52 protein-coding genes (2 of these 52 running past the window's edge) are annotated in these 57,671 nt (G+C 45.2%); 26 read left to right on the top strand and 26 right to left on the bottom strand.

The window, feature by feature from the left end:
- From Q1A18_RS09940 to Q1A18_RS09930, 3 genes are all read right to left on the bottom strand, one after another.
- A protein-coding gene (locus Q1A18_RS09940; RefSeq protein ID WP_299579040.1) for a PAS domain S-box protein crosses the window boundary here: on the bottom strand, nt 1–51 show its 5' portion. The gene continues 1,809 nt to the left of window position 1, outside the view; the window shows 51 of its 1,860 coding nt (coding positions 1–51); it begins with the start codon at nt 49–51; the stop codon falls past the left edge of the window.
- Nucleotides 52–345: 294 nt separating this feature from the next.
- A complete protein-coding gene (gene rlmN, locus Q1A18_RS09935; protein WP_299579037.1) occupies nt 346–1,374 on the bottom strand; it encodes a 23S rRNA (adenine(2503)-C(2))-methyltransferase RlmN in 1,029 nt (342 codons plus the stop codon).
- A gap of 123 nt (nt 1,375–1,497) precedes the next feature.
- On the bottom strand, nt 1,498–2,178 hold the full coding sequence (locus Q1A18_RS09930) for an FAD-binding oxidoreductase (RefSeq protein WP_299579035.1): 681 nt from the start codon (nt 2,176–2,178) through the stop codon (nt 1,498–1,500).
- Between the two features lie 183 nt (nt 2,179–2,361).
- Between Q1A18_RS09930 and yidD the strand changes: the two genes are divergently transcribed.
- The 5 genes from yidD (at nt 2,362) to Q1A18_RS09905 (ending at nt 6,262) form a co-directional block, all read left to right on the top strand.
- Nucleotides 2,362–2,685 (top strand): membrane protein insertion efficiency factor YidD, encoded by a 324-nt coding sequence (gene yidD, locus Q1A18_RS09925; protein WP_363322887.1) that lies wholly within the window; start codon nt 2,362–2,364, stop codon nt 2,683–2,685.
- A 201-nt stretch (nt 2,686–2,886) separates the two neighbouring features.
- Nucleotides 2,887–3,621 carry a sulfite exporter TauE/SafE family protein gene (locus Q1A18_RS09920; protein ID WP_299579033.1) on the top strand — a complete coding sequence of 245 codons (735 nt, stop codon included), beginning with the start codon at nt 2,887–2,889 and terminating at the stop codon, nt 3,619–3,621.
- Nucleotides 3,622–3,820: 199 nt separating this feature from the next.
- A complete protein-coding gene (locus Q1A18_RS09915; RefSeq protein WP_299579031.1) occupies nt 3,821–4,681 on the top strand; it encodes a zinc ABC transporter substrate-binding protein in 861 nt (286 codons plus the stop codon).
- The gene (locus Q1A18_RS09910; RefSeq protein ID WP_299579028.1) at nt 4,678–5,448 is read left to right on the top strand and encodes an ABC transporter ATP-binding protein; all 771 of its coding nucleotides are present in this window, start codon (nt 4,678–4,680) and stop codon (nt 5,446–5,448) included. The genes Q1A18_RS09915 and Q1A18_RS09910 overlap by 4 nt, the downstream gene beginning before the upstream one ends.
- Nucleotides 5,432–6,262, top strand: a complete 831-nt coding sequence (locus Q1A18_RS09905) for a metal ABC transporter permease (protein WP_299579027.1) — start codon at nt 5,432–5,434, stop codon at nt 6,260–6,262. The genes Q1A18_RS09910 and Q1A18_RS09905 overlap by 17 nt, the downstream gene beginning before the upstream one ends.
- A 174-nt stretch (nt 6,263–6,436) precedes the next feature.
- Here Q1A18_RS09905 and Q1A18_RS09900 read toward each other — a convergent pair whose 3' ends face one another.
- Both Q1A18_RS09900 and Q1A18_RS09895 read right to left on the bottom strand, forming a co-directional pair.
- On the bottom strand, nt 6,437–6,634 hold the full coding sequence (locus Q1A18_RS09900) for a hypothetical protein (RefSeq protein ID WP_299579024.1): 198 nt from the start codon (nt 6,632–6,634) through the stop codon (nt 6,437–6,439).
- A 106-nt stretch (nt 6,635–6,740) separates the two neighbouring features.
- A complete protein-coding gene (locus Q1A18_RS09895; protein ID WP_299579022.1) occupies nt 6,741–7,601 on the bottom strand; it encodes an ROK family protein in 861 nt (286 codons plus the stop codon).
- 149 nt (nt 7,602–7,750) lie between these two features.
- Here Q1A18_RS09895 and Q1A18_RS09890 point away from each other — a divergent pair, with 149 nt between their 5' ends.
- The 10 genes from Q1A18_RS09890 (at nt 7,751) to Q1A18_RS09845 (ending at nt 17,540) form a co-directional block, all read left to right on the top strand.
- A complete protein-coding gene (locus tag Q1A18_RS09890) occupies nt 7,751–8,854 on the top strand; it encodes an Sb-PDE family phosphodiesterase (RefSeq protein WP_299579020.1) in 1,104 nt (367 codons plus the stop codon).
- A 491-nt stretch (nt 8,855–9,345) separates the two neighbouring features.
- Entirely contained in the window at nt 9,346–10,161 is an 816-nt protein-coding gene (locus Q1A18_RS09885) for a mechanosensitive ion channel domain-containing protein (protein WP_299579018.1), read from the top strand.
- Nucleotides 10,162–10,502: 341 nt separating this feature from the next.
- Nucleotides 10,503–11,909 (top strand): anthranilate synthase component I family protein, encoded by a 1,407-nt coding sequence (locus Q1A18_RS09880; protein WP_299579016.1) that lies wholly within the window; start codon nt 10,503–10,505, stop codon nt 11,907–11,909.
- A gap of 1 nt (nt 11,910) precedes the next feature.
- The gene (locus Q1A18_RS09875) at nt 11,911–12,480 is read left to right on the top strand and encodes an aminodeoxychorismate/anthranilate synthase component II (RefSeq protein WP_299579014.1); all 570 of its coding nucleotides are present in this window, start codon (nt 11,911–11,913) and stop codon (nt 12,478–12,480) included.
- A 122-nt stretch (nt 12,481–12,602) separates the two neighbouring features.
- Entirely contained in the window at nt 12,603–13,592 is a 990-nt protein-coding gene (trpD, locus tag Q1A18_RS09870) for an anthranilate phosphoribosyltransferase (protein ID WP_299579012.1), read from the top strand.
- A 35-nt stretch (nt 13,593–13,627) separates the two neighbouring features.
- On the top strand, nt 13,628–14,410 hold the full coding sequence (trpC, locus tag Q1A18_RS09865; RefSeq protein ID WP_299579010.1) for an indole-3-glycerol phosphate synthase TrpC: 783 nt from the start codon (nt 13,628–13,630) through the stop codon (nt 14,408–14,410).
- Between the two features lie 47 nt (nt 14,411–14,457).
- The gene (locus Q1A18_RS09860; RefSeq protein ID WP_299579008.1) at nt 14,458–15,099 is read left to right on the top strand and encodes a phosphoribosylanthranilate isomerase; all 642 of its coding nucleotides are present in this window, start codon (nt 14,458–14,460) and stop codon (nt 15,097–15,099) included.
- Between the two features lies 1 nt (nt 15,100).
- Entirely contained in the window at nt 15,101–16,282 is a 1,182-nt protein-coding gene (trpB, locus tag Q1A18_RS09855; RefSeq protein ID WP_299579006.1) for a tryptophan synthase subunit beta, read from the top strand.
- A 62-nt stretch (nt 16,283–16,344) separates the two neighbouring features.
- Nucleotides 16,345–17,133: a tryptophan synthase subunit alpha gene (gene trpA, locus Q1A18_RS09850; protein ID WP_299579004.1), complete on the top strand. Its 789-nt coding sequence runs from the start codon at nt 16,345–16,347 to the stop codon at nt 17,131–17,133.
- A gap of 212 nt (nt 17,134–17,345) precedes the next feature.
- Nucleotides 17,346–17,540, top strand: a complete 195-nt coding sequence (locus tag Q1A18_RS09845; protein WP_299579002.1) for a hypothetical protein — start codon at nt 17,346–17,348, stop codon at nt 17,538–17,540.
- A gap of 142 nt (nt 17,541–17,682) precedes the next feature.
- Here Q1A18_RS09845 and Q1A18_RS09840 read toward each other — a convergent pair whose 3' ends face one another.
- The 4 genes from Q1A18_RS09840 to Q1A18_RS09825 all read right to left on the bottom strand — a co-directional run bounded on the left by Q1A18_RS09840 (nt 17,683) and on the right by Q1A18_RS09825 (nt 24,639).
- Nucleotides 17,683–20,244, bottom strand: a complete 2,562-nt coding sequence (locus tag Q1A18_RS09840; RefSeq protein WP_299579000.1) for an adenosylcobalamin-dependent ribonucleoside-diphosphate reductase — start codon at nt 20,242–20,244, stop codon at nt 17,683–17,685.
- 320 nt (nt 20,245–20,564) lie between these two features.
- Nucleotides 20,565–21,803 (bottom strand): glycosyltransferase N-terminal domain-containing protein, encoded by a 1,239-nt coding sequence (locus Q1A18_RS09835; protein WP_299578998.1) that lies wholly within the window; start codon nt 21,801–21,803, stop codon nt 20,565–20,567.
- Between the two features lie 117 nt (nt 21,804–21,920).
- Nucleotides 21,921–22,400 carry a ribonuclease HI gene (gene rnhA / locus Q1A18_RS09830; RefSeq protein ID WP_299578996.1) on the bottom strand — a complete coding sequence of 160 codons (480 nt, stop codon included), beginning with the start codon at nt 22,398–22,400 and terminating at the stop codon, nt 21,921–21,923.
- Between the two features lie 88 nt (nt 22,401–22,488).
- Complete coding sequence (locus Q1A18_RS09825) at nt 22,489–24,639, bottom strand: S46 family peptidase (protein WP_299578994.1); 2,151 nt, start codon at nt 24,637–24,639, stop codon at nt 22,489–22,491.
- Between the two features lie 385 nt (nt 24,640–25,024).
- On the opposite strand from Q1A18_RS09825, the gene gltX reads away from it, so the two are divergent.
- From gltX to Q1A18_RS09800, 5 genes are all read left to right on the top strand, one after another.
- Complete coding sequence (gene gltX / locus Q1A18_RS09820; protein ID WP_299578992.1) at nt 25,025–26,551, top strand: glutamate--tRNA ligase; 1,527 nt, start codon at nt 25,025–25,027, stop codon at nt 26,549–26,551.
- Nucleotides 26,552–26,767: 216 nt separating this feature from the next.
- On the top strand, nt 26,768–28,294 hold the full coding sequence (locus Q1A18_RS09815) for a TolC family protein (protein ID WP_299578990.1): 1,527 nt from the start codon (nt 26,768–26,770) through the stop codon (nt 28,292–28,294).
- 31 nt (nt 28,295–28,325) lie between these two features.
- On the top strand, nt 28,326–29,321 hold the full coding sequence (locus tag Q1A18_RS09810; protein ID WP_299578989.1) for an efflux RND transporter periplasmic adaptor subunit: 996 nt from the start codon (nt 28,326–28,328) through the stop codon (nt 29,319–29,321).
- A gap of 3 nt (nt 29,322–29,324) precedes the next feature.
- Nucleotides 29,325–30,524: an ABC transporter permease gene (locus Q1A18_RS09805; RefSeq protein ID WP_299578988.1), complete on the top strand. Its 1,200-nt coding sequence runs from the start codon at nt 29,325–29,327 to the stop codon at nt 30,522–30,524.
- A 54-nt stretch (nt 30,525–30,578) separates the two neighbouring features.
- Nucleotides 30,579–31,814: an ABC transporter permease gene (locus Q1A18_RS09800; protein WP_299578987.1), complete on the top strand. Its 1,236-nt coding sequence runs from the start codon at nt 30,579–30,581 to the stop codon at nt 31,812–31,814.
- 386 nt (nt 31,815–32,200) lie between these two features.
- On the opposite strand, the gene Q1A18_RS09795 is transcribed toward Q1A18_RS09800, so the two are convergent.
- From Q1A18_RS09795 to Q1A18_RS09785, 3 genes are all read right to left on the bottom strand, one after another.
- The gene (locus Q1A18_RS09795) at nt 32,201–34,420 is read right to left on the bottom strand and encodes an amino acid permease (protein ID WP_299578986.1); all 2,220 of its coding nucleotides are present in this window, start codon (nt 34,418–34,420) and stop codon (nt 32,201–32,203) included.
- 160 nt (nt 34,421–34,580) lie between these two features.
- On the bottom strand, nt 34,581–35,246 hold the full coding sequence (locus Q1A18_RS09790) for a DUF3267 domain-containing protein (RefSeq protein ID WP_299578985.1): 666 nt from the start codon (nt 35,244–35,246) through the stop codon (nt 34,581–34,583).
- A complete protein-coding gene (locus Q1A18_RS09785; protein ID WP_299578984.1) occupies nt 35,243–36,691 on the bottom strand; it encodes an oligosaccharide flippase family protein in 1,449 nt (482 codons plus the stop codon). The genes Q1A18_RS09790 and Q1A18_RS09785 overlap by 4 nt, the downstream gene beginning before the upstream one ends.
- Nucleotides 36,692–36,890: 199 nt before the next feature.
- On the opposite strand from Q1A18_RS09785, the gene Q1A18_RS09780 reads away from it, so the two are divergent.
- From Q1A18_RS09780 to kbl, 3 genes are all read left to right on the top strand, one after another.
- Nucleotides 36,891–38,018, top strand: coding sequence for a glycosyltransferase family 1 protein (locus Q1A18_RS09780; protein ID WP_299578983.1), 1,128 nt, complete (start codon nt 36,891–36,893; stop codon nt 38,016–38,018).
- Nucleotides 38,019–38,090: 72 nt separating this feature from the next.
- The gene (locus tag Q1A18_RS09775) at nt 38,091–38,708 is read left to right on the top strand and encodes a ribonuclease HII (protein ID WP_299578982.1); all 618 of its coding nucleotides are present in this window, start codon (nt 38,091–38,093) and stop codon (nt 38,706–38,708) included.
- A 173-nt stretch (nt 38,709–38,881) separates the two neighbouring features.
- Nucleotides 38,882–40,069, top strand: coding sequence for a glycine C-acetyltransferase (kbl, locus tag Q1A18_RS09770; RefSeq protein ID WP_299578981.1), 1,188 nt, complete (start codon nt 38,882–38,884; stop codon nt 40,067–40,069).
- Between the two features lie 61 nt (nt 40,070–40,130).
- On the opposite strand, the gene Q1A18_RS09765 is transcribed toward kbl, so the two are convergent.
- From Q1A18_RS09765 to Q1A18_RS09750, 4 genes are all read right to left on the bottom strand, one after another.
- Nucleotides 40,131–40,433: a monooxygenase gene (locus Q1A18_RS09765; RefSeq protein ID WP_299578980.1), complete on the bottom strand. Its 303-nt coding sequence runs from the start codon at nt 40,431–40,433 to the stop codon at nt 40,131–40,133.
- 355 nt (nt 40,434–40,788) lie between these two features.
- Complete coding sequence (locus Q1A18_RS09760) at nt 40,789–41,229, bottom strand: GreA/GreB family elongation factor (protein WP_299578979.1); 441 nt, start codon at nt 41,227–41,229, stop codon at nt 40,789–40,791.
- Between the two features lie 170 nt (nt 41,230–41,399).
- On the bottom strand, nt 41,400–41,813 hold the full coding sequence (locus Q1A18_RS09755) for a GreA/GreB family elongation factor (RefSeq protein ID WP_299578978.1): 414 nt from the start codon (nt 41,811–41,813) through the stop codon (nt 41,400–41,402).
- A gap of 62 nt (nt 41,814–41,875) precedes the next feature.
- Entirely contained in the window at nt 41,876–42,100 is a 225-nt protein-coding gene (locus Q1A18_RS09750; protein WP_299578977.1) for a hypothetical protein, read from the bottom strand.
- A gap of 139 nt (nt 42,101–42,239) precedes the next feature.
- On the opposite strand from Q1A18_RS09750, the gene Q1A18_RS09745 reads away from it, so the two are divergent.
- Complete coding sequence (locus tag Q1A18_RS09745) at nt 42,240–42,938, top strand: MarR family winged helix-turn-helix transcriptional regulator (protein ID WP_299578976.1); 699 nt, start codon at nt 42,240–42,242, stop codon at nt 42,936–42,938.
- A 96-nt stretch (nt 42,939–43,034) separates the two neighbouring features.
- On the opposite strand, the gene Q1A18_RS09740 is transcribed toward Q1A18_RS09745, so the two are convergent.
- From Q1A18_RS09740 to Q1A18_RS09720, 5 genes are all read right to left on the bottom strand, one after another.
- On the bottom strand, nt 43,035–44,369 hold the full coding sequence (locus tag Q1A18_RS09740) for a TolC family protein (protein ID WP_299578975.1): 1,335 nt from the start codon (nt 44,367–44,369) through the stop codon (nt 43,035–43,037).
- Between the two features lie 61 nt (nt 44,370–44,430).
- Entirely contained in the window at nt 44,431–45,558 is a 1,128-nt protein-coding gene (locus Q1A18_RS09735) for an efflux RND transporter periplasmic adaptor subunit (RefSeq protein ID WP_299578974.1), read from the bottom strand.
- A 68-nt stretch (nt 45,559–45,626) separates the two neighbouring features.
- Nucleotides 45,627–46,889 carry an ABC transporter permease gene (locus Q1A18_RS09730; RefSeq protein WP_299578973.1) on the bottom strand — a complete coding sequence of 421 codons (1,263 nt, stop codon included), beginning with the start codon at nt 46,887–46,889 and terminating at the stop codon, nt 45,627–45,629.
- Between the two features lie 18 nt (nt 46,890–46,907).
- Nucleotides 46,908–48,158: an ABC transporter permease gene (locus Q1A18_RS09725; RefSeq protein ID WP_299578972.1), complete on the bottom strand. Its 1,251-nt coding sequence runs from the start codon at nt 48,156–48,158 to the stop codon at nt 46,908–46,910.
- 9 nt (nt 48,159–48,167) lie between these two features.
- The gene (locus Q1A18_RS09720; RefSeq protein ID WP_299578971.1) at nt 48,168–48,893 is read right to left on the bottom strand and encodes an ABC transporter ATP-binding protein; all 726 of its coding nucleotides are present in this window, start codon (nt 48,891–48,893) and stop codon (nt 48,168–48,170) included.
- Between the two features lie 307 nt (nt 48,894–49,200).
- Between Q1A18_RS09720 and Q1A18_RS09715 the strand changes: the two genes are divergently transcribed.
- Together Q1A18_RS09715 and Q1A18_RS09710 are read left to right on the top strand one after the other, a co-directional pair.
- On the top strand, nt 49,201–49,623 hold the full coding sequence (locus tag Q1A18_RS09715) for a hypothetical protein (protein WP_299578970.1): 423 nt from the start codon (nt 49,201–49,203) through the stop codon (nt 49,621–49,623).
- A 28-nt stretch (nt 49,624–49,651) separates the two neighbouring features.
- Complete coding sequence (locus Q1A18_RS09710; RefSeq protein ID WP_299578969.1) at nt 49,652–51,007, top strand: ATP-binding protein; 1,356 nt, start codon at nt 49,652–49,654, stop codon at nt 51,005–51,007.
- Here the strand turns inward: Q1A18_RS09710 and Q1A18_RS09705 are convergent.
- The 5 genes in view from Q1A18_RS09705 to Q1A18_RS09685 are tightly spaced (at most 58 nt apart) and all read right to left on the bottom strand, a layout consistent with a single transcriptional unit that may run on beyond the window.
- Nucleotides 51,004–52,674 carry a carbamoyltransferase C-terminal domain-containing protein gene (locus tag Q1A18_RS09705; protein WP_299578968.1) on the bottom strand — a complete coding sequence of 557 codons (1,671 nt, stop codon included), beginning with the start codon at nt 52,672–52,674 and terminating at the stop codon, nt 51,004–51,006. The two genes, Q1A18_RS09710 and Q1A18_RS09705, sit on opposite strands and share 4 nt — an antisense overlap.
- Nucleotides 52,671–53,657 carry a hypothetical protein gene (locus tag Q1A18_RS09700; RefSeq protein ID WP_299578967.1) on the bottom strand — a complete coding sequence of 329 codons (987 nt, stop codon included), beginning with the start codon at nt 53,655–53,657 and terminating at the stop codon, nt 52,671–52,673. The genes Q1A18_RS09705 and Q1A18_RS09700 overlap by 4 nt, the downstream gene beginning before the upstream one ends.
- 58 nt (nt 53,658–53,715) lie before the next feature.
- Nucleotides 53,716–54,987, bottom strand: a complete 1,272-nt coding sequence (gene purD / locus Q1A18_RS09695) for a phosphoribosylamine--glycine ligase (protein ID WP_299578966.1) — start codon at nt 54,985–54,987, stop codon at nt 53,716–53,718.
- A 20-nt stretch (nt 54,988–55,007) separates the two neighbouring features.
- A complete protein-coding gene (locus Q1A18_RS09690; RefSeq protein ID WP_299578965.1) occupies nt 55,008–55,646 on the bottom strand; it encodes a polysaccharide deacetylase family protein in 639 nt (212 codons plus the stop codon).
- Nucleotides 55,646–57,671, bottom strand: the 3' portion of a protein-coding gene (locus Q1A18_RS09685) for a DUF2723 domain-containing protein (protein WP_299578963.1). Its footprint extends 1,034 nt past the window's final position; 2,026 of the gene's 3,060 nt are visible here — the last part of the coding sequence; the start codon falls outside the window, past its right edge; its stop codon occupies nt 55,646–55,648. Before Q1A18_RS09685 ends, Q1A18_RS09690 begins: the two co-directional genes overlap by 1 nt.

Raw genomic sequence — 57,671 nt, 5'->3', positions numbered from 1 at the left:
TTTAATTAAGATGCTTTCTCTAAGTTGTTGGTTTTCCTCTTCTGCTTTCATGTTATCAGGTTGTGATTGTTCCTGAGTTGGGCACAGATGTTGAAAAAACATGTCGTAGAGCGATCGAGCAGTTTGTATTTAGCGAGCTCGTTTCGTTTTCGGTGCATTGCGGATTGACTTAATCTCTTGGAAGAGATTCTTGCCGGAATATCAAAGGTATCACTTTTTTAATTCTATTGCAGAAGTCCCAATGAATTATTTGATAGTCATTGGGAATCAGATTAATTGTCAGCATGTCAACCTATGCCGGTTGGACTAGGCTGCATCGCATCACGAAAAAATCGGGTGAAGGTGTTAGTCCTTTTTGACCATTGTTTTGGTCGATAGAAGTCCGCAGGCTGCATAAATATCCTGTCCACGCGAAGCTCGAATGGTGGTAGTAATCCCTTTGGCTTCCAGCCCTTCTTTAAATTGCACCAAGGTCGTTTCATCTGTCCCTTTCAGCGGCGTGTTGGGGATGGGGTGGAAGCGAATGAGGTTGATCCGGCATTTGATGCCATCCAGCAAACGGGCCATTTCTTTTACATGAGCCGGCGTGTCGTTTAATTCATGAAAAACAATGTATTCGAATGAAACGCGTCGTTGGCGTCCAAAGTCCCAGTCGCGTATTTCTTGCAGCACATCTTCCAGTGGATAAGCAATTTCTACGGGCATCAACTGTTGACGTTCTTCGTGAAATGGCGTGTGGAGGCTAATGGCTAAATGGGCTTCACTTTCATTTAAAAACCTAACCAAGCCGGGAACAATGCCGATGGAAGAAACTGTAATTCGCCGTGGGCTCATCGCAAATCCCCAATCGGCAGTCATGATCTCAGTGCTTTTCAGTACTTCATCCAGGTTGTCAAAAGGCTCGCCCATACCCATGTACACAATGTTAGTTACTTCTTGCCATTCCGGTATGTTGCGAATCTGATTCACAATTTCGCCCGCAGTCAGTTGTCCCTGAAATCCTTGTTTGCCGGTCATGCAGAACAGGCAGCCCATTTTACAGCCCACTTGCGATGATACGCAGACAGTTTTGCGGTCGCGATCAGGAATCATGGCTGTTTCGATGAACTTGGCATTGCTGGTCGGGAAAAGGTATTTTTTGGTGCCATCTGTACTTTCCTGCACTTTGGTTGGATCAACCAAGCCAAACACGTATTTCTCAGCAAGTAGTTCGCGGGCTTTTTTCGACAGATTGGTCATTTCTTCAATCGAAGACACTTCTTTTTTATACAGCCAGTCTGTGAGTTGTTTGGCTGTAAATTTGGGCAGTCCCATTTCGAGAACAAGTTCTTGCAACTCGCTCAACGTTTTTCCAAAAAGTGCTTCTTTAACCATCGTGTAAATTTTTTGCAAAGTTATAAAAGAGATTCAGATGCAAAAACTGTTGAAAGCGAAATGCTTTCCAGTGATTTCTAATAAACTGAGTGCATTGATTTTTCTTATTTACAGGAATTCAGGCTAAAAGTAGATTTCAGCAATGATGTTTTCGTACGGGATTCCCCGCTCGATCAGTAAGTCCCGCACTTCCACCACCATCAGCGCTTTTCCGCAGAGGTAATAACGCTGTTTGGGAGGCAGGTGATCCACTGTTTTCAGATAGTCAGTTACCCGGCCAGGAAATACATCGCACGATTGTTCCTGCGAGCAGCACCGCACATAGTTTTTGCCGAGAGACCAGTCCAGCTCATCTTCAAAATAGAACTGGTTCAGATGGCGGACTCCGTGAACGAGTGTCTTGTTCTCAAATTGTCCGGAGCGGAACATGCAGTAAAAAGGGGCAATGCCGGTTCCGGTGGCAATCCACCAGGCCGATGCTTCAGTCCCCAAAAAACTGCCGTAGGGTTTCGACACCAGTAGTTGGTCGCCAGGAATGAGGCTTGCCAGTTTAGGTGTGAGATAGCCATCTTCTTTTACGTTGAAGAGGACCCGGATTTCTTCTTCGTGGTTGCCACTGCAAATGCTGTAAATGCGCGGAGCCTGGGTGTTGTCGATGCCAATTTTGACAACCTGTCCGGGAATGAAATCGTGCTTTCGTTTGTAGGAAATCAGGTAAACTCCGGGTGAGATTTCTTCATTTCCGGTCACTGTTTCCTGATAAAGTTCAATGGCTTTTTTTTGATATTCTTCTGCTTTGGGCATCACTTTAATGATTTACTCATCCAATTAACGCAGTTGGTGGCATTTGGTTTTCGTCTGGATGTAAAAACAGCGGATAATGTCTGATGGGCTATTGTTGTGAGGGCTTTTGTTGATGGTGTACGGCAAGACGGAATAGCTGTCTGTCAATAACTCTTTGTTGTTGATTCTCAATCCTTCGTAAAAATGATTAATTTTGCACATTCTAAAAAGGAGAGGACTAGTTTTATGCAATGTGTGGCAAAAATGATTTTGAAAGTGTTGGGCTGGTTGTTATTACTGCCGGTGTACTTCTATAAATATGCCATTTCTCCGCTTACTCCGGCTTCGTGCCGCCATGTTCCTACCTGTTCGCAATATGCGGTTGATGCCGTGAAAATTCACGGCCCCTTTAAAGGGTTTTGGCTGGCTGTGCGGCGCATATCCAAATGCCACCCGTGGGGGACGCATGGTTATGATCCGGTTCCGGACCGGGATCAAATTAAAGTGAAGAAACTTAAGCTGAAATAGGGTGCTGCTGAGTCTGACTAAAATTTGATCGATCATCTTCCTGTTTTTTGTAAATGAATTTTGAAAGTTGCCGGATATTCAGATTGGGCAAGTTGCCTGGGGACGCTCTGTTCCGTTTTAAATGTTTGTTGGCTTTATAAAAAACGCCTGCTCCCAGACTAAGTATTTATACTTATTCGTTACCTTTGAAAAAAAATTACAATGGAGTGGGTGATTAGTGTAGTTGTGGTATTGATGGCCGCCCTGTTAAAGGGTATGACGGGTTTTGGTTTTGCCTTGCTGGCAGTTCCTTTGCTTTCGCTGCTGTTTCCTATACAGTCTTTAATTCCGGCGATGACGCTGTTTAATTTGATCACTTCAGTGTATCTGTTGGCATCGATCAAGCTCAAGGTAAAAGCCAGGCATTTTGTTCCCATGTTGTTGGCTAGTTTTGCTGGTATTCCGCTGGGAGTTTATGTGCTGACTTACTTCCCGGAGCAAACGCTGGAGTTGGCTGCCGGTATTTCTATTTTCTCCATTTCGATGGTTTTTTTGCTGGGGGGAAATCAACCGGTTCCGGAAGAACGACGGAAGAAACCTATTGTATTTGCTGGCTTTTTAAGTGGGTTGCTTACTTCAAGTATGTCGATTGGCGGACCTCCGCTTGCATTGGCCATGAACCGGAAAGGATATTCCAAAGAATCGTTTCGAAAGATATTTGCACTGGTCAGTGTTGTTAATGCCGCAATCAGTTCTGTTCTGTATGTTGTTCATGGCATTTTTGTCGCCTTTTCCTTAAAATTCACCATTTTTCTTCTGCCGGTCATTGTATTGGGCACAAAGCTGGGCGATGGCTTATCGCAAAAAGTTAATCAGCTTTTTTTCCGGAAAGTCATTCTCTACATCAACCTTTTGCTGGGGCTGTTTATAATTGTGCGGACACTGGTATCGGCTTGACTTATTTCAGCCTGTTGTGTCAACAAAAAAACGTCTGAAGGGTTACTTCTCCAGTTGTGTTTAAGTTTAACTATCTTTGAGTTTGAAAACCGCAATTGACGCAAATTTGGTCAAAAGGAACAGCTGTGTTTAGGCTGTTTGTGCACCTCTTTGCTGATCAGGCTGTTGTTTAGATGATTCCGGAGATAAAACAAGAAAGATGAAAAGATTATTACTATTGGCCTTGGTTTTAGGAGCGGCATGTAGTTCTCCAAAAACAAACGATAAAGAACTGTTGACGGTAAGTATACTTCCGCAGAAATATTTTGTAGAAAAAATTGCAGGAAATCTGCTAGAAGTTCAGGTATTGGTACCTCCTGGTGCCGGGCCGGAGACCTATTCGCTGGTGCCTTCGCAAATGAAGGAGTTGTCGAAATCAACGGCATGGTTGCGCATTGGGAAAGTGGGTTTCGAGGATGCCTGGCATGAAAAAATTGAGCAAGGCAATCCGAATTTGAAGGTTTTTGATACATCGGCTGATGCCGATTGGATAGCTGAAGAAATCAGACAACATGGTGATCATGTGCACGTGCATGGCGTTGACCCGCATATCTGGACATCGCCGACTGAAGTTCTGAAAATAGCCTCTTTGACCTATAAGGCGCTGGTGGAGTTGTTTCCGGATAAGGCCGGGGTGTTTCAAGAGAATTATGAAATTTTCCGCGCTGAGATTGAAGCGCTCGACCAGGAGTTGCTCAGTCAGTTTGACGAACTGAAGCATCGTGGGTTCCTGATTTTTCATCCGGCGTTAAGCTACCTGGCCCGTGACTATGATTTGGAGCAAATTTCGTTGGAAGTGGACGGAAAAGAACCCTCGCCCAAATACATGAGTGAGCTGATTAAGCATGCCCGCGAAGAAGGCATTCGGGTTGTGTTTATTCAGAAGGAATTTGATCAGGAAAACGCCCGGCAGCTGGCTGAAGAGATTAAGGGAGAAATTGTTCCGTTGGATCCTTTAGCTGAAAACTGGGCCGAAGGATTACGGGAAATTGCCCGGAAAATTGTTGAAGCATCGAAATGAAAGATAAACTGGTTGAAATAAAGAACCTTTCGGTTAGCTACGATAAGCAACGGGTGTTGGAGGACGCCAATCTGGTGATTCAGCCACATGACTTTTTAGGGGTAATTGGGCCGAATGGCGGTGGAAAAACAACGCTGATCAAAGCGATTCTTGGTCTTGTAAAACCGGATAGCGGAAGCATTCAGTTTCATATTCCTCTGAAGAAAGTGGGCTACTTGCCGCAAATCAATCAAGTGGATAAACGCTTTCCAATAACTGTGCTGGATGTAGTGCAGTCAGGCAAGGTCAGGACAAATTTCCTGTCACTTTTGAAGAAAGATCCGGCCGACCGGGCTTATGCTGAGCAGTTGCTGGAGGAAATGGGCATTTCAGCCATTAAGCATAAAGCGATTGGGGAACTTTCCGGAGGACAGATGCAGCGCGTTTTCTTATGTCGCTCACTGATGAATCAACCGGAACTCTTAATTCTGGACGAACCCGATACTTTTGTGGATAATCAATTCGAGAGTGAATTGTACGAGAAGCTGAAGGAACTGAATCAGCGCATGGCGATTGTCTTGATTTCGCATGATGTGGGAACCATCTCTTATTATGTGAAAACTATTGCCTGTGTTAACGGCCAGGTACATTATCATCCGAGCAATGTGATTAGCACCGAGCAGTTGGCTTCTTATAATTGCCCGTTGCAGATTATTACCCACGGACATATTCCGCATACGGTGTTGAGTTTGCACGAAAACCACCATGACCATGGACACAATCATTGAATTATTTTCATACGACTTCTTTTTGCATGCCTTTTGGGCATCGTTTTTTGCAGCCATCAGCTGCGGAATTATTGGAACCTATATTGTTTCCCGTCGCATCGTTTTTGTGAGTGGCGGAATTACGCATTCCTCGTTTGGGGGAATCGGGATTGGCTACTTCCTGGGCTGGAATCCCTTGTTGGGCGCCGCTATTTTTGCGATTCTTTCCGGCTGGGGCATTCAGTTATTTACAAAAAAAGCCAAGGTGCGCGAAGACTCGTCGATTGCCATCTGGTGGTCTTTAGGAATGGCTATCGGAATTATTTTTATTTACCTCAGCCCGGGCTATGCGCCTAATCTCATGAGTTATTTGTTTGGAAGCGTGCTAACGGTATCGGTTTCTGAATTGTGGTTTATGGGAGTGCTTTCGGTCGTTTTGGTTTTATTCTTCACCTTGTTTTACCGGTTGATTTTGTATGTGGCCTTTGACGAAGAATTTGCGAAAACAACCGGCTTGCCGGTAACGCTGATTAATTTTTTACTGATCAGCCTGATTGCCATTACCATTGTGCTGAATATCCGGGTGGTTGGAATTATTTTGATTCTTTCGTTGATGACCTTGCCGCAAGCAACAGCCAACCTGTTCACGAAAGACTTTAAACGAATGATGCCAATCTCGATATTGTTTGCCTTTATTGGGTCTTTTGTAGGTTTGCTCTTTTCCTTTTATGTGGATATTCCATCGGGAGCTTCCATTATTTTTACACTGGTTGTCCAGTTTGGACTGGTTAAGTTGGGGCTTTTTCTACACCAAAATTTGTCGGTTCGTGGCTGATTCCTCTGTTTACTTAAGCTGTAAAAGCTGCGGCAATTCGTACCCGAAAGATGAGCTTAGGCGCGATTGCGGTAACTGTTTTGCCTGTACTGGTTGCGAGGTATACTTATGTCCAAACTGTCAGAATGAAATTGTCGTGAAACCGGTTAAAAAAACACAAATCAGGAAGTAAAGCTATCTTTTCTTGTTTTTGCGCTTTTGCTCCGCTCGGTCTGTAATCACCATGGCAGCTGCTGTAAACAGCATCGCTAAAATGACCGTGTAGTTGTTTTGGTTTTCAGCCCAACTCAGGTCCTTGTAGTTCAGTAGGAACAGTTCAAGCAAAATAATGAGACTCGCGGCAGCTAGCAGGAGTTTTCGAAGTTTACGCATAAGCGGATGGTTTGGGGGATAAACGACTTTTTTGTGTTCCACAAAGGATATGATCATGTCGAATATCCTTTGTGGAATTTTTAGTTGAAAAGATGAAAACCAGTGCTTAGTGGTTCTCGTATTTTTGCGAAACAGCATCCATAACCAAGGATGATGCTCCAAAAACAGCCCCATTGGCAAGATCCGAAACTTCAATTTGCAATGATTGGTAGAGTCGCTGGTAAGGGAACTCGTTTTCCAGCACAGCTCGCATGCCTGCTTCAAACAGATGAAACGACTGGCTGACCGATCCGCCTAAAATAATGGCTTGCGGGGCCAAAGCAAACAGCACGTTGCCAATGGCTCGTCCAATATGTTCACCCAGTTCGTGAAATTGTTGAAGGGCCTGCTCATTGCCTTGTTCAGCTTGTTCGGCCAGTGTTTTTCCCGACAGATTCCGATCTTTAAAAAATTGTCCGCTGGCATAGGCTTCCAGGGTTTTGTCTTGGTAATAGAGAGCGCCAAATTCGCCTGCTCCACAAAAGCGTCCGGAATATAAGTGCGAATTGATGATGATTCCGGCTCCTAATCCGGTTCCCAGGGTAATGCCTACAAAATTGTCGTACGCTTGGCCTTTGCCGAAGTAATTTTCACCTACAGCAAAGCAGTTGGCGTCGTTATTTACAAAAACAGGTCGGTTGAAACGTTCTTCCAATAGTTGTTTTAAAGGCACCCGATCCCACGATGGGATGTTGACTACATCGAGCACCTCATTGGTTTCAAGATCCACCAGTCCGGGGACTCCGATGCCAATTCCGTCAATGTCATCGGCAAAAACCTGCTCAATGGCATCACCAATGGTTTGTACCACTTGCTCTTTCGTCTGGTCTGAAGGGGTAGGACAGGAGTAGGATTGAATCAGTTGCTCTCTATCGATCAGGGCAGCTTCTATTTTGGTTCCGCCAATATCAACGCCAATCATTTTCATAGTAATTAGTTTTTATTTGTTTTAGTTGTATTCTCACAAATATAGCCCTTCATTTTTGATATCTTAAATGCCTTTATAATATCTTTGAAGGGTTAAAATGAAACGCTAAATAAAAGGTTTTGTATAACTTGTACCAAAATTATTGAAAGATGAATAACCTAAAACTGCTATTCTTATTGTTTGCTTTTCCTTTATGTGCTCTGGCGCAAAGCCGGACTGAAGTCAATCTCCCGGATATTCCGGGCTATTTAACCTTGAAGTGTGATTTTCATATGCATACGGTCTTTTCGGATGGCGCTGTGTGGCCCACCGTTCGTGTTCAGGAGGCCTGGGCAGAGGGCTTAGATGCAATTGCCATTACCGATCACATTGAATACCTGCCTCATTCGCAGGATATGGAGATTGATCATAACCGCTCTTTTGAGATTGCCGAGCCTCTGGCTGAGCAAATGGGCATCGTTTTGATTCCGGCTACTGAAATTACCAGGAAAATGCCTCCAGGACATCTGAATGCCTTGTTTATAACCAATGCCAATTTGATGGATCGGGAAGATTGGTGGGAAGCTTGTGTGGAAGCCAAAGAACAAGGCGCTTTCATTTTATGGAACCACCCTGGATGGAAAGCCCAGCAACCAGACACCACCCGTTGGTGGGATGAACATACCCGATTGCTTAACAGTGGCATGTTGCATGGCATGGAAGTGTATAATCACAAGGAGTTTTATCCTGAAGTTTTGGGCTGGGCACGAGATAAGAAGCTGACCGTGTTTGCCAACTCAGATGTTCATGCACCTATCCATATGACTTATGGCGATAAGCATCGGCCGATGACTCTGGTGTTTGCTACCGATAAATCGATGGGAGCCATTAAGCAAGCCTTGAAAGACCGGCGAACGGTGGCTTATTTTGATAACCAATTGGTGGGGGAACGGCAATACCTGACTCCCTTGTTCTTCGGATCGGTTAAGATTAAAAACAAACGGGCCGGACTGGAGAATCATCAGATTCGGAAAATTCAGATACACAACTCCAGCGATCTGGATTTTCATTTGAAATTGCGCCAGCCAGCTGTCGGGTTTTCATGTCCGGAGAGCATTACATTGAAAGCACATCAAACGGTGTTTGTTGATTTGACAGGCACTTCCGATGAAGTGGCAACGATGGATCGGTTAAAATTGTCGTATGAAGTGAGCAACCTTCTGACGCTTGACGGGAAGCCGTTATCGGTTAATTTGGATATTGCCAATCGCTAAATAAAAAGAAAGAGCGGTGAATTCATTCACCGCTCTTTCTCTAAACAAACAACTAAAATTACCTTTACATCTCTACAACCACGAACCAATCAACTACAATGTAAGAATTAAAAAGTGGCTGTAAAGGACTTGATTTTACGATTTCGACCTTCATTTTGTTTCGTCTTTAGCTAGCTGATTTTAGTCTCCCAATAAGTTTATTTCCTCCTCTTTGTTAGCTTGCTGTAATTTTATTTACTGGATCGGTAGGGAGATAATCCTGTCTCTTTTAGAAATAATCAGTCAATTTTCACTGGGCTGTAGGCTGTCTTCGAGTCGGTATCTGGCTGTTTATCCTTCATTTTCGAGTCTCTAAAAACTGAATTCGAACCTTCTTTTGGCCTTCTGAGCATCGAATTTTCCGCTTTGTTTTTTGAGAAGGCGTGCAGATAAGTTCGTCATAATGAAGTAACTTGTGGTGAAAGTTTGCAATTTCAATTAAAACAAAGGACATGGAAGATTATCAGAATTTAATCGAAAAGGCCTATGAGATGATTCTAATCTATGGGCCCAAAGTTGTTTTAGCCATTGTTGTTCTCGTGGCAGGTTTATGGATTATCAATCGGCTTACGCGGGGAGCCCGCCGGATGATGGAGCAGCGAAAGGTCAATGTGTCGTTGATCGGATTTGTGTCCAGCTTGACCAACCTGGGGTTAAAGGCCCTGTTGCTTATCAGTGTGGCAGGCATGATTGGTATCCAGACGACTTCGTTTATCGCCATACTAGGAGCCGCGGGACTCGCAATTGGGTTAGCGCTTCAAGGCACGCTGGCCAATTTTGCCGGCGGAATCATGATTCTCATTTTTAAACCCTTTCAGGTGGGTGATTTGATTAAGACCCAAGGCCATTTGGGCGTGGTGAAAGAGATTCACATTGTGGTTACTGTTCTGTTATCACCCCAAAATAAAACCATCATTATTCCCAACGGAGCTATTTCGAATGGCGATATCACCAATTATACAACGGAAGGATTGATTCGGGTGGATATGACGTTTGGTATTTCATACAAGTCTAATATAAAGCAGGCACGGGAAGTGTTGCTGAGGGTGATGAATCAACATCCGTTGGTGCTTCAGGAACCGGCTCCTTTTGTTGGTGTTTCTGGATTGGCCGATAGTGCTGTTGAGCTGGCAGTGCGGCCACATACCAAACCCGAAAACTACTGGGCGGTCTATTTCGATGTTTATGAGCAAGGTAAAGTCGCCTTGGATGAGGCTGGTGTAAGCATTCCGTTCCCACAAATGGATGTGCACTTAAACCAGTTGTAAGATGAAGGATTTCTGATTTTTTGAATGCAAGAGGCATTAAAATTTGCGAATTCAAAAAAAAAGTCATTTTTTTACACTCTGAAGTTCAAAACAGATAATGAAATAAATACAATATGGCTTCCGTGGTGGGGTCTTCTTCGGATAAGAAGGTAATAGCCATATTGGTATTTTTAAGAGATATACAAATGAATCAGATCATGTTAACAAATTGGTGGTGGCGCAACAACTTTTCACAATCCCGTGGAGAGGAGTAGCTTCATGCCAATCATGGTCAAAAAAGCGGCTTATCGGAACACGGTAAGCCGCTTTTTTTATGTCGAAAATTTTAAAAACGCAATAGCATGAATCCAATTAATGTACAAGTAAAGGTCAAGAAAATTCTGGCAGACACACTGACTCCGGTGAGTGTTTATTTGAAATTCAGGGAGTTGTTTCCTAATTCGATTCTGCTTGAAAGTTCCGATTATCATGGGAATGAAAATGCGTACTCTTTTATCTGTATCAAGCCTATGTCCTGCTTTACGGCCGATCAGGGATTGATTACCGTTGATCATTTGGGAAAGCGGTTACTGACAAAAGAAGTGAACGACCATCAAACGGTTGAATTGGAGCTGGATGCTTTTTTCAAGTCGTTTAAGCTGAGTGGTGATGTTGAAAATACGCCGGCCAATGGGTTATTTGGCTACCTGAGTTTCGATTCAATCAAGTATTTTGAAAAGATTGATGTGACGGCTGAGCGAAAGGATGCTTACGCAATTCCGGAGGTGAAATATTGCTTTTACAAGTACATTCTGGCCATTGATCACTCTAAGGATATGATTTCGCTGATTGAAAATCTGCCGGAAGGAGAGACAGCTGAAATGGGACAGATTGAGTCGTTGCTTAAAAACCTGTCTTTCCCGGATACCAAATTTGATTTGGTGGGTGATGAAACCTCCAACATTACCGATGAGGAATACCGGCAAATGGTGACCAAAGGGAAAGAGCACTGCTATCGGGGTGATGTCTTTCAGATTGTGTTGTCCAGACAGTTTGCACAACAATATAAAGGCGATGAATTTAACGTGTACCGGGCACTACGGTCTGTTAATCCATCGCCTTACTTATTTTTCTTTGATTATGGCGATTTCCGGATTTTTGGCTCCAGCCCCGAAGCGGAGCTGCGTATAAAAAAAGGCCGCGCCATCATCAACCCGATTGCCGGAACATTTCGACGTACCGGGAACGATGAGCAAGATCGCCTGCTGGCCGAGCAACTGTGTGCCGATCCCAAAGAAAATGCGGAACATGTGATGCTGGTTGACTTGGCGCGCAACGACCTGAGCCGAAATGCGGAGGATGTAAGGGTGGATAGCTATCGTGAAGTGCAGTACTTCTCGCATGTCATTCACCTGGTATCTGAAGTGTCGGGCAAATTGCCTGAAGGTGCCAATATGGTGTCGGTGTTGGGCGATTCGTTTCCGGCGGGAACCTTGTCGGGAGCACCCAAGCACATGGCGATGCAATTAATTGACCGTTACGAAAACCAGCGACGCAGCTATTACGGAGGTGCGATTGGTTTTATGGGCTTTGATAACAGCTTGAACCATGCGATTATGATTCGTTCTTTTTTGAGCAAGGGAAGTACACTTTACTACCAGGCTGGCGCGGGCGTGGTTGCCGATTCAAAAGAAGAAAACGAACTGCAGGAAGTAAACAACAAGTTGGCTGCGCTAAAGAAAGCCATTGAAATAGCTAAAGAAATTTAACATGAAAATAGTAGTCATAGATAATTACGATTCATTCACCTACAATTTGGTGCATGCCATTAAAAAGCTTTCAGGACAACCGGTTGACGTAATTCGGAACGATGAGCTGGAGCTGAAGGACCTGGAAAAATACGATAAAATTGTACTCTCTCCCGGCCCTGGAATTCCGGAAGAGGCTGGTTTGTTGTTAGCGATTATTCGTGAGTTTGCTCCGCGCAAAAGCATGTTGGGCGTTTGTTTGGGGCATCAGGCAATTGGCGAGGCTTTTGGTGCTAAATTGATTAATATGAAACGGGTGTTGCATGGAATTGCCACACCAGTAAATCAGGTGAATCCTGATCCGGTTCTGTTTGCTTCGGTTCCTGAACAATTTGAAGCCGGGCGTTACCACAGCTGGATTGTGGATCAGGAGGGCTTGCCTGCTTGCTTTGAAATAACCAGCCAGGACGCCAATGGACAGATCATGTCGATGAGGCATAAGGAATTCGATGTTCGAAGTGTTCAATTTCATCCCGAGTCGGTTTTAACACCCTTGGGCGAAAAAATGATTGAAAACTGGTTGAACAGTTAATTCAAACTGAAGCTTGAAACAATTGTTGAATGAAGCATAGCTGAAGGGACAGTCAATAACGCGAAAGCCTTAAATACCCGGCGTTCCAGTCAGTGTAACCGTAAATAGAAGAACACACCACAATGAAAGATATTTTAAATTACTTATTTGAAGGAAATAGCTTGAGCAAAGCGCAAGCACAGGATGTGCTCACCCGGGTTGGTGAAGGACAGTTCTCGGAAGCAGAAATTGCAGCTTTATTGACGGTCTACCGGATGCGGAAGATTAAAGGCGAAGAAATGGCTGGCTTTCGTCAGGCTTTGCTTAACCTGTGTTTGCCCGTTGATTTCTCTGAGTTCAATACCATTGATGTGGTTGGAACGGGAGGTGATGGGAAAAACACGTTCAATATTTCAACCTTGAGTTGTTTTGTGCTGGCTGGTGCCGGTTACAAGGTGACCAAACATGGAAACTATGGTTTGTCATCAGTAAGTGGATCATCCAATATGTTTGAATATTTTGGCTACCAGTTTAGCAACAACCACGATAAGTTGCGCCGCGAACTGGATGAAGCCGGCATTACGTTTTTTCATGCACCGCTTTTTCACCCGGCCATGAAATACGTTGGGCCAGTCCGTAAAGCCTTGAAAGTACGCACCATTTTTAACATTATGGGGCCCATTATTAATCCATCATCGCCCAAAAATCAGTTGGTAGGCGTGTCTGATCTTGAGATCATGGATCTTTACGATCAGGCCATGCGCGATAGCGATCAGAACTATCGGATTGTGCATAGTCTGGATGGCTACGATGAGGTTTCGCTGACAGCATCCGCACGCTATGCTTCAAAATCGGGGGTGTATGATTTAGCACCGGAAGACTTTGGCTTTCCAAGCTATCATCCGGATGAATTGTCGGGAGGAGAGTCGGTGGATGATGCCGCCAAAATTTTTGTCCGCATCCTGGAAGGCGATGGAACAGCAGCTCAAAAGCATGTTGTTGCTGCCAATGCTGCTTTGGGCATTCAATGCTTAAAGCCGGAGGAGTCCTTGCTGAATTGTGTGGCTGAGGCCATGGAAGCGCTGGAGAGTAAAAAGGCTTTGGCGGTGTTTAAAAAGCTGATGCAGCACTAGTTAGTTGAAGTGAAATACGAAAACACAAAATCAACATGACAATATTAGATGAAATAAATGCCAATAAGCGTCGCGAAGTTGCGGCTGCTAAAGCAAAAATCAGCCTGGAGGAGTTGAAGCTATCGCCTTTTTTTAAGCGAACACCGCATTCGTTAAAGGCGGCCCTTCAAACGGAAGGAGCTTCAGGAATTATTGCTGAATTTAAAACGAAATCACCTTCAAAGGGAGAGATTAACTCCGGAGTAGAAGTTACTAAGGTTACTTCGGCTTATGTGGCTGCCGGGGTTTCTGGCTTGTCCGTGCTGACCGATCATCAGTATTTCGGAGGATCTTTTGAGAACCTGGCTAAAGCTCGTTTTGCGAACCCCCACACCCCCATTTTGCGTAAAGATTTTATGCTTGATCCTTATCAGGTGTATGAAGCCAAAGCACATGGCGCCGACCTGATCTTGCTGATTGCTGCCAGTTTGAGTAAAGAAGAGATGTTGCTTCTGTCGGAAACGGCCAAAGAGCTGGGACTGGAAGTGCTGGTGGAAGTGCATGCAGAGGACGAAATTGAGAAGCTGAATCCTTTGGTTGATTTAGTTGGCGTGAATAATCGCAACCTGAAAACGTTTGAAGTGGACGTGGAAACCTCGGTTCGCTTAAGCAAGCAATTGCCTGCTGATATGGTGCGGATTTCAGAAAGCGGCTTGTCTTCCGTTGAAAATATTCACTACTTGCGGAAAGCAGGTTTTGATGGGTTTCTGATGGGCGAGAATTTCATGAAGTCAGAGAATCCGGGAAAAGCCTGTGCTGAATTTATAAGTAAGTTGTAATGGTTTGCTAACGCAAAGTAGTTGAAACGAGAAATTTTGAGCAAGCAATGAAGGCAAGGAAAGTAAAAGTTTGTGGCATGCGCGATCCGGAAAATATCCGGGGAGTTTTAGAGGCTGCACCGGAATATCTGGGTTACATTTTCTACCCCAAATCGAAGCGTTTTGTGGGAGAAAGACCGGATTCTTCGATTTTCAGCCTGGTTCCGGAATCAACCCAAAAGGTGGCTGTTTTTGTGAATGAAGAGCTGGAAAAAGTGCTGGCGATTTGCCGGAATTTCCAGTTGCAAGTGGCCCAGCTTCACGGACAGGAGAGTCCGGCGTATTGTCAACAGGTTCGTCAGGCCGGATTAACGGTTTTTAAAGCTTTTTCGGTGGATGATCAGTTTGATTTCTCCGTGTTGAAAGCCTATGAGTCGGTTGTTGACTACTTTCTTTTCGACACGAAAGGAAAGCTGCCTGGTGGCACCGGGCTGAAGTTTAATTGGGACATTTTGAAGAATTATACCCTGAAAGTGCCTTTCCTGCTGAGTGGCGGCATTGGCCCGGATGATGTTGAGACACTTTCTCAGCTGAAGCATGATCAGCTTTTTGCCTTCGACATTAACAGTGGTTTTGAATTGGAGCCTGCATTGAAAGATGTCGGTCAAGTCAAGGTTTTTATCAGTCAAATCAGAAAAAATAGCATATAATATGAAATATCAAGTCGATAGAAAAGGTTATTACGGTGAGTTTGGGGGCGCATACATTCCCGAAATGATGCACCCTAATATTGAAGAACTGCAGCAGCGGTACATGGAAATTATTAATTCCTACAATTTCCGCCATGACTTCATTCATTTGTTGAAGCATTATGTCGGACGTCCTTCGCCTTTGTATTTTGCCAAGCGCCTGTCGGAAAAGTATGGCTCGAACATTTACCTGAAACGGGAAGATTTGAACCATACCGGCTCGCATAAGGTGAACAACACCATTGGGCAAATTTTGCTAGCCAGGGCTTTGGGCAAAACGCGTATTATTGCTGAAACCGGAGCAGGTCAGCATGGTGTGGCTACGGCTACCGTGTGTGCCTTGATGGGCATGAAATGTATTGTTTACATGGGCGCGCTGGATGTGGAGCGCCAGGCGCCGAACGTGAAAAAGATGAAGATGCTGGGGGCTGAGGTTATTCCGGCAGTTTCCGGAAATCAAACCCTGAAGGATGCCACCAATGAGGCCATGCGCGACTGGATCAACAATCCGGAAGATACCCATTACATCATTGGGTCGGTGGTAGGACCACACCCGTATCCTGATATGGTTGCACAGTTTCAGGCTGTCATCAGTGAGGAGATCAAGATGCAGTTGGACGAGCATTTGGGGCGCGAATTTCCAACCCGGGTAATTGCCTGTGTGGGTGGAGGAAGCAATGCTGCCGGGGCTTTTTATCACTTCCTGGAAAATGAAGAGGTGGAGCTGATTGGTGTGGAAGCTGCTGGAAAAGGCGTTGATACCGAGGAAACGGCTGCAACTTTAACCTTGGGGAAAGTAGGCGTTTTACACAGTGCCAAATCGATGCTGATGCAAACGGAGGATGGCCAGATTGTGGAGCCGTATTCCATTTCTGCAGGTTTGGATTATCCCGGAATTGGTCCGCTTCACTCGCATTTGTTTCAAACAAAACGGGCCAAATACTTGTGGGCAACCGATGAGGAGGTGTTGGAGGCCGCCTTGGAGTTAACCCAGCTTGAAGGTATTATTCCGGCCCTGGAATCGGCGCATGCCTTGGCAGCGCTGAAAAAGATTGAGCTGAAACCGGATGAGGTAACGGTTATCAACTTGTCGGGACGTGGTGATAAAGACATGGAGACTTACTTAAATTACTTTGGCTATTAAAAACGGCTTTGGGCTGCGTGCCGGTTTATGAAACGGAAAGCCCAAAGTGAAAAATGAGAACTATGAGCACACAAAATAGAATCAACCAGCTTTTTCAGAATAAGAAAGAGAATATTTTCTCGGTTTATTTCACGGCAGGTTATCCGCTGCTGGAAGACACCGTTAGGATTATTCAGGCCCTGGAAAAAAACGGCACAGACTTGATTGAAATTGGCATGCCTTTTTCAGACCCGGTTGCCGATGGCCCGGTCATTCAGCACAGTAGCACGGTGGCTTTGAAGAATGGCATGAGCATTAAAAAGCTTTTTGAGCAACTGGCAACAATTCGAGAAACCGTTCAAATTCCATTGATTTTGATGGGTTATTTGAATCCGGTAATGCAGTATGGTGTAGAGAACTTCTGTAAAAAATGCCAGGAGGTGGGGATTGACGGGCTTATTTTACCAGACCTGCCCTTGAATGTTTATCAAGAGGAGTTCCGGTCTGTATTTGAGAAGTACGGTTTGCACAATATTTTGCTGATAACACCTCAAACTTCAGATGCCCGAATTCGGGAGATTGATGAGGCTTCAAACGGGTTTATCTACATGGTGTCAACCTCATCGACAACCGGAGTGAAAAGCAATGTGTCTGATTTTAACAAAGACTATTTTGAGCGTGTTCGTCAGCTTAAGCTCAAAAATCCACACCTGATTGGCTTTGGTATTTCCAACCGGGAGACCTTTGAAAATGCCTGTCAGTATGCCTCGGGAGCCATTATTGGAAGTGCCTTTGTGAAGGCTTTGGAGCAGGAGGCAACACTGGAAGAACGAATTTCAAGCTTTATTAAAAAAATTGTAATCAGCGCTTAATTTTAGGATTGTTTCTTTGCCTTGAATCACATGAATTGATGTTATAAAACAAGTTTCTAAATTGGGCTTACTAGCCTATTGAGACTCAGTTTTTTAATCTGGACTTTGGCTTGATGTGATGTTAAATTGTGTTAATAGCTATTTTGCAACATACCAAAGTAGGTGGAGATGTGTTATTTTAGCAGAGTAATTAATTAAACGTTCTAAATGCTATGATTGAGTACGCAAAAGTAATTTTACCAAAGATTAGTTTTAGCCGTGACTTGTTCCGGAAAGAGCTGATCAAATGTGTTAAGTGGGCTGAGACCCCGGATGATCTCAATGAGCTGCGTGAATGGTGTGATGAAAATTTCAGTGACATGTATCCTGAAATTTTAAATGATGTTTTTTCAACGATTGCTGCATAAACTCAGACAAAGAAAAAGGTTCCCAAAAGGAACCTTTTTTTGTTTGTAGCCTTTCCCTTCTGACTGCTGACCAATTTTAGCGGAAAAGTAAAAAGGCCCTCACCGAAGTGAAAGCCTTTTATTTATCTCGTTACGTAAGGAATTAACCACATTTTGATGATCCACAGTCCGGACAAGTTAAACAGCCCTCCTGGTAAATCACATTGTTTGATCCGCATTCGCCACATACTGTTCCTTCGGCAATGGTTCCGTTGGGAATGTACTTTTTCAAGGCGCGCGCCACTCCAGCTTTCCAGCTATTGATGGTGTCGTTATCCAACTGCAGGCTGGTCACGGTATCCACCACTTTGTGAATTGGCATGCCATGACGCAGAATTCCGGAGATTAGCTTGGCATAGTTCCAGAATACTGGGTTGAATTTGTAAGACAAGCCCTCGATGGTTGTTTTGTAGCCACGCTTGTTGGCGTATTGGAAATCGTAGCGTGAATTGCCATCCTCGTCCCGGTTTTTAATGATCTTTCCTTTGGTTACCGAACGGGGAAGTAAGATTCCATCTTCATCATCCTGCAGTCCGGTAAAGATTTCGTAAGGAAGATCGCCAACCATTCCGATGAAGGCTACCCACTTTTCTTTGTTGTTTTGAAAACGTACCACATCGGCTTCCAGTTCTTCGGGGCGTTTGGTTGGGAAGCTTGAAAACTTCTCTTTTTTCTTTTCTTCCTTTTTGTTTGAAATCAAAACACCAGAGCGAGATCCGTCACGATAAACAGTTACTCCTTTACAGCCGCTTTTCCAGGCTTCGAAGTACAATTTACCAACCAATTCCTCTTCCACGTCATTGGGCAAGTTGATGGTTACACTGATCGAGTGATCGACCCACTTCTGAATGCGTCCTTGCATGCGCACTTTGCGTAACCAGTCTACATCGTTTGATGTTGCTTTGTAATAAGGTGATTTCTCGACCAGCTTATCCAGTTCTTCCTGACTGTATTGAATGGTGGTGTCATGGCCATTGGCTTTCATCCAGGTCACAAATTTGTGGTGGAAAACAATGTATTCCTCCCAGCTGTCACCTACTTCATCAACAAAGTCAACACGAACCTCTTTGTCGTTTGGATTAACTTTGCGGCGACGTTTGTAAACAGGCATAAACACGGGCTCAATTCCTGAGGTGGTTTGTGTCATCAAGCTGGTTGTTCCGGTAGGAGCAATGGTTAGCATCGCAATGTTTCGACGACCGTATTTAACCATGTCCTGATACAGTTTTTCGTCCTGTTCGCGAATCCGGTTGATCATCGGGTTGTTCTTTTCACGCTCTGCATCGTAGATGGTGAATGATCCTCTTTCTTTGGCAACATGAACCGAGGCGCGGTAGGCCTCAATGGCCAGTGTTTTATGAATTTCTTCGCTAAAGTCGGTAGCGTCTTCGGTTCCATAGCGCAAACCTAATGCGGCCAGCATATCGCCTTCAGCCGTGATGCCTACTCCGGTACGGCGTCCTTCACGAGCTTTGGTTTGGATTTTCTCCCAAAGACGACGTTCGATTGATTTGATCTCCGGATCTTCCGGATCTTCATCAATCTTTGCAATAATGGCGTCAATCTTCTCCAGTTCCAGGTCAATAATGTCATCCATCATGCGCTGTGCATAGCTCACGTGTTCTTTAAACAGGTCGAAATTGAATTTTGCATCCGCGGTAAATGGCTTTTCAACATAGGAATAAAGGTTGATGGCTAACAAACGACAGCTATCGTAAGGGCAAAGTGGAATTTCGCCACAGGGATTGGTCGAAACGGTTTTATAGCCTAAATCGGCGTAGCAATCCGGCACGGATTCTTTGATGATGGTATCCCAGAAGAGAATGCCCGGCTCGGCAGATTTCCAGGCGTTGTGCACAATCTTATCCCAGATTTTGCTCGCGTTGGTTTCTTTTACAAACTTCGGATTGTCTGATTCTATGGGGTATTGCTGAACGTAGGGCTCTCCGCTTTCGATGGCTTGCATGAAATCATCGTGGATTTTAACCGAGACGTTGGCTCCGGTTACTTTCCCTTGTTCCAGTTTGGCATCAATGAATGATTCTGAATCCGGATGCTTGACAGAAACTGAAAGCATAAGTGCTCCCCGACGACCATCCTGAGCTACCTCGCGGGTTGAGTTGGAATAGCGCTCCATAAATGGAACAATTCCGGTAGACGTTAAAGCTGAGTTTTTGACGGGTGAGCCTTTGGGACGAATGTGAGAAAGGTCGTGCCCAACGCCGCCGCGTCGTTTCATGAGTTGAACCTGCTCCTGGTCAATCTTAAGGATTCCACCGTAAGAGTCAGAGTCTCCTTCGTTTCCAACAACAAAACAGTTGGAGAGGGAGGCAATTTGATAGTCATTACCAATTCCGGTCATCGGACCTCCTTGGGGGACGATATATTTAAAATCTTTCAGAAGTTGATAGACCTGCTTTTCGGTCATCGGATTTTTATACTCCTTCTCGATTCTGGCAATTTCTTTTGCCAAACGTTGATGCATTTGATCGGGGGTCTTCTCGTAGATGTTTCCAAAAGAATCTTTTAATGCATACTTGTTGATCCATACCCGGGCAGCTAAATCATCTCCTTTGAAATAATCCAAGCTTGCCTGGTACGCTTCCTCTTGGGAATAAATTTTTTTGCCCGTTTGGGGCTCCACTGCCACATTTTTGAAAGCCATACACCAAAAATTAAAAAACTGTTTTTGTTAACTGATTGTATACTTGTGTAAAAGTCGGATTGTTTTTCCGTGATCTTGATAGATGCAATATACCACCCAAAAGAAAAAGACGGAACACTATTTTGCTCAGATGTCTTTAAAGTTATCAACTAAAAAGTGTTAATTTATTGATTGTTAGTTGTTATCGGATTTGATAACTTGAAAAAGTTTCCCAAAAGGAAAATATTTGTTTCTTAACAAAGAGGAAAATGCTAACAAGCCATACACACATAGAAGCCAAATAAGCAGGCTTATTGGAAGCTTATCCGGGGGCTGAATTGTTAGTTGCTGTTAAAAACTTTTTCCAAAACCTGTTGCGTAGCTCCGAGGTTTAGCAGCATGAATTCGCGACATCGTTGTGCAACTTCCAATCGTTTTTCGTCCTCTTTTAGCAGCTGGCTCAAAATCTCGGTCAATTCTTCGGAATTTGTAATCGGAAAGGCTGCGCCAACTTTTTGCAGGTTGACTGCTTCCTGAAACTTGAGGTAGTTGGGGCCAAAAATAACTGGTATATTATAAATGGCAGCTTCAAGCGTGTTGTGAATGCCTACGCCAAAACCACCCCCAATGTATGCCACCGTGGCGTAATGATAGATGCTGGACAAAATTCCGATGGTGTCAACCACGAGCACTTGGGCCTGTTCCAGGTTTTTTCCCTCAGCCTGGGAGTAACGGATAGCTCCTGCAGGAAGTTGATCCAGCAAGCGCTTGATGTTGCTTTCCTTGACTTCGTGGGGAGCAAAAATGATTTTGGTTGTTTGGTCCTGTTTCAGGAAGTCAATTAACAACTCTTCATCAGGCGCCCAGCTGCTGCCCGCAACAATAAGTTTCTGTCCGTTTTTGAATTGCTCAATCAGCGGAAGTTGCTTGCTGTTGGCGGCAATTTCAGCAACCCGGTCAAAGCGGGTGTCTCCGGTTACGGTATAGTCATTTATGCCAATTGAAGCCAGCAGTTGTGCGGAGTTTTCAGTTTGGACAAAAAAGTGTGTGACTTTTTGAAGTACCTGCCGGTACCATTTGGCCCGAACTCCTGATTTAAAAAACAGTTGCTCTTGCCGGAAAATGGCAGATACCAAGAACAAGGGAATGTTGTTTTTATGGAGTTGGTTGATGTAATTGTACCAAAACTCATATTTGATGAAGAACACTTTTTCGGGCTTGGTCAACTCAATAAACTTTCGGGCATTGGAAGCCGTGTCCAAAGGAAGGTAGCAAACATAGTCTGCCTGGTCATAGTTCTTCCGGATTTCGTAACCACTGGGTGAAAAAAAGGTGAGCAGCACCTGGTAGCCGGGATGTTCTTTCTTGATTTGTTCAATTAAAGGACGTCCTTGCTCGAACTCGCCAAGCGAGGCGCAGTGCACCCAAAGCAGTGGACGGCTGTGGTTAAGTTGTTGTTTGAGATAGGGAAACGCGGCCTTTTGTCCGTTGACAAAGAAGCGGGCTTTTTCATTAAAAAGTGCCGCAACACGTGCCGCAAGCGCATAGAAAAAAATACCTAATTGATAAATGAGGCTCATAAATGCTGGTTGAACAATTCGGGTGTAAAAGTAATTCTAAAATGAGATATCCGCCAACCAGGCGGTTGTTCTTTTGTGTATCTGTTTGTTGTTGGCAATAAAGTTGGGGTGTTGGGCTTACTCTTCCTCCAGACGGGCTTTCAGATAACCTTCATCCTTTTTTAAGTTAGGAGCCATGGATGCCTCTACAGCCAGCTGATCGCACCGTTCATTCTCGGGAATATTAGCATGTCCCTTCACCCAAATGAAACGAACCTGGTGCAACGAATAAACCTTGAGAAAGCGAGTCCACAAATCAGCGTTCTTTTTGCCTTTGAATCTTTTTTTGACCCAGCCCCAGACCCATTTCTTCTCAACAGCATCTACCACATACTTCGAATCGGAATAAATGGTAACCTGGCAGTTGGAAAACTTTAATGCTTCAAGCGCAACAATAACGGCCAGGAGTTCCATGCGGTTATTGGTGGTTAGTTCAAAGCCTTCCGATAGTTCTTTGCGGTGTTGGCCGGCCAGCAAAACAGCACCATAGCCTCCGGGGCCCGGGTTCCCTCTTGCAGCACCGTCCGTGTATATGGTTACGCGGGGCGAATTTGTCATGATTCAATTGTTTGGGACAAATATACAAATAGAAAGAGGGTGACCTCGTGTGAAGGGCACCCTCTTTCTGGTTTTCGTTGTATTTTTTTTATTTCACAATGGTCATCTCATTGATCAGGTTGGTGGCACCGGCAAATTTATCGATGGTCCACAATACGAAACGAATGTCAACATTGATGCATTTTTGAAGCTCTGGTTCAAAAGCAATGTCTCCACTCATGGCTTCCCAGTTCCCATCAAACGCAACACCAATCAACTCGCCATCGCCGTTGATCACAGGGCTTCCCGAGTTTCCTCCGGTAATGTCGTTGTTTGTGGTAAAGCAAGTGTGCAGCGTTCCGTCTTTATCGGCATATTGTCCGTAGTCTTTGGCAAAGTATAGTTCCTTCAGTTTTGCAGGAACATCAAACTCATCATCACCCGGTACTTCTTTTTCAATGTAGCCTTTTAAGGTGGTGAAGTAGCTGTACTGAACACCATCGCGTGGGATGTAATCGCCTACAGTTCCGTAGGTCAAACGCATGGTTGAGTTGGCATCCGGATAAAATGTTTTGTCTTTGTACATTTCCATCATTCCGGCAACAAACAGTCGGCGGCCAGTAAGCAGGTCTGCTTTGGTTTCACTCATTTTTGATCCCAGTACCGACATCAGGTCAAACACGGCTAAGGCACTTTGGAAAGCCTGATCTTTTTCCAGGGTCTTCAACTTCGGATTATTCAGGAAGTCTTCCAGAGTGGCTTTGTCGGCAAAGACCGTCTTCTCAAACATCTTTTCCGCGTAAGCATTGAAATCACCTTTGTATTTGTTTTTTACTTCCTTGAAGAAAGAAGGATAGTAACCCGGAATGACATTTTCATGGTATACTTCCATTAAGGCAGCAGCCACCTTGGCGTCGGTTCCGGCATTGTAATCTTTAAAATACTCATCCAACTCGGCTCTCAGTTGCTCTGCGTTCGAGGCAATTCGTTCCTGGTTACCTTGCTTTAGTGCCTCGTACAGGCCTTTGGCTCCGTAGCTGAAGTAAAATACTTCGGGGCCGCGTACCATGGTTTCAACCAGGTATTCGTAGGCCGACTCGTCGTTGGTGTTTTCGTAGGCTGACTCAATCAGCTCCAAAGCCTGACCATATTTTGCCTGGCGTTCTTCGGAGGCATTGACCCAGTTGGTAAACTCTTCTTCAATGTTTTTCTTTTTCTCAATAACTTGCAAGGCATTCAACCCCTTGTTTTGGCCAATACTGTATTTGTAGTAGTTGGAGCTGCGGGCATGTTTCGATGCATATTGAATACGCGCTTTTTGACTGGAACCCATGTAAAGTTTCAGGATCTCAAGTTTCTTGGCCCGTGCATTGATTCGTGCCTCATTGGTCTCAGTCATCGTGTAGTTGATGCCGAATGATGATTTATAACGGTTGGTGCTTCCGGGATATCCCATCACCATCGCAAAGTCACCTTTTTCATAGCCTTTCAAAGAGATGGGCAAATGATGACGGGGTTGAAATGGGATGTTGTCTTCCGAGTAGTTGGCAGGCTTGCCATCGGGTCCACAGTAAACGCGGAACAAGGCAAAGTCGCCGGTGTGGCGTGGCCACATCCAGTTGTCGGTGTCGCCACCAAATTTTCCGATTGATTTTGGAGGAGCACCTACCAGACGAACATCGCGGAATGTTTCGTACACAAAAAGGTAATAGCGGTTTCCTTCAAACAAGGATTGAACACGGGCGTCATAGTGTGTATCTTCGGTGGCTTCTTTTTGAATTTCAAATGATTTTCGCTGAATGGCACCATTGCGCTCAGCAAAAGACATCTCCTCTGTTACATCGGCAGTCACCTGGTCAGTTACATCTTCAACCCGCACCAAAAAAGAAACGGTTTTTCCCGGATTAGGCAGTTCTTCGGCTTTGGTTTTAGCCCAAAATCCATCTTGCAAATAATCATGATCGACCGAGCTGTGTGTCTGAATTTCATCGAATCCACAGTGGTGGTTGGTTAGAATTAGTCCTTCGGATGAAATTAATTCACCGGTGCATGAACCACGATCCAGCGCTACAATAGCGTCTTTCAAGCTTGAATTATTGATGGAATAAATTTCTTCAGCCGATAATTCCATTCCCATTTCTTGCATCTCGCCGATATTCAGTTTATGAATCAGCGAAGGCAGCCACATTCCCTCATCTGCGATGGCTGGGCTTTGAATAAGCAGGCAAAGGCCAGCCAATACAACAAAAATCCTCTTCATTCGATATTGTTTAAATAAATTATAATCAGAAAAAATGCAAAGATATTGAACTCCGCCGATGCGCCAAATCAGATTCAACGGCTTAGAGTTTTTTGCAGTTTTATGCTCTATTGGTGGCTCTAACTGGTTTTCCATTACAACTACGAAGATTTTATCCCTTGTTTTAGAAATAGAACTTGATTGGTAAATGGGAAATCCGACGATGGAAGCAGCAGATTATCAGAAGACTCTCGCTGGCTTTAATTTTCCCTATATTTGCAAAGAATTTTTCCGAAAGCTTGTTGTTATTCTGTAATTTTGGCGTTCATTTTGAAATTATTCGTTGAAAATACAACGCGATTTGCTTTTGAAAATCAGAATAGATTATCATAGAAATACCAAACACATGAATATCAGAAAAGTCAGGGTACGATTTGCCCCAAGTCCTACCGGCCCACTGCACATGGGCGGTGTCCGAACAGCCTTGTTTAATTACTTGTTTGCGAAGAAATTTGGTGGCGATTTTTTGCTTCGTATTGAAGATACCGACCAAACCCGCTATGTGCCGGGCGCTGAAGAATACATTATTGAAGCCTTGAATTGGTGTGGCCTCAAGCCTGTTGAAGGCCCCGGAATTGGAGGAGATTTTGGCCCTTACCGCCAAAGTGAGCGTAAAGAGATTTACCGGAAGTATGCTCTACAGTTAATCGAGAGCGGTCATGCTTATTATGCTTTTGATACGCCGCAAGAACTGGATGAGCTGCGCACGAAGGCTGAGGCGAATAAAGAGGTTTTCTCGTATGATTTGCATACCCGCAACGGCCTGAAGAATTCATTGACCTTATCGGCTGAAGAGGTTCAGCAAAAGTTGAGTGCCGGAGAACCGGCTATCATCCGGTTTAAAATGCCGGAAAACACGGATGTGGTTGAAACGGACCTGATTCGTGGTGAGGTGAAATTTAATACCAACCAGTTGGATGATAAAGTGCTTTTTAAAGCCGATGGAATGCCGACTTACCACCTGGCCAATGTGGTGGATGACCATCTGATGCAAATCACACATGTCATTCGTGGGGAAGAGTGGTTGCCATCGATGCCTTTGCACATTCTGCTGTACGAAGCCTTGGGCTGGGCCGAAACACGCCCTCAGTTTGCGCATTTGCCATTGATTTTGAAACCGACCGGAAAAGGAAAATTGAGTAAACGCGATGGCGATAAAATGGGCTTTCCGGTATTCCCCTTGTTTTGGAAAGATCCTAAAACGGGCGATATCTCACGCGGCTATCGGGAAGATGGTTATTTCCCCGAAGCGTTTGTAAACCTGTTGGCGCTGCTGGGCTGGAATGCCGGAACAGAGCAGGAATTTTTCAGCATGGAAGAATTGATTGAAGCCTTTAGCCTGGAGCGTGTGGTTAAGGCCGGAGCACGGTTTGATCCGGAGAAAGCCAAATGGTTTAATCGCCACTACTTTCAGCAAAAAGATGACGCGGAGTTAGCTGAAGCTTTTAAGCCGGTATTGGCAGAGAAAGGCATTGCTGTAAGCGATGAGTTACTGGTGAAAGTTGTTGGCATGGTTAAGGAGCGCTGCGAATTTGTTGCCGATTTGTGGGAGCAGGCCAATTACTTTTTCGTTGCACCTGAAAGCTATGACGAGAAAACAGTGAAGAAAAAGTGGAAAGAAGATACGCCTGAAAAAATGCAGGAAATTGTGACTGTCTTCAATTCGGTCGAAAGCTGGGAAGCTGCTGCCATCAAAGAAGCCTTTTCAGCATTTATGAATGACAAAGGTTGGGGATTTGGTGTTGTGATGGTGCCAATCCGTCTGGCTTTGGTTGGAACGAGTGCAGGAGCCGATCTGTTTGATATTTGCGAAGTGATCGGTAAAGAAGAAACCATCAGTCGGATTCAAAAAGCGGTGGCGCAGATTGGATAGATTAAAGCAGTTAACGCTAGCTATATAGTTACTGAAACCCGGGTTGAAAAGCCCGGGTTTTTTTTTATGCATGAGTCTGGAAAACAGCGTACCTTTATTTAAAGATTAAATAATTGTATGGTTAGACTAAAAACGTCTTAAAGTCGAAAATATTTATTCTCTTTGTAGAAGAAAATAATTAAACAGGAAAACAAGTCATATTAAAATCAATTGAAAATGATGAAACCACGTGTTTTTTGGTGCTTTGTTTTTATGGCCTGTTTGGTGCAGCTAAAGTCATATGCTCAAACTTCCAATGTAAAAGTGCTTACTTTTTCGGAGGTATATGACCAGATGATGGGCAATAGCCACGTTTTGAAGCAGGCCGAATACCAAGTGAACGAGAAAGCAGCAGAGTTGAAAGCTGCTAAGGGTTTGCGGGCACCTAAAGTTAGTCTTACAGGATCAGCGATTCAAATGTCAGATCCATTGCATTTGGATTTAACACCTGTGCGCGATGCAATTACACCACTTTATTCTGCCTTGGGCAACTTTGGAAACTTCTCGGGAGTTCCAAACCCCGACCCAGGTACCAATCAGTTCATGCCGATTTTACCCGATGATATGAGTACCGCAGCCATGCGGGCAAAATTATTGGAAGGCTTGGATCATGTAAATGCAGCAGAATGGGATCAAATGATTCAGGAAAAGCAGTTTGCTTCGTTGAGTGCCTCGGTAGTTTGGCCCTTGTTTACCGGCGGGAAGATTAATGCCGCCAATGAAGCAGCCCGCATTCATGAGGAAGAAGCAGGTTTGCAGAAAGAACAAAAGCAGGCTGAATTGTTAAGTGAATTGGTAACTCGTTATTACGGTTTGGTGCTGTCGCGCGAAGCCGAAAAAGTTCGGGAACAGGTGCTTGATGCCATGGAAAAGCATTTGTACGATGCCGAAAAATTAACCGAAGAGGGGCAAATTGCTCAAGTTGAAAAGTTGCATGCCGAAGTGGCTAAGGCCGATGCCGAGCGTGAACTTCAAAAAGCCCGTCGCCAGTCGCTAATCATTGAGCGCTCCCTTCAGAATACGCTTGCCATGGAACCTACAGAATCAATTGTTCCGGCTAATCGCTTGTTTATTTTAAGCGAAGTTGGTGAAGAGAGTCAGTTTGTTGAATTAGCGAAAACAAACAGCCCGTTATTGAAACAGGTTGATTCGAAGAAGGAATTAAGCAAAACCGGGGTGAAACTGGAAAAGAGTGATTACATGCCAACGGTTGCCTTGACCGGAATGTACGATATTGCAAACAAAGATTTATCGCCATACGTACCCGAATGGTTAGTCGGTGTTGGGGTGAAATGGACCTTATTTGACGGGGTGTCTCGTACCCGGAAAGTACAAGCTGCAAAACATCGGGTTAGCCAAGTGGAAGAGGCTGGACTGAAAGCCGAAGATGATATTGAGACCGTGATTCGTAAATTACATCAACAGTTGAGTATGCAATTGGAGCAGCACGAGAGTCTGAAGAAATCCTTGACGTTTGCCGAAGCCTATTTGGAAAGTAAAGACCGGGCTTTTCACGAAGGCTTGGCCACTTCATCAGATGTGGTTGATGCCCGCTTGCTGGTTGCCAAGTTTAAAATTGAACAGTTGCAAGCGATGTATCAGTACGATGTTGCTTTGGCCGGCTTGATGCAAATTTGCGGTGTGCCAGCACAGTTCAATAACTACCTGACCAGCGATTTGGTCATTACTCAATCTATTGACTAGCAATTAAATTGAAAAACGAAAAAAAGAAAACATGAATAAGACGAGAAATTTTATCATTGGCCTGTTTTTTACAGCTTTGTTAATTTTTGTCCTGTATACCACTTGGTTGATTACACGGCCTGTTCCTTTGGAAATTCAAGGTGAGATTGAAGCCACTCAATTTCGGGTTGCCTCAAAAATTCCGGGACGAATCGATGCCATTGCCGTTCGCAAAGGACAGCAGGTACAAAAAGGTGACTTTTTATTCTCGATTAAGAGTCCGGAGATTGAAGCTAAACTTCAACAGGCAACTGCTGCCCGCAGTGCTGCCGAAGCGCAAAGTATGAAAGCACAGCACGGTGCACAAAAAGAAGATATTCAGGCGGCGTACAGCACCTATTTGAAGGCAGAGGCTGCTGCTCGCTTATATGAAAAGACGTTTGAGCGGGTTTCGAATTTGTTTGAAGCCGGGGTTGTTCCTGAGCAGAAGAAAGATGAAGCTGAAACCCAGATGGAAGCTTCCCGTGAAACAGCAAATGCAGCAAAAGCCATTTGGGAGAAAGCTCGCAAAGGGGCCCGCAATGAGGATAAAAAAGCTGCAGAGGCTTTGGTCGCTCAAGCTGAAGGAGCCATTGCCGAGGTGGAATCGTACTTGAGCGAAACACAAATTAGCGCTCCCGCAAAAGGGGAGATTTCAAACATCATTTCGGAAGAAGGTGAACTTGTGCCAACTGGTTTTCCGATAGTGACCATTCACGATTTATCGGATAGTTGGGCAACTTTCTTCATTCGCGAAGATTTGATGGCTGATATTCGTTTGGGAAGCGAGATCAAAGCAACGGTGCCGGCGCTTGGAGATCAGGAAATGACCTTCAAAATTAACTACATCAGTTCATTGGCCGACTTTGCCAGTTGGACATCAACCAAAGCATCGGGTGGTTTCGATATGAAATCATTCGAAATCCATGCCGTACCTACAAAAGCAGTGGATGGCCTGCGTCCGGGGATGAGTGTTTTAATCAACTGGAAACAATTTAAGAAGCAGTAAGGTATGAACCAGAAAGAGCAAACGGGCTTTTTTCGCAGGAATCCTTTTTTTAGGGTGCTCTTTCGGGAAATCGACCGGATGAGCAGTTCCTTTATCTACTTGTTTATCACCTTGCTGGGGCCGCTGATTGCCTTCATCTTACTGTTGGCCATTTTCAACGAAGGCGTTCCCCGCAATTTGTCGGTAGCACTGGTCGATCAGGATAACTCGGCCTTGTCTCGGAAGATGGGCATGTGGATTGATGCTGCTCCGGAAGCCGAAATTACCATGCGCCTGCCTAATTTGGCGGAGGCTTACCAGCGAATGGAGACCGGTCATGTTGATGCCGTTGTGGTCATTCCCGAGGAAACGGAAAAGAATATTCTGAAGGGCGTACAGCAACAAATTCCGGTTTTTATCAATAATTCAAATATTCTGAAAGGAGGCTACCTGCAAAAAGGAATTTATAAAACCCTGGCAACCATGTCGGGAGGAATTAAAGTTCAGGTAGCCATGAAACATGGCTTGTCGGAGAAACAGGCGTTGGCGAAAGCACAGCCCGTGAGGCTGCATCAGCATGTGCTGTTTAATCCGTTTGGAAACTATGCCTATTTCTTGTTGACGGCTTTGTTGCCGCTGATGGTGGTGGTGTTTACTTTGTTGAGCACTGTTTATGCGGTTGGAACAGAAGTGCGGGATGGTACCGGACCTGAATGGCTGGAGCATTCCGGAGGGAGTATTATTGTTGGGGTAGCCGGAAAACTGCTGCCTTACACCTTGCTGTTTAGCGTTCTTGCAACGGTGATGAACGTCATTCTGTTTGTGCAGATGGGAACGCCGTTACGAGGCGAATTTATGCTGATCGTATTGGGCGAGTTACTCCTGATTCTGGCTTATCAGTTTTTGGGAATTCTGCTTGTTGCAGTAACCAGCAATTTGCGCTTGTCGTTATCCTTGGGAAGTGCTTATTCCATGATGGCTTTGACTTTCTCAGGATTAACCTTTCCTCAGTTTGCCATGCCGGTAATTGCGAAAGCGTTTACCTGGCTTTTCCCGTTTACCTACTGGGTGAAGTTGTTTATTTCTCAAGCGATACGGGGAGAAGCAGCTGTTTTGGGAGTTCGCTATTTGGCAATCATTCCGTTGTTTGTTCTGTTGTCCGTGGCTTTGTTTCCCCGGCTGAAGCGCATCCTTCAGAATGAAAAATTCTGGGGAAAAGTATAGGCTTTAAATTCGAAGTGTTTTAGGGGCTGAAGTTTGGGCTCTAAATTTTTAGAAATGAAAACAATCGTAACAAAAATAAGGACCGGTATTCGCATGACGGGAGAGTTCTATCAGGATGAAATGAAAGCCATTCTGAAAGACCAGGGAGCGCTGCTTATTTTGTTGGGGGCAATTATCATTTATTCGTTGATTTATGCCTATGCCTACAAAATGGAAGTTGTGCGGGAGATTGATACCGTAGTGATTGATTTGGATCGTAGTTCTTCGAGCCGCCAGCTGGTGCGCATGATCGATGGCACCGAAGAAGCGAATATCAGTCTTTCAGCAACCAGCATGCAAGAAGCCAAGGAACTTTTTTATGAAGATGACCAAGTTGGCGGGATTGTCCTGATCCCTTCTGGATTTGAAAAGGATTTGCTGGAGGGAGTTCAAACTGATGTGTCGGTGTATGCTGATGGTAGTTATTTCTTAATCTATCGACAGCTGGTTGGAGCTGCCGTAAAGTCGGTGGGTACCTTTTCGGCCGGTGTTGAAATCAAGCGCTTGATGGCTGAAGGAAAAACCTACGAACAGGCCATGGCTGCCCGCGATCCGTTATCCGCTGATTTGCATTTTTGGTTCAACTCCTCTTCGGGCTATGGCAGCTTTGTCATGCCCGGCTTGATTTTGATTATTCTGCAGCAAACCTTGCTGATTGGAATTGGAATGATTGGAGGAACCAGCAAAGAAAAGAACCGGCATAGTTTTCAAGTACCTGTGGCTTTAAGGCGGGGAGGTGTTTTTCCCTTGCTGCTTGGAAAAGGCCTGAGCTACCTGACCATTTACAGCATCAATTGCGTGTTTACGATGGTGTTGCTGCATCATTGGTTTGATTATCCGAACCGCGGCAGTTACCTGCATGTGATGGCGTTGACTGTGCTGTTTTTGCTTGCCGTTATTTTTATGGGAATTACTTTTTCGGTGCTTTTCAAAAAGCGCGAATCATCCATTTTACTGATGGTTTTCCTGTCGCCCATTGTATTGTTTTTGAGTGGAATTAGCTGGCCGGCCGCTTCAATTCCTCCGTTCCTGTACAAACTGGCCCATGTGTTTCCATCAACCATTATGGTTCCGGCTTACTTACGAATACGCAATCTTGGCGTGGAGTTGTCCAGCGTTCAGCACGAATACTTTTTGCTGTTGATTCAGGTTGGTTTTTACTTTGCAACGGCCGCTTTGGCTTTGTATGTCGAAACAAGGCGTAACCGGAAGTTAGAAGCTAGCGCAAAAAATACAACTGACACAGTTTAATGAACACTACTTATTTCTACGCTGCGGGAGAAGAAAGTTAGCTGTCAATTTTCATTTCTACGCTGCGCGAAGCGAAAATTAGCTGTCAGTTTTCATCTCTACGCAACGAGAAGTAAAAGTTAGCTGCCGATTTTCATTTCTACGCAACGAGAAATAAAAGCTGGCTGCCGATTTTCATTTCTACAATGCGAGAAGTAAAAGCTGGCTGTCAGTTTTCATCGCTACACAACGAGACGTAAAAGTTAGCTATCAGTTTTCATTTCTACAGCGCGAGAAATAAAAGCTGGCTGCCGATTTTCATTTCTACACTGCGCGAAATGAAAATTTCCTGCCTCTGTTTCGGTTGCGGCAGCTCTTCATGCCGGAACTGTTGCTACTTCTGGGCGCTATTCAATCACCTTTTCATTATGACTGTTGACAAACAGCATCGAATCGATGTTGGTGAAACCCTGGAACAGCGGTGTGCCCTGGTGTTTGAGGTGGTCGCCCCGGAAACCCAAAATAACCAGCCCGGCATCGGCCGAGCGCTGGTTGATCATCTCCTGGATGCTTACGTTCTCCTGTTCTTCCAAAAACTCAATGTTTTTGAGCGTAATGGGCAGGCGTCCGCGTATAATTAAATCCTGCAGATGGGCCTTGGTTTTTTCGATCTCTCCTGGTTTCGAAATGTCAAAAATCTTGATGGCACTCTTTTTCCAGTCCGGGTGCGCATAAATAATGAAGCTAAGCAGAATCATCAGGTTGGCGTTGAACTCATCGCTTCGTTTCAGCCACAAATGAATGTCCTTGTCCGAATCAATCGGGTCCAGTCCGGTCCGGAGAATCAGCACATCAAAATTCCCGGCATTCACCAGTCCGTAATTTTCAATAATTCGTTTCAAGCCATCTTCATCGTTGATGTTGTTATCAAAAATGAGCATGTTGTTGTCCAACCCGGTAATTCCCGGAAGCTGCACGGCCTGAGCAATGGCCGAGGTATACGAGGGCGAAATCATGGTATCGACATACACCTGACTCTCAATTTTTCCAAATTGAAGGATCAGCTTATCCAGCGTGGCCTTGGCTTCTTTGTTCGAAGCTTTTGAAAAGTAGCCATGAATGAGATGGATGTAGGTGCCAAAGCCATACTTGTACGAAATCCAGTTCAGCAGGTGGAAGGCCTCTTTGCGTTCAAAGGTCTTGTCGGAAATGCAAATGCAGCTGGGCCGCCATTCCGAATAAGAGGTGCGCTTACGGGCATTTTGCAGGTAAACCTGTAAGTTGCGGTTGAGCTGAAAAATGGCATTGATAAAGATAATTTCCAAACCTTTCCGGTCCCGGTGATAATGGTTAATCAGGAGGTAAATAATGGTCATGGCCAGCAAGGAAATAAAGGCATACAGCGCATCAATTTTGAACATGACAAACAAGGCAACCACAAAGCCAATGAGTGAGAAATACCAGCGCGACTTAAACGACGGACGGTAGGACGGTGAAGATCCAAAATGGTTGAGGAATGAAATCAAACACAAGGAACCGTAAGTGACCATGAAAAACATAGAGATAATACCGGCAACAACATCCACATTGCCGAGGGCCACAAAAACAAAAGCAATCAAAATGGTTACCAGGGTAGCATTGATCGGTTCGCCCTTCTTGCGGTCGCTCATTCTTAAAAAGGCGTTTACCTTGATTCCCGGAAAAGACCGGTCGGTGGCCAAGGCTTGCAAGGTTCGGGGAGCCACCATGATGGAACCAATGGCCGATGACAAGGTGGAAGCCGCCAGCCCAATGGGGATAATAATGCTGCCGCCCAAGGCAATGTCTCCCATGATTAATTGCTGTTCAATCAAATCGGTTGAATTGGCTGAAGAGGCCAGTTTCCAGGCAATAAACAAGTAGATGATCATGCCGGAAAAAGTGGCGAGCGTGGTTCCCAACGGAATCGATTTGGATGGGTTTTTCAGTTCGCCCGACAGCCCGACTCCTGCAGTCATACCGGTAAATGCCGGGAAGATAATGGCAAACACGATGAAAAACTGATTCATGTTCCGCATTTCGGCTGAGAAAATCGAAAAGGTATTGGCCTCGTAATAATCAGTTGTTCCGGCAAAAAACAGGATTATGGCCAAGGCCAGGATGCCGACAATGATATACAGTGTTTTAACCCCCATGGCGGCTCCTTTTTTCAAAATTAGAAAGGATAGCGCAGCCATAGCCGGAAGGCTGATGGCTTGCCGGGGAAGCGTAAAATCGTAATTTACCTTCAGGTAGTTAAACAGGAACTCAAAAGACTCGGTAAAGGCGATGACATAAAAGGCGACACTAATGGCTTGCGACAGGTAAAGGGCGATGCCCACTGTGGCGCCAATATTCAAGCCAAACGAACGGGAAATGATGAAGTATTCGCCGCCGCCTTCCACCCGTTTGTTGGTGGCAATTTCAGAAATGGCCAAGGCTGTGGGGATGGTTACCAAGTGTCCCAATAGGACGATTAAAACAACCCCCCAAAAGCCAAGCGTGCCCACGCCATAGCCAAATCGTAAAAATAGAATGGCTCCGAGAATGGTAGAGATTGCTGTGAAAAACACCGGAGCAGTACCGAATTCTTTTTTTGAAACTGTCATAATTTAGTTGTTTGAATCGATAACAAAGCAAGGCTTGTTTTGATGTTTAGCCGTCCAATTTTATGTCTTCCTGCCGTTTCTTATTTTAGCATGCAAGATATTAAATTGAGGATTGTGTTGAGGTACTTCGATCAAAAAAAAATGAATGCCTTTTTTCTGATCATTGACTATTTGGTGTGTTGATTATGTGTTTTTTACGCGAATAGAAATAAGTTTTCTGCTGGCTTAAGTCGTCGTAGTTATAAATTTCCTTGTCAGGATGAAGCCTGTAGAAGGCCAGCATGGCGATATCGCCGGCACAAAACAGCGAGTGAATGCACATGAGGCTAATGAAAAAGTACGCCCAGGCGCTGGACCAAAAAAGCAGAACCCCCAGGATACTAAGTCCTTTGACAAGCCAAAAGGGAGTAAGGGCCACAAATCGGAAAGTGGAGAAATCAATCACTTCCTTGTCCACTCCGGCGTAGAATATGAATTTGCTCCAGATGGCGCCAAATTGTACCCTCCCTGTTCCCTTTAAGCGGTAGGCAGCAGCATGAATCAGTTCGTGCAGCACAATCAGTAGCGTGAATGCAAAAAGCAGGGCCAGCCCCATTTTGGCCAGCGGTTGGCTTAGCCCGTGCGTGTAGTTGATGATGGCTTTGGCCAGAAGAAATACATACAGGGCAATCATGCTGATTTGGTAGATCGAATAGAGCCGGATCAGGTGCCTTTCGCGCGAAATCTGTTCAAAAATGAACTGCTTAATATGATGATGGTCAATTTCGGCCAGCAGCTCGAATTGCTCCGGATCTTTTAAGTCGTTGGGGGTGAATTGGTGTTTCATTTGGTTTGATCTTTCAGAATGACAACAAAGGCCTTGATTGAAATTAAGCGGCTCAGAAAGGCATAGGCAACGCCTGATAGCAGCAGCAGCGCAAAGCCCAGCAGCCGGTCGTTAAGGAAAAGGCTTGCTTTGGCCGCTAAAATACAAAACAAAACAAAGCCCAGAAGTTTCAGCAGTAACAGGTAATCCACCTTAAACTGAAACAACCGGGTGGCAATAACTACCTGCGCCATGGCTGTTAGCAGCTGGGTAGTCAGGCTGGCATAAGCTGACCCGAGAGCCTGAAGCTGCGGTATGAGCAGCAGGTTGAGGCTGACGTTTAAAACCACGCCTGCCAAAGCCATTTGGTTTAGTTGTTTCAGGCTGCCGTTGGCTGTTAGCAGCGTGCCGAAAATGTAGGTGGTGGCAATCCCGGTAAATCCGGTCATCAGGATACCCAGCAAAGGGGCCGACAGTTCAATGTGTTCGTGATAGAGCAGGCTCATAATGGGCTGCGCGTAAAAGATGGAGGCTACAGCCACCAGAATGGCTGGGACAATGAGCAATCGGAAAGCAAATTGTACCAATGGCGAGGGGTTTTCTCCTTGCTTAATCATTCGGGCGAAAATGGGGAGCAGCAAACCGGCAAACAAGGCCCCGAACATGGCCAAGGCATCCAGCAGCCGGAAGGCCTGCGCGTAAATGCCTGCCTGTTCTTTTCCCAGCGAACCGGGAAGCAGGCGCTCCAGCAGGACCGAGTCAATCCGGTTGTAAAACGCCATCAGTAAAATGAGCAGCGCATAAGGAAAGCTTTGTTTCAGCGTTAGGCGGATGTTGTGCCAGTCCAGCCTCATCCGGAAGGTGCCGGCGTAATGCAACACCGTCAGGTAGGTGATGATGGCTGTGAGGACATAGGCCGCGGTTTGCGCATAAACAAACCAGCTGATTGAAAAAGTTTCGGCCAGCCTGGGCGTGAACAACAGTAGGCTGCAAAACACGATCATCAGGCTTCGGTCAAGCACCGAAAGCAGGCTGTCGGTACGAAACAGGTGTAAGCCGCTGATATTGGAACGCAGGTACAGGGTAAACGAAATCAAAAACTGGTTAAAAATCAGAAACAGCAGCAAGTGAAGCTGAAGCTTGTTGTAGCCAATGAGCGCAGCGGTAAGCAAGCAGACCACGGCGTAAACCACCGCCAGCAAAAATTTCACCCCAACAATATTGGTAAGCGATTTTTTTAGCAAATGACTGTTTTGGGCAATGTTCCGGTTGTTGAAATTGGTAATTCCCAAGTCGAGCAGGATATTCAGCAGCAGCGAAAAATTCAGCAAGGAAAAGTACAGGCCATAGCTTTCGGCACCCACCATATTCTGCACGGTTCGGTCAATTCCGAAAATCCAGAAAGGCTTGATCAGAAGATTCAGAAAGAGCAGCAGAATTAAATTGGTAACAAACTTGCGTTTCAACGGCCGTTTTCTTTAGCGGATTAATTGGCTTAAAAATAATCAAATTTTAGGCAGACTTTGTACATTTGGCTTAGCTTATTCAAAACACCGGGAGCCGGCGGAAAACCTTTGGTGAGTGACTCGGGCTTCAGGCTGGTTAACCAAATTCAGGCAGACCAGATAAAATCAGCAGAGCAACACTGGAAATAAACAACGAAGAATGATCATTGCGGTAAACACACGCTTGTTACAAAAGGATAAACTGGAAGGAATTGGCTGGTTTATATTCGAAACGCTGGCCCGGATTACGCGGAATCATCCCGAGCACCAGTTTCTTTTTTTGTTTGACCGGCCCTACAGCAAGGAGTTTGTTTTCTCTGAAAATGTTACTCCCGTAGTGGTTTCGCCGCCTACGCGTCATCCCCTGCTTTGGTGGTTTTGGTTTGAATGTCGCATCCCCCGGGTGCTGAAAAAATACAAGGCCGACCTGTTTGTGTCGCCGGATGGTTATTTGTCGTTGCGCACGGGAGTCAAGCAACTGGCGGTTATTCATGATTTGAACTTTGTGCATCGCCCGCAGGATTTACCTTGGCTGATGGCACGCTATTACAATTATTTTTTTCCGAAATTTGCACGGCGTGCCAAACGGTTGGCCACGGTTTCCAGGTATTCCAAGGAAGACCTTCAGCAAACTTACGGAATTGCCTCTGACTTGATTGATGTGGTTTACAATGGTGTTAACCCGCTGTATGCCCCAACTTCTGAAAAAGAGAAACAGAAAACGCGGCAGCGCTTTACGGCTGGCGAACCCTTCTTTTTGTATGTGGGGTCCTTGCATTCGCGTAAGAATCTGGATGGCCTATTGTTGGCCTATGAAGCTTTTCGCAAGTCCGGAAAGTCCAAAGTTAAGCTGGTTATTGCCGGGCAACTGATGTTTAGCTCCAGAAGGTTTACTCAGGTTTACGGAAGCATGCAGTTTCAGGAAGGTGTGATTTTCACCGGGCGACTGTCGGTTGACGATTTGCATCAGGTGTTGGGGGCGGCACTGGCATTGGTTTTTGTGCCTCACTTTGAGGGGTTTGGTATTCCTGTGCTGGAAGGGATGCGTGCCGGAATTCCGGTTATTTGCTCCAACACCAGCTCCCTGCCTGAGGTAGGAGGTGATGCTGTGCTGTATGTCGATCCTGCTCAGCCTCGCCAGTTGGCAGAGGCAATGCACCTACTGGTTGATGATGCGGATTTGCGGGCGGAGCTGGTGACGAAAGGACAACAGCAACAAGCTTTGTTTAGCTGGGACAAGACGGCGGAAAGTTTGTGGGAAAGTATTCGGCTTTGTTTGAAGTCCTGAGTAAGGAGCCGTTAGAATTGGGATGAAAACCGGGATTTAAAGGGGAAGCCCCGAAATTTTAAAAATTGAGATTTGAAAAAGACACCAATAAAATTAGAATTGTTTTTGAAAGAAGGTCGGGTGGAAGCTGGCTGTGATGAGGCGGGGCGTGGTTGCCTGGCCGGGCCGGTATTTGCTGCGGCTGTAATTTTGCCGGCTGACTTTCAGTGCGACTTACTGAATGATTCCAAGAAATTGACCGAAAAGCAACGCTACCAGCTTCGGCCTGTTATTGAAGAGCAGGCTTTGGCCTATGGAGTAGGGGTCGTTAGCAACGAGGAAGTGGATGAGATTAATGTGTTGAATGCTTCGTTTTTGGCTATGCACCGGGCGGTGAAGCTGCTGAAAGTGAAACCCGAACACCTCTTGATTGATGGTAACCGTTTTAAGCCATATTCCGGCATTTCACACGACTGCATTGTTAAGGGCGATGGCAAATTTTTAGCTATTGCGGCGGCATCGGTATTGGCTAAAACCTATCGCGACGATTATATGAATGAGCTGGATGAAGCATTTCCGGTTTACCAATGGCGCAAGAACAAAGGATACCCCACGAAAGTGCATCGTCAGGCTATTCAGCAGCACGGGCCTACGCCCTATCATCGGATGAGCTTTCGCCTGCTGGATGAACAATTGAAGCTGGAACTGTAATCAGCGAGCTTAAATGGTGGAAAATGGCCGTGTATCCTGCCTTTTATCACTTTTTATTTTAGCCTTATTTAATTACTTTGGACTGTATTTTCTGATGGATTCCGGCACTGCTTGTTCGTGCAACCAGTGTCACTAGAAACAAGTTGATACTCAAATACTCAAATACTCAAAACATGTACGGGAAAATTAAACAAGATTTACAGCAATCTCTCGAAGAATTAAAAGAGCAGGGATTGTATAAAACCGAACGTATTATCACTTCATCTCAAAGCTCAAGCATTGAGGTTGGTTCCGACAAGCAAGTGTTGAACTTTTGTGCCAACAACTACCTTGGTCTGGCGAATCATCCGGAAGTGGTAAAAGCTGCTCAGGATGTGATGAATGACTGGGGCTTCGGTCTTTCTTCGGTTCGTTTTATTTGCGGAACACAAGCCATTCACAAGGAACTGGAGCAAAAAACATCTGAATTTTTAGGAACGGAAGATACCATTTTGTATTGTGCCGCTTTTGACGCTAACGGTGGTGTGTTTGAACCGCTGCTGGGGCCTGATTCTGCCATTATTTCGGATGAACTGAACCACGCTTCCATTATTGACGGAGTACGCTTGTGTAAAGCCCAGCGCTTTCGCTACAAGCACTCTAACATGGAAGAGCTGGAGCAATGCCTGATCGACAGCCAGTCGGCGAAATATCGTGTGGTGGTTACTGACGGCGTATTCTCGATGGATGGAGATTTGGCCAAGTTGCCCGAGATTGTAGAATTGTGTGAGAAGTACGATGCCTTGGTCATGGTGGATGATTCACATGCTTCAGGCTACATTGGTGCTACCGGACGGGGTACAGCCGAACATTTTGGCTTGCTGGGTAAGATCGATATTATTACCACAACCTTCGGAAAAGCGCTTGGCGGTGGTAACGGAGGTTGTACTTCAGGCCGTAAAGAAATTATTGAGATGTTGCGTCAGCGCTCGCGTCCTTATTTGTTCTCCAATACCTTATCACCAGCAACCGTTGGGGCGACTTTGAAGGTGCTGGAGATGCTGACTGCTTCTTCGGACCTGCAAAACCGGACGATGAAAAATGCTGACCGTTTCCGTGGTAAAATGGAAGCTGCCGGCTTTGACCTGGTGAAAGGCGAAACAGCAATTGTGCCAGTGATGTTGTACGATGCCCCTTTGGCTGTAAAATTTGCCGATAAATTGCTGGAAGAAGGCATTTACGTGATTGGCTTTGTTTACCCAGTTGTGCCTAAAGGAAAGGCACGCATCCGGGTACAACTGTCCGCTGCTCATACCGAAGCACAAATTGATCAGGCTGTTGAGGCCTTTATCAAAGTAGGAAAAGAGCTGAAAGTGATTTAAGAAAAACTTCTTTACAATAGATGGGCTCCACCGGTGAAAACGTGTGGAGCCCTTTTTGTTTTTAAAGAGGAGCTTTTCCAATGGCCGAAAGCTTTTCATTGATCTCGAATACACGCCCACGGATATTCGAATAGCCCCACTGGGCAAGCCTTTCGGAGTGTTTTGCCAGGTACTTTTCGGCATTTTCCCTGGTGTCAAACAGGTAGACACCTCCGGCAATTTCATCTTTCTCGCTCTCTGTCCATATTTTCCAAATACAACCGGGTTCTTTCATGATACTTTGTGCAAGTTCAGTCATCTGACTGGCCATTGCATCTCCCCAAAGTTCTTTATGAGGAAAATCAACACACATAATCACTGCCATAATAATTCATTTTATCGTTGTTAAAAAGAAGGATTGTTAAGTGTTCGTGAAACGACAAGAGAACAAAAACCTTGCAATGAAGTTTAATGCAACTCTCCGTATTTTCGTAAATGGAAGTTAGCGATCAGTGCTTGAGGCTTTTTGTTTTGAAATGAAACTTTTCGGCTTTAACGTGTTCGGAAGGAATTGTGAAGTTTTGGTATCGGTTGGGGGTGGCGGTTGCCTGTGTTGGCTTTTTGAAGAAGGCTATTTAGATGCGTTTCTAGCACTGGAAAACTGCTTTGAGAATTTGAAGATAACCAGCAATAGCCAACTTCCCGGAGGTTAAGCATACCTCCGGGAAGATGAGTTTGTATTAAAAAAGTAAGGGTGAGTTGTTCGTTTCATAGGTCTTGGCAGAAACGTAATTACCATTGGCTTCCGGCTGGAAGGGAATGTCGAGGATTTGTATCCGGTGTTCGCCTTTCCAGTTTGTGTAAGTCAGTTCCTCTCCAATCTTCCCTAAGAAAATAGCAACACCTAATGCCGAGAACAGCGAAACCCTGTTTTCTCTGACATTATCAAACGTGGGATAGACCAGTTTGATGCTATAGGTAAGTATCGGGTTAATCTGCCTCAGCGTTACAACCGAGTTCATCGTAACAATGTTGGAAGGCAATTCATGAGGTTGGACAATTTGAGCTGAAAGGAGCTTCTTCTTGACCAACTGAATGCTTTCCGAACGGGATGAATAGGTGCTTTCGATTGAATTGACGAGGGGCATGATTTTGTTGAAGTCAACAATTGATACCAGCATCGGCTCTATCTCTTTTTGCGTTTAACAACTTTTTCGTCCTCCTTTTTTAGCTTCTTTTCAAGCCTTCGTTCTTTCAAACTTTTTTTCGGTTCTTTCAAATTACCTTTTGCCATGATTTTAATTTTTAAGGTTAATAAAAACAAGACATATTGTAAAGAGTAAACCGTCGTTTATACGGTATACTCGCCTTGAGACTCTGGTTGATATAAAATGCTTTTGATTTCCATTTTCTTAATTCCTTTCGGAACATTAAAGGAAATTGTATCTCCGGCTTTGTAGCCTAAAAGTGCGCTGCCCATGGGCGACAGAACGCTAATTTTACCGTTCTTCAGGTTCGCCTCTTCGGGGTAAACCAGTTGAAAAGTCATGACCCTCTTCGTATCCGGGTCAAGGACCTCTACCTTTGAATTCATAGTAACATAATCCGATGCGATGGCTTTGGATTCAACTTTGGCCGCCCGGTTAATTTCTTCGGTTAAGAAGGGTAAGTTTCTGACTTCGATCGCTTGAAGTTTCTTTTCTGAAAGCGTGAGTTTGCTCAAACGGGCAAAATCCAATTCCGTGATTGTAATTTGTTTATCCATAGGTATAAAAGATTAATTGTTGTTTAACGAAAAAAATAGTCTGATTGGGGTTGTTAGGAAGATTACCTGAACAACCGTGAAGTGCTGAAGTCTGATTGGTAGCTGCCTTCAAGAAGTGAACCTTTCTGACTCCGCATGGAGGCAAGTGACAGCCGGTGCTGCTGCCGGGCATGGAGTTTGTCTTCCAGCAGATCACGGGGCATCAGGCCATAAGAATCCTGTGTACGGAGCATTGGGTAATGCCCGTCCCAAAACGAAGTCTTATGTAATGTCAGGTTCCTAATCATTTTACTTTTGCAATGCCATCATTTTGGTTGCTTTTTGAGGCAACCAATTGGGCGCATAAAAAAACGGATACGACCCAAAAGCATCGCATCCGATGTAAATGTAAGTAATATTTTTGTATTTTCACACAAATTTTAGTGGATGAAAAATAAATACGCGCTTTTTAAGCAGCTGATTGATTTATTCGAAGAGTATGAGCAGGGAGAGGAACACATGGATTTGCTTGGGTTTTCGCGCTGGATGATTGGTCGGTTGGAAGAGGAACCAGAGCTAAATCAAAAAGTCGCATCGAAGAAAAAGATTCCCCAGGATGGGGCTTCAACCTCTTTTTTGCTGGAGTTGAATGAAAAAGCCCGTTTTTTGGAAATTATTTCCCGCATGGCCCGCTACCATGAATTTTACACCCGAAAGGCTCTGAAAGACCTCATTATAAATACCCGCCTCGAATTTTTATTTCTCCAGTCTATTGACCAGATGGAAAAAGCGAAAAAAACGGATCTCATCAATACTTATCATTTGGAATACACCACCGGCATGGATACGATCCGGCGACTGAAGAACAATGGTTTGCTGGATGAAAAGCAGGACGAGTCAGATAAACGGGCCAAATTGTTGTTGCTTACAGAGAAAGGTAAGCAGGTTTTGAGACAGTCGATCAAGCGAATTAAGGATGAGAACACCTTGTTTTTTGCGGCCATCAGCGAAAATAAGTGGAAGAAAGTCTTGCCTGTTTTGGAGGAGATTGATGTATTTCATGATGAGGTTTATCAAAATCATGGCGATAAACCCTTCGCAGAAATTTCGAACCTGATGGATTCGCTCAAGCACTACCGGAAATAGCTGTCGTCTGATCGTTCTAAGAACCTGTTGGCAGAAAAGAAAAAATCCGATTTGTATCTGCAAGTCGGATTTTTGAAATGTGTAAATATCACTAGTTTATAGTTCAATGATCTCGCCATTGTAGAAGTCCAGAATCTTGGTGCGGAAAATGTAGTCGTATTTGGCTTGTGCCAGGTCGCTTTTCGCCTTGGCCAGGTTGTTTTTCGATTGGTTGTACTCCACTGAGTTAACCATGCCAACATTGAATTTTTCTTCCGTATAACGGAAAGCTTCTTGCATGGATTCTACCGCTTTGTTGCTGGCCATGTATTTCTTCAGGGCGGCCAGGGCATTGGTGTAGGCTTGTTCAATTTCTTTGCGCAACACGTTCTTGGTGCTTTGCAATTCCAGCTCTTGGTTCAACACCTGCAATTCGGCATTTTTAATTTGGGTTCGAACCTGTCCTTTGCTAAAAATAGGAATGCGCATGTTGACCCCTACGCCATAACGTTCGTTATTTTTTAGCTGGTCATTAAATGAAATCTTATCTCCAACTAAATCTTCATACTTGTTATTGTACGAGTTGTAGTAGTCGGCGCCAAACGAAACAGACGGGTACAAGCTGCCCTTGGCAATGGCCACCTGTTCTTTCGAACTTCCCAACCGGTATTCGGCGCTTTTCACTTCAGGGCGAATATTGACGGCATTGCGAAAAACCTGCATTGAGTTGAGCAGAGTTCCGTTGGCTTTAACAACGGGTAACACCGGTTCTGCAATTTTAAACTGCTCGGTGGAGGGCAATTCCAGCAACTGGTACAAATTTAAGTAGGCCAGTTGAAGGCTGTTCTGCTGATTCACCAGGTTGAGTTCTTCGCCGGCCAGCTGTGCCTCTATTTCCAGAAGGCTGCCTTTGGCCAGGCTGCCGGCATCCACCAGCTTACGGGTGCGTTCAATCTGCAGCTTGGTCACCTCCATCTGATCTTCGGCAACCTGTACCAACTCTTCGGCAAATAAAATTTCGAGGTATGACGCGGCAATAAAAAGCATGATGTCGTCTTTGGCTTTTTGCAGGTCGGCCAGGCTGGCCTTTAAATCAAGGTTAGCTTTGTCGATGCTGTTTTGCAGCGTAAAACCATTCCATAGCGTCACGTTGGCGCTTAGGTTGCCATTGGTTTGGTTCGAGTTGTAGTTGGCATAAGTATTATCGTATTGCAGCGTCCGCCCAAAATTGAAGCTGTTGGATAAGCCTCCGCTGACCGAAGGCAACAGGTTTTTTTTGGCTTGTTTCAGTTCGTTGCCGTAATAGTCGGTATTGATGCTTTGCTGCTGAATTTGAATGTTGTTTTCGAGCGCATAGTTAATGCACTTTTGCAGGTCCCAAGTTTCCTGAGCATTGATTGTTCCGGAGAATACAAATAGCATTAAGAACGCAAGCGGAAATAGATGTTTCATAGTTGTTCTTTTTATGTTTTGAACGGAGCTAATTTAATCATTCGTTTGTAATTACGCCGGATTAGCCCTGGTTATTTTTGTCTTCTTTCAGCTTTTTAGGGTCAATTTTTTCGCCTTTTACTTTCTCTTCTTTCGTTAATCCTGAAACCACTTCAATGTTGATTCCATCAGAAATACCGGTTTCTACTTTTCGTTTTTCAAATACCTGTTCTTCTTCATTGATCAACACTTCCACAAAGGCCGAGTCATTTTCAAACTTAAGCATGCCTTCCGGAATGACTAAAACGCTGTCTTTGCGCTCCAATACAATGCTGGCGTTGGCGCTGTATCCGGCCCGGATAAACTGGTTGTCTTTCAGCGAAACGTCGGCTTTAATTTCAAACTGAATGGCTCCGTTTTCTTCTTTTCCCTTGGGTGAAATGTACTCAAGTATGGCCTGAAATTTTTCTTTTTCAATGGCGCCAATTTCCAGTTCAATGGGCATGCCCTCTTTAATTTTGCCAACTTCGGTTTCATCCACTTTCCCTTCAAAAATCATGTCCTGCATGTCGGCAATAGCGGCAATGGTGGTACCCTCGTTAAACGTGTTGGATTGAATAACGGAGTTGCCTTCTTCAACCGGAACATCGAGCACCATGCCATCAATGGTAGAGCGAACAAGAGTATTGGTGGCAGTTTTCGCTTTTTTGGTCACACCGTTTTTAATCAGCTCAAGGTTATTCTCGGCAGCGGCCAATTCCTCTTTGGCCGAGTCGTAAGCCACTTTGGCATTTTTAAATTCTTCGTAGGAAATCACATCGGTGTCGAATAATTTTTGCTGACGTTGATAATCAATTTTGGCATCTTCAAAATTGATGTTTGCCCGGTTCAGGCGTGATTCGGCCGCATTGAGGTTAACCATGTCGGGGATGATTTTGATTTTGGCAATCACTTGGTCTTTTTTTACAAAGTCGCCGGCCAAAATGTAAATTTCATCAATGATACCCGAAACCTGGGGTTTAATTTCAATTTCCTGACGTGGCACCACCGATCCGGTGGCCACCGTTTTCCGGATAACATTGCTGACAAAGGGTGTTTTGGTTTCAAAAACATCCGGTTGTTTTTTTGATTTGGTGTAGAGGAAGTAAATCGTACCTCCAAAAATGCCTACGATGAGGACTATTCCTAAAATTCTGAAAATCTTTTTCATGGTGTTGGTTTTATTATTGTTTCTGTTTCAATGTTCTTTGAGTTTTTATTTTCAAGTATTTCCTGTTTTTAGCCTTCATCGCGCAGGGCATCAATAGGTTTTATTCTGATGGCTCGTCGTGCAGGAATAAAACCGGCAAAAGCACCAGCAAAAACCAGAACGGCTAAGGCTGACAAGGCCATGCTAAGGTTAACTTCCGGATTGCGGAAAAAGACCTCATCGCCGGCAGCCAGCAATATCTGGTTCAGTACTTCGAGCAGGCCAACGCCGAGCGAAAGGCCAACATAGCCGGCCATCACGGTCAGGAAGACACTTTCGGCAATGATGTGTAACATGATTTTTGCCGGAGTGGCACCAATGGCTCGCTGGATACCGATTTCCTGGGTTCGCTCCTTAATAATCACGAGCATGATGTTGCTCACACCAATCACGCCTGCCATGAGTGTTCCGATACCAACAATCCAGGTCAGGGCCTGAATGCCGAAAAACAGCATGGAGAACTTTTTAAACTCGGCTTCAATGTTGAATGAGCCAATGGCCTGCATGTCATCGGGGGCAATTTTGTGGCGTTCTTTCAAAATCCGTTTGAGCTTTTCTTCCAAGGCGCTAACACTGGTTCCACGGTTGGCAGTAACCGAAAAAAAGTGAATCTCATCGCCATAGTTGTAAGCGGTTTGCATAGTTGAAAACGGGATGATGATGGTTTCTTCTTTTTTACCGCCCCCAATATTGATCCGTGTTTCGGGATGAATGACCCCCACCACCTGGAAATAGACGCCACTGATTTTGAGGTACTGTCCGATGGGATCTTCCTCTTTATCAAACATCACTTCTTCCACGCGTTCGCCAATGACGCAAACTTTCCGTTTTTGGCGAACGTCAATTTCGTTCATCAGCCGGCCTTTTACCGGTGTCCATCCATCAATTTTGAAGTAATCGGGGTAATCGCCAAAGATGTTGAAGGCGCCGGTTCGTTCTCCGCGAACGGTATTGTCGCCGTTTTGTTGCCAACCAAAAAGCCGGGGGGACAAGTACTCAATTTCGGATACATTCTGACGGATGTATTCAATGTCCTGGTTGTTGTATATCCAGCGTCGTCCGCGTTGAAAGCCTTCGTAGGGAACACTGGTGCGTTCGGTCCAGAAAAAGGCCGAGTTGGTGGCAAAGGCTTTGACCCCTTCCATTACACCGTTTTCCAATGCGCGTCCGGCTCCCGACATGATGATAAGCATGAAAATACCCCAAAATACGCCAAAGGCGGTCATGAAACTGCGCAGACGGTTTTGCCGGAGGGCACTTAATATTTCTTTCCAAAGATCAAGATCTAACATGGTGCTGATTTTTTGAAGTTATTCGTCGCGCAGGGCAACAATTGGTTTGATGCTGGCGGCCCGTTTCGCCGGGATATAACCGGCCAGGGTTCCGGCAACGACCAGCAAGATGGTGGCCGACAGGGCTACGCCAAAGTCAACCGTAGGATTTAAAAATACGGTTTCTCCGCGCTGTGCTGCTTCCCCTGCGGATTGGATCATGGCATAATTAATCAGTTCCATCAATCCGGTTCCCAGAACTAATCCGATGTATCCGGCCACTGTGGTAATTAAGATGGATTCGAGTAAAATTAACCCAATGACCGAGGAGGGACTGGCACCAATGGCTTTTCGAATACCAATTTCTTTGGTTCGCTCTTTCACTACAATCAGCATAATGTTACTAACACCAACAATGCCGGCAATGAGGGTTCCAATACCAATAATCCAGATGAAGATTTTGATGGCCTGAAAAATCCGCATGGTCTGAATGTAGTTTTCCAGCTTGTTGTACATGCCCATCGCACTTTCATCGGTCACGTCAAAACGGTGTTTGCGGGCAAAGGTGTTTCGGATACGGTCTTCAATAGCCTGGCTCTCTTCCAGCGTTTGCCCATTGATGGTGATGGCGAAATTATGCAGCCGGTTGGAACCGTTAAAAACCTTCTGAGCAGTGGAGACGGGCATGTAAGCATTGCGGTTTCGGGTGGATTCAGGCTCAATGCAAACCCCGACGACCTTGAAAGGCACCTTATTGATTTTAACGTATTCGCCCAATGCTTCTTTTTCCTTAAAAAGTGCTGTGTGAATATCTTTTCCGAGGACAACCACCTTCCGGGTTTGAAGAATGTCAACATCGTTGATGAAGCGGCCTTCCAGCAAGACCATATTGTCAACGTCATTCAGTTCGGGGTGGCAGGTTACGGTGGTGTATTCGCCTGACTCTCTTCCATAGGAATAGCGGGTGTTGCCCATGTAATAGCGGCCGGATGCCGTTTCCACGCCGGGAATGTTGGTGATAACGTCGTAGTCATCGTTGTGAAATTGAATGGGGCGCCCGGGTTTTAGTCCTTGGTGGGCAATGGTGGTTTCGCCGGTCCAGATCCACATGGCATTCACGGCATCATTCATGAAATTACTGGCCACACCATTGCTGAGTCCATTGCCGGAACCCAGCAAAATCATCAGCATAAAAATTCCCCAGGCGACAGAAAAGCCGGTAAGGAAGGTGCGCATCTTGTTTTTTTTGATGGTTGACAGGATTTCCTGCCATTTATCGAGATCGAACATGGTCAGGAGTTAAGCGGTTTCCAATTCTTTGTTGTACGTATGACGAAAGGCCCGCAAATCTCCGTTGCGGATGATTTCATCGATTCGTCCGTCTTTTAGGCGAACTACTTTTTGGGTCATGGCGGCAATGTCGTGCTCGTGTGTGACAATGATAACGGTAATTCCCTCGTTGTTAATTTCTTTCAGAATTTCCATTACCTCGTAGGATGTTGAGGTGTCCAGCGCTCCGGTAGGCTCATCTGCCAATATGATCTTGGGGTGTGAGATCAGGGCGCGGGCAATGGCTACCCGTTGTTTTTGACCACCCGACATTTCATTGGGCATGTGTTCGGCCCAGGGAGCCAGTCCCAGTTTGTCCAGGTATTCCATGGCGATGGCGTTTCGCTTTTTGCGGTTTACCCCTTTGTAATACAGCGGAAGGGCTACATTTTCCATGGCGTTTTTAAAGGAAATGAGGTTGAAGGATTGAAAAACAAAGCCCACCATTTCATTGCGAAGTTGAGCGGATTTCTTTTCACTCATGTTGGCAATCAGTTTATTGTCCAGGTGGTAAGTTCCCTCGTCATAATTGTCGAGCATACCCAGAATGTTGAGTAGGGTTGATTTTCCAGACCCGGAGGACCCCATGATGGAAACAAATTCGCCTTGCTCAATATCCAGATCGATTCCTTTTAGCACGTGCAGCTTGCTGCTTCCCATGACATAGGATTTGTGAATGTTGTTCAGTGTAATCATTGTTTTCTTGTTTTCGGCTTTCTACAATCAAAATTCATGAATTCACGGCTTATTTCAGAAATTTATTCGATGAACGGCAGAATTTTAGGTGTCAATGGTGTTTTTTCCTTTCGGTTGGTTCTTCGGATAAATTGGGAAAAGAGTGTCTCTTGTACTTAGGACGAATAGATGGACAAGACGTTACAGAAAAAATCAAAAAATAGCTGGCTGAGTATGAGGCTTTTGTTTTTCAAGAAATAGTTTAACTTTGGAATGTGCTATTGCAATTCTGTTGAAAGGTGCTCAAAGAGGAACATTGCGGAAAACAATGAATCAGAAAATTACGATCAGAGAAGTCTCTAAAGATGAAATATGGATGAATCACAATCGCATTCGTCTGCTAGAAGACCAGGTTTTTCATATTGTGGCCTGTGGAGAACAAACTTCCGAAATGGCTTACACTTATCTTGACATATTTGACCGAATGCTTTCCGGCTCGTCGAAACCGGTGAGTTACCTGGTTGATTTGAATCAGGCTGGGAAGAACTCAAGCGAGGCTCGCCGGGTGTGGAAACAAATTGGGGATCGTGCCCAAACACATCGGATTGCACTTTTTGGTCTACATCCGGTAGCGGAGGTGTTGGCTTGTTTTGTAATCGGGATTAGCAATGAGCAAAAAATGCGTTTTTTCAGAAATGAAACCGCAGCGATGAACTGGCTCAGGAAAGAGCCGGTTAGTCGTAAACAATGAATTGTAATTTAGTAAAGCCCCGAAATGAATGACTACACCCGCCGACCAAAAACGAATTAAGGAGATGATTCGGGTAATTATGGAGGTTGCCCGGGGCGATTATTCGTCACAAATTACTGTATCCGAAAAAAATGATGATCTGGATTCGCTGGCCATGGGCCTGAACCTGATGATTGATGATATCAGATCCAGTTTCGAAGTGGAATTGGAGAATGAGCGGATCAAGCAAAAAAATGTGGCCTTAAAGCGGCTGGTGGAGCAGGTAGAGGAGAGTGATCAGCTGAAATCGGCTTTCCTGGCCAACATGAGCCACGAGATTCGAACCCCGCTAAACTCCATTCTTGGCTTTTCTGATCTGTTGCAGCCTGAGCTCGAAGAAGAATCCTTCTGGCGCTACAAAGGGATTATTCAAAACGCCGGGAATCAGCTTACACGAATCATCGATGATATTTTAGATATTTCGAAACTGGATGCCCATCAACTCTCACTTTTTATTCAAGCAACCGATTTGAACCAGTTGATGCAGGAGGTCTATGAAGTCCAGCTTGGGCGTCAGCGCTTACAAGCAAAACATTTGCTGGAGCTGAGAGCCCCCCGATTGCCTGAGGAAGGTCAGTTTGTGATTGACACAGATCCGGTTCGTCTGAAACAAGTTCTGAATAATTTGATTGATAACGCGGTGAAGTTCACTCATAAAGGATGGATCGAATTTGGCTATGTGCTTAAGCCCTCATCAGCTAATCAGGAGCTGGAGTTTTACGTGAAAGATACGGGGATTGGAATTAATGAAGAGCAACGGCTATTTGTGTTTGAGCGTTTCTTTCAGGATATGACTTTGCAGATGAATGAAGGCACCGGCCTGGGATTAAGTATTTGCAGGGGACTGGTTGAATTATTGGGAGGGGAAATCCGGGTCGAGTCCGAATTGGGAGCCGGAAGTTGTTTTTATTTCACACTCCCGCTGCATGTTGCGGATAAGCCTAAGGAAAGCAAGATTCCCCAACGGGTAAATGGTAAGAAGCAGAAAGTGGAAACAGTGTTTGTTGCTGAGGACAGTAAGGAATCGTCCATTTACCTGGAGGAGATTCTGACTGCCGAGGGAATGACTGTTAAGCATGCGACGAATGGACAGGAATTACTGGACCTGTTGAACAAACAAACGCCTGATCTGATTTTGATGGATATTTGCATGCCTGTTAAAAATGGCTTCGAAACCATTGTTGAAATCCGGAAGCGAAACCTTGCTGTGCCGGTGATTGCTCAAACAGCTTATGTGTTGCCTGAAGAGAAGGACCTGATTCTGAAGTTAGGTTGCAACGGATATGTTGCCAAACCCTACAACCAGGAATGCCTGATGCAGATGATTCGAAAAGTAGTGGATTAATCCCGTGTCTCTTTGCAATTAACTGCTTGCCATTTCCCTTGGATAACCACTCCTGCAATTCCCATTTTGTGAGCGGCTTGTAAAGCATCATCAGCGGTATGCACAATGGGTTCTCCCTGCGCGTTGAAAGAGGTATTGATCAAGGCTTTCACCTGGTGCTTTTCATCCAGTAGGTTGAGTAAGTCCCACAAGTAAGGATTTTGCGCTCGCTCAAACAGGCTTTGAATTCGGGCAGTTCCATCGGCATGCACAGCTCCGGCTATTTCTTCCTGCTTCTCGGGCAGAATGTCAAAATCCAGTAGCATGTACCGACTCAGGTGATGAATAGCCTGAAGTCCGGTAAAATAGCGGGTGTTCTTTTCAAGCATCACCGGTGCTACCGGACGATACCATTCCCGTTTTTTGTGCTGCATGCTTACCTTTTGAGCCAGCCGGGTGTCATTGGCCAGGCATAGCAGGCTTCGATTGCCCAATGCGCGCGGACCGGCTTCTCCGTGTCCGTTGCACAGCCCAATTACCTGCCCTTGGAGCAATTGTTGGGCCGCTTGTTCCAGATCCTCCAAGCTGTACTTCGGCGGAGTTGCATCCAGCTTCCAGTTATTCAGATACGGCGAATGCGTTTTAACCTGTCCGTGCTTTTTCCATTCGGCAAAGGCTGCAGCACCCAAGGCAAGCCCCGAATCTTCGCAACAAGGAGGGATAAATACCTCTTCAAACAGGCCCGACTGAATCAACCGGGTGTTGGCAACGATATTGAGGGCACACCCGCCCGAATAGTAGAGTGTTTTGCTTTGCGTTTGTTGTTGAAGCCGCTTGAAAATTTGTAAGCTCTCACGAACGAATAGTTCATGCAGGGTAGCAATCAGGTCTTGCACCCACTGGTTTTTCTGGTCAAAAGCTTTCAAATCAAGATTGAAATCAGTTTTTGCCTGTTTGAAAAACACGGATTTTTTTCCCCAGATGTTCTGGAAGTAATTATTATCCTGAAGCCACTGTTCAAGTGCAGGTTGATAGGAGCCGTGTCCGGCCAGCCCCATCATTTTACCGGGCACTGAATTTTGTTCGTTTAGTTTGGCCCCTATGACGGAAAATACCAGTGCATTGGCATTGAATATGGAAGTAAGGTACTGGTAATCCCAATGTGCCTCAATTTTGCGGATGGTGTTATCTTCAAAAGTCCAAGCTGAAAAGTTGCTTTTACTGGCGCCGCCGTCAAAATGAACCAGCAGGCTGTTGTTTTTGAAATTCCCGAAAAAAGGCAGGCAGGTAAAAACATGCGCCAGCTCGTGATTCAATGCCCAGGCATTGGCTTGTTGCCCAAACCACCAGCATTGTCCTTCCTCCAGGTCGGTAGCCAGCTCTTGGCTCAGCGGAGCTTCAAAGCGGGCATTCCCCTGAGTCGACAGAAAAGTACGCCCAACCACATTGTCCACAAACACCAAATCAAAGGTCTCGGCCAGCAGTTTTCGGTCTTTTAACAGGTCGTAAAGCTGCTCGTGCAGGCGGTTGTCACGTTTGCGTCGCGAAAGGCGTTCCAGTTGAAGGAATTCCCGAACCTGACCATGCTGCATGATTGCCAGGTTATGATCGTGCACATAAAAGGGATATTCATAAGTGTCGCGATCCTGGATGCCATAAATTGCCAGTGTTGGCCTTTCCGGAGTCATGATACAAATTGCAGGTAAATGATTAAGGCGATGAACAGATAAACAAACAGGTTGCCCCAGAATTTTTGCTTCATAAAAATCAGGTAGTTGGAGATCAGGTAAGTCAGCGGGAGTGACATGATCACCACAATTTCCTGTGAAACAGCAGGAACAAAAAGGAGCAAGGCAAAGGCAATGAGCGTAATCAGAAAAAACACCTGAAAGTTCTTGCGGGTACTTATTTTTTTCTCGTCATACTGATTCAGCAGAAAAATTCCGCCCAGAAAACTTACCAGCATCAGGTACCCCAGGTAAACCTGCAGGGGGATGTTGCCGCTAAAAAAAGAGTTTTCAGTTTCAAAATTAACCAGGATTGTATCCCAAAATGCAGGCAACTGGTTGGTTAAATAATGATACGACCAGGTGAACAGCCAGGGAACAGCCAGACCGAGCACCGGAAGTGCAAAATTTCGCCATTGCGGACGTTTTTTGATCAGGGCAAAGCCAACCCAGATGATGGGAAAGAAAAAGACCAGGTTGAGGTAAAACAAAGACCCCAGCCCGATGAGAAATCCGGCTTCGAACGCACTGTCATGAAACTTTTCTTTTTCGTAGGATTGGAAAATCCGGTCGACACAAAGAAGCAGAAAAAGCAAGGCGAAATACACCGGATGCAGGGTATGCAAGGTGATCAGTCCGCCGATGATGAGTACAAAAATATTGGAGGGCAGAAAGGTTCGCACCCGAATAAAAGCATACTCCGTGTTTAATTTCAGGATGAGAAAGGAAAAGACAATCACAAAAAACATGGAGAGCAAGTTGCTCAACAAGGCTGAATGTGCCACCCATTGATGAACGAATCGGTACAGAAACATGTCATTTTCCCCTTCGAAATAAGGGAAGTAGACCGGGTCAATGTATGAACGAAACCAGAGTCCTGCCACCAAAAGCGGAATAAGAATAAAGTGATAGGCCTGGTTTGTCTTGAGTATCCTGAGTATCATAAATTAGCAGTGGTTGGATGTCTCTTTCCTTTTTTATCGCGGGTTGTGGAGGAGAACTTTACAAGTCAAATCCGAGATCTTTGCGATAGTATTTGCCCTCAAAACTAATTTTTTCAGCATTGGCATACGACTGCGCCAAAGCCTCCTGACGGTTTGCTCCGTACGAGCTGACGGCAAGCACGCGTCCTCCGGCTGTAACAACTTCCTGGCCTGCTTGCTTGGTTCCGGCATGAAACAGCAAACTGTTTTCTACCTGATCGAAGCCACTCATCACTTTGCCATTTTCGTAATCGCCTGGGTAACCTCCGGAAACTAGCATAACCGTAACGGCAGCACGTTCGTCAATTTCGATTGACTGCTCGGCCATGGTGCCATCGGCAGCAGCTTCGAGCAAGGCCACAAAGTCGGATTTGATGCGAAGCATGACGGCTTCGGTCTCCGGGTCGCCCATGCGTACGTTGTATTCAATAACATAAGGTTCGCCTCCGCAGTTGATCAATCCGAAGAAGATAAATCCGTTGTAAGGAATGTTGTCTTTCTGCAAGCCTTCAACGGTTGGTTTAATGATGCGCTCTTCAATTTTTTGCATAAAGGCATCATCAGCAAACGGAACGGGACTGATTGCGCCCATACCTCCGGTATTAAGTCCGGTGTCGCCTTCTCCAATACGTTTGTAGTCTTTGGCCTCCGGAAGAATCTGGTAATCTTTTCCATCGGTAATGGCAAACACGGATAGCTCAACGCCGCTCAGGAATTCTTCAATAACCACCTTGCTGCTGGCTTGTCCGAATTGCCCGTCAAGCATGGTTTTAAGTGAAGCTTCTGCTTCCGGAAGGTTGTCGATAATCAACACGCCTTTACCAGCTGCCAACCCGTCGGCTTTTAAAACGTAGGGGGCCTGCATGGTTTTCAGAAATGCCAGTCCTTGCTCCAGGGTGTCGGCGGTTACGGTTTGGTATTTTGCTGTTGGAATCTGGTGACGAGCCATGAACTCTTTCGAGAAATCCTTTGAGCCTTCCAATAAAGCACCGGCTTTTTGAGGGCCTACTACCCGGATGCTTTTGAGTTCTTCATCAGCCAGGAAAAAGTCATGCAAGCCTTCCACCAAAGGGACTTCAGGACCCACCACAACAAGGTTGATGGCTTTTTCCAAAACCACTTTTTTGAGGGCCTCAAAATCGGTAGCACCTACAGCAATGTTTTCGCCAAACTCGGCGGTTCCGGCATTTCCGGGGGCAATAAATAATTGATTGACTTTAGGTGATTGCTTGATTTTCCATGCCATGGCATGCTCTCTACCTCCTGATCCAACGAGTAAAATATTTAACATGATCCTTTAAATTTGTCTGTTTATTGTTTGCCTTTTTCGGGGAGTAAGGCAAATTGATATCCTTTTTCTTTTAATTTTCTGATGACAACCGGCAATGCCGGTTTTAAGTTTTTCTCCGCCTTGATGGAATCGTGAAAAATCAGGACCGATCCCGGGCGCACAAAGTTAAGCACATTTTTTACAACGGCCTCAGGGCCAATTTGGGCTTGGTAATCACGGCTAATCAAATCCCACATTACAATCTGGTAGTTCTGGTTTAACTCCCGGTATTGCGATTGGCGCATCCACCCGTGAGGAGGGCGCATAAAGGGAGAGTCGATGTACCCAGCTGCTTTTTCAACATTGGAAAAAAAAGTGTCGTCGGGATTTTTCAACCCTTGCATGTGGTTGAAGGTGTGATTGCCGGTTTGGTGCCCTTCAGCTTTGATTTGCTGGTACAAATCGGGGTACCGTTGGACATTTTCGCCCACACAAAAGAAACAAGCCTTGATATTTTCTTCTTTCAACAGCTTTAAAACCCAGGGAGTGACTTCAGGAACCGGCCCATCGTCAAAGGTCAGCACCACCTGCTTTTTGCTGCCTGAAAGTCGCCAGATAGCGTCAGGAAAAAAGCGGGTAGCCAACTTTGGGGGCCGTATTCTTGGGTCAAATCTTAGCATTAGTTAATGGTGCTGTAGGCTTGAAAATAGCTTTCAAAACTTTGTATAATCTCTTTTGATAACTCTTCTTGCTGATAGTTGTTGGTGATGAGACTCATTTCGCGCATGAAGTACATGATACGTTGAATTTCTTCACTTACCGACACAATGAACTTCGAGTCAAGTGACAAGAAATAGTCCATCTCTTCCTGGTACGATTCATAAATTTCGCGGATAAGGGCTGTCCCTTTTTCCAGATCGCCGGCTGCCAGGTAGTTCTCGGCCAGTTGCAGCGAAAAGTAATTGTACGGAACGACTTCATGCGGAATCAACTCCAGGCTTTTATCCAGCACCTGAATGGCCGAATCCTTTTTACCTTCCTGAACCAGACTTTCGGCCAGGCGGTTGAAGTTGTTTCGGATGTTCATCATCATGCGCTGGTTGTTTTCATCGATGTAAACATCCGGGTCATTCATGTTGCCCCATTTGAAGTCGTGCATCATATGCTGGTACATCCGGTCGGTATTGACGCTTCCGAAATACATGCCCGATTGCTCGGTTTTAACCGGGGTAAAGCGGTAGGCAAAACCGTCAAGCTGGAAATAATCCTGCAAGCCCAGGTATTTGTCGCGACCTACGGTAATGGCATAATAAATTGGCCGTTCCCAGTCTGAATTGGCAATCATGTCCAGCACCATCAGCTCATCTTTGGTGATGTAATTTTTGTTGCCAAAATCAATGTAGATGGTGTCCACAATGGCGTCGTACTGCGATTCGGGAACAACTTTGTTTTTGATCACCGCTTCCTTGTCCACTTTCAGGAACAATCTTCTGGAAGGAATGTACGAGGCATTATCGGCTTGTGCAAGCTTGGTTCTTGGATTATCATCTTTAACAAAGTCGAGCGCTTTTTTCAGATCAACAGCACCTTTGATGCGCGGATCATCCATCAGGTAAACCACATCGCGGTTACCCTGAACGTACTGGTCTTCGGTAAAGGTGATTGGCAGCGGCTCTGAATCGTAAGCCTTGCGACGCATTTGGTCAATGTACCAATCGGTTTGCAGGTAGCTCAGGTTGCATACCCGCAGGTCGGTCCGTACGCCCTCCACTTCCTGGTTGTACCACAAGGGAAAGGTATCATTATCCCCATTGGTGAAAATGATGCCGTTTGGTTCGCAGCTGTTCAGGTAGTTGGCTCCAAAGTCGCGAGCGGTGTAGCGGCCTGAACGGTCGTGATCATCCCAGTTTTCGCTGGCCATAATACCGGGCACCAGAATCAGACTGATTACTGAAACAGCCAGTGCACTAACGGTTTCGGGCATCCATTTTTTCAGGCTTTCAGCCAGAGCAATTACCCCCAACCCAATCCAGATGGCAAAAGCGTAAAACGAACCGGCATAGGCATAATCCCGTTCACGCGGCTGGTGCGGGTACTGGTTTAGGTAAACCACAATGGCAAAGCCGGTCAGGATAAACAGGAGGGAAACCACCCACATGTCTTTTTTATTGCGCTGGTAATGGAAGAAAGCACCAATCAATCCTAATAACAATGGCAGGAAATAATAGGTGTTGCGCGCTTTGTTGTTGGCATACGCTTCGGGCAAATCAGACTGGTTGCCTAAGCGGATGGAATCGATAAACGGAATGCCGCTTATCCAGTTTCCGCTCAGCACATCGCCGTGCCCTTGAATATCATTTTGTCGTCCGGCAAAGTTCCACATAAAGTAACGCAGGTACATGTGCGCCACTTGGTAGCGAAGGAAAAACTGCAGGTTCTCGCCAAAAGTCGGGAGCTTAATGGTTTCTGGCTCCCCTTGCCGGTTGGTTATTTGTACGGTTCTTCCTTCAATGCCCGCCCAGCTTTTATAGTCCTCAATATGGTTGGCCTGGCTGCTGTACATGCGGGGGAAGATGGTGGTGAAACGCGAATCGTATTGCGGTTTCTGACGAACATCAGAAACAACATACTTGCCATCCTTCTTGATGTAATAGGGTTTACCTTGTACATAAGGTGCTTGCGGATCAAGCGGAGTGTTGTAATGC

Source organism: uncultured Sunxiuqinia sp. (assembly GCF_947495665.1).
Taxonomy (GTDB): Bacteria; Bacteroidota; Bacteroidia; order Bacteroidales; family Prolixibacteraceae; genus Sunxiuqinia; species Sunxiuqinia rutila.
This window is presented reverse-complemented; position numbering and strand designations above follow the sequence as displayed.

Bases quoted from the DNA above. Each gene is read 5' to 3' on its own strand.
- kbl (WP_299578981.1), top strand. From the start codon at position 38,882: ATGTACGGGAAAATTAAACAAGATTTACAGCAATCTCTCGAAGAATTA.
- Q1A18_RS09860 (WP_299579008.1), top strand. From the start codon at position 14,458: ATGAAGGCAAGGAAAGTAAAAGTTTGTGGCATGCGCGATCCGGAAAAT.
- Q1A18_RS09760 (WP_299578979.1), bottom strand. From the start codon at position 41,229: ATGCTGGTATCAATTGTTGACTTCAACAAAATCATGCCCCTCGTCAAT.
- Q1A18_RS09795 (WP_299578986.1), bottom strand. From the start codon at position 34,420: ATGACAGTTTCAAAAAAAGAATTCGGTACTGCTCCGGTGTTTTTCACA.
- Q1A18_RS09720 (WP_299578971.1), bottom strand. From the start codon at position 48,893: ATGATTACACTGAACAACATTCACAAATCCTATGTCATGGGAAGCAGC.
- Q1A18_RS09915 (WP_299579031.1), top strand. From the start codon at position 3,821: ATGAAAAGATTATTACTATTGGCCTTGGTTTTAGGAGCGGCATGTAGT.
- Q1A18_RS09805 (WP_299578988.1), top strand. From the start codon at position 29,325: ATGAACCAGAAAGAGCAAACGGGCTTTTTTCGCAGGAATCCTTTTTTT.
- Q1A18_RS09930 (WP_299579035.1), bottom strand. From the start codon at position 2,178: ATGCCCAAAGCAGAAGAATATCAAAAAAAAGCCATTGAACTTTATCAG.
- Q1A18_RS09910 (WP_299579028.1), top strand. From the start codon at position 4,678: ATGAAAGATAAACTGGTTGAAATAAAGAACCTTTCGGTTAGCTACGAT.
- Q1A18_RS09690 (WP_299578965.1), bottom strand. From the start codon at position 55,646: ATGCTAAGATTTGACCCAAGAATACGGCCCCCAAAGTTGGCTACCCGC.
- trpC (WP_299579010.1), top strand. From the start codon at position 13,628: ATGACAATATTAGATGAAATAAATGCCAATAAGCGTCGCGAAGTTGCG.
- yidD (WP_363322887.1), top strand. From the start codon at position 2,362: ATGATTAATTTTGCACATTCTAAAAAGGAGAGGACTAGTTTTATGCAA.
- Q1A18_RS09920 (WP_299579033.1), top strand. From the start codon at position 2,887: ATGGAGTGGGTGATTAGTGTAGTTGTGGTATTGATGGCCGCCCTGTTA.
- Q1A18_RS09745 (WP_299578976.1), top strand. From the start codon at position 42,240: ATGAAAAATAAATACGCGCTTTTTAAGCAGCTGATTGATTTATTCGAA.
- trpA (WP_299579004.1), top strand. From the start codon at position 16,345: ATGAGCACACAAAATAGAATCAACCAGCTTTTTCAGAATAAGAAAGAG.
- rlmN (WP_299579037.1), bottom strand. From the start codon at position 1,374: ATGGTTAAAGAAGCACTTTTTGGAAAAACGTTGAGCGAGTTGCAAGAA.
- purD (WP_299578966.1), bottom strand. From the start codon at position 54,987: ATGTTAAATATTTTACTCGTTGGATCAGGAGGTAGAGAGCATGCCATG.
- trpB (WP_299579006.1), top strand. From the start codon at position 15,101: ATGAAATATCAAGTCGATAGAAAAGGTTATTACGGTGAGTTTGGGGGC.
- Q1A18_RS09835 (WP_299578998.1), bottom strand. From the start codon at position 21,803: ATGAGCCTCATTTATCAATTAGGTATTTTTTTCTATGCGCTTGCGGCA.
- Q1A18_RS09765 (WP_299578980.1), bottom strand. From the start codon at position 40,433: ATGGCAGTGATTATGTGTGTTGATTTTCCTCATAAAGAACTTTGGGGA.
- Q1A18_RS09825 (WP_299578994.1), bottom strand. From the start codon at position 24,639: ATGAAGAGGATTTTTGTTGTATTGGCTGGCCTTTGCCTGCTTATTCAA.
- Q1A18_RS09840 (WP_299579000.1), bottom strand. From the start codon at position 20,244: ATGGCTTTCAAAAATGTGGCAGTGGAGCCCCAAACGGGCAAAAAAATT.
- Q1A18_RS09750 (WP_299578977.1), bottom strand. From the start codon at position 42,100: ATGATTAGGAACCTGACATTACATAAGACTTCGTTTTGGGACGGGCAT.
- Q1A18_RS09710 (WP_299578969.1), top strand. From the start codon at position 49,652: ATGACTACACCCGCCGACCAAAAACGAATTAAGGAGATGATTCGGGTA.
- Q1A18_RS09815 (WP_299578990.1), top strand. From the start codon at position 26,768: ATGATGAAACCACGTGTTTTTTGGTGCTTTGTTTTTATGGCCTGTTTG.
- Q1A18_RS09725 (WP_299578972.1), bottom strand. From the start codon at position 48,158: ATGTTCGATCTCGATAAATGGCAGGAAATCCTGTCAACCATCAAAAAA.
- Q1A18_RS09885 (WP_299579018.1), top strand. From the start codon at position 9,346: ATGGAAGATTATCAGAATTTAATCGAAAAGGCCTATGAGATGATTCTA.
- rnhA (WP_299578996.1), bottom strand. From the start codon at position 22,400: ATGACAAATTCGCCCCGCGTAACCATATACACGGACGGTGCTGCAAGA.
- gltX (WP_299578992.1), top strand. From the start codon at position 25,025: ATGAATATCAGAAAAGTCAGGGTACGATTTGCCCCAAGTCCTACCGGC.
- Q1A18_RS09790 (WP_299578985.1), bottom strand. From the start codon at position 35,246: ATGAAACACCAATTCACCCCCAACGACTTAAAAGATCCGGAGCAATTC.
- Q1A18_RS09905 (WP_299579027.1), top strand. From the start codon at position 5,432: ATGGACACAATCATTGAATTATTTTCATACGACTTCTTTTTGCATGCC.
- Q1A18_RS09735 (WP_299578974.1), bottom strand. From the start codon at position 45,558: ATGAAAAAGATTTTCAGAATTTTAGGAATAGTCCTCATCGTAGGCATT.
- Q1A18_RS09730 (WP_299578973.1), bottom strand. From the start codon at position 46,889: ATGTTAGATCTTGATCTTTGGAAAGAAATATTAAGTGCCCTCCGGCAA.
- Q1A18_RS09810 (WP_299578989.1), top strand. From the start codon at position 28,326: ATGAATAAGACGAGAAATTTTATCATTGGCCTGTTTTTTACAGCTTTG.
- trpD (WP_299579012.1), top strand. From the start codon at position 12,603: ATGAAAGATATTTTAAATTACTTATTTGAAGGAAATAGCTTGAGCAAA.
- Q1A18_RS09875 (WP_299579014.1), top strand. From the start codon at position 11,911: ATGAAAATAGTAGTCATAGATAATTACGATTCATTCACCTACAATTTG.
- Q1A18_RS09715 (WP_299578970.1), top strand. From the start codon at position 49,201: ATGAATCAGAAAATTACGATCAGAGAAGTCTCTAAAGATGAAATATGG.
- Q1A18_RS09880 (WP_299579016.1), top strand. From the start codon at position 10,503: ATGAATCCAATTAATGTACAAGTAAAGGTCAAGAAAATTCTGGCAGAC.
- Q1A18_RS09800 (WP_299578987.1), top strand. From the start codon at position 30,579: ATGAAAACAATCGTAACAAAAATAAGGACCGGTATTCGCATGACGGGA.
- Q1A18_RS09755 (WP_299578978.1), bottom strand. From the start codon at position 41,813: ATGGATAAACAAATTACAATCACGGAATTGGATTTTGCCCGTTTGAGC.
- Q1A18_RS09900 (WP_299579024.1), bottom strand. From the start codon at position 6,634: ATGCGTAAACTTCGAAAACTCCTGCTAGCTGCCGCGAGTCTCATTATT.
- Q1A18_RS09895 (WP_299579022.1), bottom strand. From the start codon at position 7,601: ATGAAAATGATTGGCGTTGATATTGGCGGAACCAAAATAGAAGCTGCC.
- Q1A18_RS09705 (WP_299578968.1), bottom strand. From the start codon at position 52,674: ATGACTCCGGAAAGGCCAACACTGGCAATTTATGGCATCCAGGATCGC.
- Q1A18_RS09700 (WP_299578967.1), bottom strand. From the start codon at position 53,657: ATGATACTCAGGATACTCAAGACAAACCAGGCCTATCACTTTATTCTT.
- Q1A18_RS09740 (WP_299578975.1), bottom strand. From the start codon at position 44,369: ATGAAACATCTATTTCCGCTTGCGTTCTTAATGCTATTTGTATTCTCC.
- Q1A18_RS09890 (WP_299579020.1), top strand. From the start codon at position 7,751: ATGAATAACCTAAAACTGCTATTCTTATTGTTTGCTTTTCCTTTATGT.
- Q1A18_RS09780 (WP_299578983.1), top strand. From the start codon at position 36,891: ATGATCATTGCGGTAAACACACGCTTGTTACAAAAGGATAAACTGGAA.
- Q1A18_RS09845 (WP_299579002.1), top strand. From the start codon at position 17,346: ATGATTGAGTACGCAAAAGTAATTTTACCAAAGATTAGTTTTAGCCGT.